This window comes from Polaromonas sp. YR568, from assembly GCF_943369415.1.
Lineage (GTDB): Bacteria > Pseudomonadota > Gammaproteobacteria > Burkholderiales > Burkholderiaceae_C > Polaromonas.
Genome location: NZ_CALRNF020000006.1, coordinates 1 through 55,086 on the forward strand (window position 1 = coordinate 1; position 55,086 = coordinate 55,086).

The following is a 55,086-nucleotide window of genomic DNA, read 5'->3' on the forward strand; positions in this document are numbered from 1 at the left end:
TGCGATCGGAAGAGAGCGAGCCCAGCTACCAAAGGCGGGCAACCCCAAGCAAGCTCGATCCCTACGCCGAGAAGCTGGCCACCTGGCTAGTCATCGAGGCAACAAAATCGCGGAAACAGCGGCGCACTTTGAGGCAGATCCACACAGACATAGGACTTGACATCCCAAAATGGCGCAACCCAAGGCTGATCAAAATGCGGTCGAGCCCTCATTTGAGCGTCTAGACGCGCGGCGCCAAATATCTGATCCATGTCCGCGGGAGAGATGCACGCTACCGCTGGGAATCCGCCAATATCAATTCCACCGGGATAAGACGAGTTATCTGCCGGGCTATAGCCGGTGCGGTACTCATTAGTGACGCTCAGCATCTCTGGGGCCTGGTCCATTGCTGAGACATTGAATCGCCATCAATTCGCAGTTCTGTAGTGCGGATCTGTCAACATCGTGTTCCACTCTAAAACTTCAAACCCAGTGACTTCCTGCAATCGCTGAGGATCGCCAATGACGTTCAAATCGAGCGCCGTTTTTAATCGACCCAAGAAGCTGATGACCTGTTGCTTCTGGTCTTCCATATGCTGCTTTTGTTGATTTGTCAGATGTGAGTTCTGCTGCGCTGGATTGCACGCACAAACTAAGATCGCAACGGGCAGCAACCATAGAGTCCTCTTGCTTGAATTTTGAAGCCTGAAAGTTGTCATGCTTTGTGGGGTTGCCTATGTCAAGTGCTGCGGAGCTTACAAGCGCAGCGATGTATCAGTCAAAAATCGCCATTCACTGTCCGCAACAAGACAATGTCATCACTCATTTGTTTTACTCACCGTTCTTCCAGGAGTAAGAAGGCGTGCATTCGGCCTGTGTGTCCATCAACAAAATGAAGAACCGGCTGTGCGGATAGAAGCCAAAAAATTTTGAGGCTCGGAGTTTCGGCATCGGCCTTGCCCCAAGACAGGGACTGAACCATCGCGCAGGCAGCGCGCCATCACGGCGACCCGCCTGGGCGGGCGACGGCAAGCGTGCGTGAATGGGTCGTGGTGCATCCGCGCTTCGAAGTTTGATGCGCGCGCCGCATCAAACTTCAGCATCTTTGCAATTTACATAGGCAAAGCGCTCAAGCATCATCGGGCACTCCGGCCACGCCATGGCCGCTTTAAAACAGCCCTGCAAGCGCGCGCTCAGCCGGGCCATCAAGAGACAAAGCCTGCATGACAAACAAATCCCACCTCGTCCTCGGCGCCCTGAACGGCGACGACATCGGCCATGAAATCGTCCCGGCTTCGGTGGAGGTGGCAAGCGCCGCGGCCCTGCTGCACGGGCTCAGCATTGACTGGCGGCCCATGCCGGTGGGCCGCAGGGCGCTGGACACGCACGGCTCCACCCTGCCCGAGGGCACGCTGGAAACGCTGCAGAAGATGGACGGTTTTGTGCTGGGCCCCATAGGCCACCGCGACTATCCCAAGGGCCCGGGCGCCATCAACCCGCACCCCATCATGCGCAAGCACTTCAACCTGTTCGCCAACGTGCGGCCCACACGCTCCTACCCCGACATCGGCTGCCTCTACGACAACGTGGACCTGATCATCGTGCGCGAGAACAACGAGGGCTTCCAGCCCGACCGCAACATGCTGCTGGGCACGGGCGAATTCCGGCCCACCGACGACATCACGCTGTCGGTGCGCGTCATCACGCGCGTGGCCAGCGAGCGCGTGGCCCGCGTCGCGCTGGAACTGGCGCGCTCGCGCCGCAAGCTGCTGACCGTGGTGCACAAGAACACGGTGTTCAAGCTGGGCTGCGGCATGTTCGTGGAAGAATGCCACAAGGCCGCGAAGGATTACCCCGACGTCACGGTCAACGAGGTCATCGTCGACACCATGGCCATGCGCCTGGTGCGCGACCCGCACAACTTCGACGTGGTGGTCACCACCAATATGTTCGGCGACATTCTGTCGGACGAAGCGGCCGGGCTGGTGGGCGGCCTGGGCATGGCGCCGGGCCTGTGCATCGGCGAAGGCGACTTCGCGATGGCGCAGGCCACGCATGGCTCCGCGCCGGACATCGCGGGCAGCGGCCGCGCCAATCCCTACGCCATGATCGAGTCGACGCGCATGCTGCTCGACTGGCTGGGCCGGCGCAAGAACATTCCGCAGGCGGTGGCCGCGGCGAAGTCCATGCAGGAGGCCACGGCCGCCGCGCTGGGTAATGCGGCCGCGCGCACCGGCGACATACGTGGCAGCGGTAACACGGCGTCGTTCACCGCCGCCGTCATCAAGGCACTTAAATAAAGTATGTGATGAGCCATGGCTGCTATGCCATCTTGCTCGCCGACCGTAGTCTGGCGCAAGCGCTGGAGCGGATAAAAGGAAATGCGCTATCGAAGCTCGAGATGACAGGTTTCCATCTGGCGCGCGGTGAGCTGCTCCCTGGGCAGCATTGGCGCCGCCCTGGCGCTGGATGCGCGGCGCAAGTTTGGCTAAGTTGGCAGGCTGAGCGCCGCTGGCCCCCATCCCAGCCTTCCCCCAGAGGGGGGGAAGGGGCCAGAGTGGCTGAGCAAACAGTCGTGAAAAATGCTCCTACTCCTTCCCCCGCTGGGGGAAGGCTGGGATGGGGGCCGACGACCTAAGGGTTCGAACCGAAGGCCTTGTCGTGCACCCAGCCCGTGCGCACCAGGAACTTGAACACCCAGCGTATCGACAGCACCGTCGAGATCACGCGGAAGAAATGAAAGGCCGTCACGATGGGCGCGCCTATGCCGAAGGTCTTGGCGATGATGGCCATTTCGGCCGTACCGCCGGGCGCCACGGCGAGGAAGGCCGTCAGCAGCGAGATGACGCCGGTCTTGCTCAGGCCCCAGGCCAGCAGCACACAAATCGCCAGCATGCTGAGCGTGACCGCTGCGGCCGAAGCCAGCATGCGCGGCGACTTGATGAAGAACTGGCGCGTCATGTGCTGGCCCAGGCTCCAGCCTATCAGCACCTGCGCCGCGACCAGCGCCTCGGGGAACATGCGGCCGTTGACGCCCGAGGCGGCAAAGGAGCCGGCCATGATCACCGGGCCCAGCAGCCAGGCGTTGGGCACGCGCAGGCGTTCGGCCAGCCAGCCGCAGGCCGGCGCGAGGAAGACGAAGAGCAGCGCGAGCTGCCAGCCGATGGCGGGCGTGGCCGCTGAAATATAGGGACCGGCTTTTTCGCCGCTGTAGTGCGCGACGACCGAGGCCAGCGTGACCACCAGGATGATGCGGATGGCGTGGGCCGAGGCGACCTGCGCGCCGTCGGCGCCGGCCTTTTGCGCCTGCAGCGCCATTTCGGCCGAGGCGCCGACCGCCACCGAATAAATCGCCGTGGGCCCGTCGATGCCGGCCAGGCGCTGGATGACGCGCGAGAACAGCATGGTGAGCATGATGGAAAACGCGGCGCCCGCGAGCATCCAGTGGCCCAGCGACGCGACTTCGCGTATCACCTCCTGGGTAAAGGTCAGGCCCAGGGCCGTGCCTATGGTGATCTGCGCGGCGCGCCGGCCCTGCAGCGGTTGCCGCCCGCCCACGCCCAGCAGCATCACCAGGGCCGTGCCCATCATGGCGCCCAGCACCCAGGGCAGCGGGATCTTCAGCGAGAAGGCGGCATAACCACCGGCCGCCGCGGCCACCAGCGTCAGCAGCCTGCGGCCCCAGAGCTGGAACGCCGTCTGCGGCGCCGCGTCGGGAACCGCCTTGTCAGACACTCAGGTAGGTCCCGCCATTGACGTGCAGGGTCTGCCCGGTGATGAAGCGCGCCGACGGCCCGGCCAGCCAGACCACGGAAGCCGCGATCTCGGCCGCCGTGCCGCGACGGCCCAGCAGCGGATGGTGTTTGGCGTGGTGCTTGGGCGCGGCGGTGGAGCTGCTGGTGGCGCGCTGCGTGTCGACCATGCCGGGCGACACGCAGTTCACGGTGATGCCTTCGGGCGACAGGTCGTGCGCGAGCGCGCGCGTGAGCCCGCCCAGGCCGGCCTTGGCCGTGACCACGTGCACGCGCTCGGGCGCGCCGGTGTGGGACGTCATGCCGCCTATGTTGATGACGGCGCCGCGATCAGAAGCCCTGAGCAGCGGCAGCGCCGCCTGCGTGCAGAAGAAGGCGCCGTCCAGGATGACGGACAGCGTGTCGCGCCAGTCGCGGGCCGAGATGTCGGCCAGCGGCGCTTCGCGCCGTATCGCGGCGTTGTTGACCAGGATGTCGAGACGGCCCCACGCGGCCTTGATGCTGGACACCATGGCCGCCACCGCGGCCTCGTCGGTCACGTCGGCCACGCACAGCAGCGCCTGCCCGCCGGCGGCGATGATTTCATCGACCACGGCCTGGCCTTCAGCCGCCGAGGAGCGCACGTTGACGGCGATGGCCACGCCGGTGGCGGCCAGGCCCAGCGCGATTTCGCGCCCGATGTTGCGGCCCGAGCCGGTGACCAGCGCGACGGCCTGGGGTTTGTGGGTGTTGCTCATGAAACGTCTTTCAATCTTCAATTTTCCAAAAATCTTCAGGCCGGCAGGCGAGACAGGTCGACCCTGGGCTGGTCGAGCAGGCCGGCCATCACGTCGGCCATCTGCTGCGCCTGCGTTGCCGTGAGCCCACCGTACACACAGTTGGCCACGAACTTGCGTTGGATGTCGTTATCGCTGAGCGGGTGCTCGGCACCGCCCTTGAAGTAGCCCTGGCGGTGTTCATAGACCTCGCCGTTTTTCAGCGTCACGCGCAGGTGGCCGGTGAACTGGTTGGGGTAGGGATTGGCCGGGTCGATGATGTAGGAGACCTTGCCCGCCAGGCGCGTCATGGCCGGGTCTTTCACCACGTCCTCGTCGTATTCGCCCAGGCCGGCGTCACCCTTGAGGATGCCGGCAGCAATCGCATACGGCGTGCTGAACTTGGCGGCATAGCCGTTGGGCGGCGACTGCTTCATGGCCAGCGGCTCCCACAGGCGGTGAACAATGCCTTCGGCGGTTTCGGCCTCAATGGTGGCGATCTGCTCCGGGTCGATGTTGCGCGCGCGGAATTCGCGGCCGCAATCGATATAAGGGTGGGACATGGTGCCGCAGGCATAAGGCTTGAAGGCGATGGTGGTGCACAGCCACTGCTTGCCGAAGCCGTCCATCATGGCTTCGAAGTTGCCTTCCAGCGTGTTGGCAAAACCGTGGAACAGGCCGTGGTGGCCTTCGAACACGGTGCGCGGGCCGACGAAGCCGCCCTGCGCCAGGCGCACGGCGCGGTAGCCCGATTGCGCCGCCCAGCCGGGGTGCATGCGTTTGGTCCAGGAGCCGTCGGCCAGGTACTCGATCAGGCCGCCGGCCATGCTGCCGGCAATACCGAAGGCGTTGACGAATTCTTCTTCCGACAGGCGCAGCGCGGCGCCAATGCCGGCGACGGCGCCCATCACGCCGAAGATGGCCGTGGGATGAAAGCCTGCCTTGTGCACGCGCATGGGCGCGACCTTGCAGAGGCGGCACATGACTTCCAGCCCCACCGCAACGCCGCGCAGCAGGTCGGCGCCCGAGAGCTGGTGGCGCTCGGCCGCGGCCAGCAGCGCCGGGATGATGACCACGCCGGCGTGCACGGGCCCGCCTTCGTAGGTGTCGTCGAAGTCCTCGCCGTGCGAGGCGATGCCGTTGACGAAGGCCGCGCCTTCGGCCGTGAGCTTGCGCGGAAAGCCGATGACGGTGCAGTTGCCGTCGCCGTCCAGCGCGGCCAGCGCCGCCTTCACATAGGTCTGGCCGCGCGCGGCCAGGCACAGGCCGGCGATGTCGAGCAGCAGGCGGTCGGTGACGGCGCGCGTGCCCGCGTAATCTGCTGGCGTGCAGGCCAGGATGCCTTGGGCCAGGCGTTCAGAAATGGTGGGGGATGTTGCGGTGGATTTGGAGCTGCTGGACATAAGTTTTTTTCCTCGTTTTTTTAAAGGGTTGCAGGCACGGCGGTGGCGCTTTGGCCTTCGCCGAAACCGGCGACACGAAGCGCCTGCCGGTCGCCCGTCAGGCGGCGCATGAAGTCGCGGGCACGCTCGGGGCTTTTCGAATGCACGGCCAGGCCTGCGGAATAAATCACCTTGCTTTGCAGCTCGGCCGGCAGCGGGCCGGCCAGCGCCATGCCGGCGCCGGCGATGATTTCCGTCATCTGCATGACGCCGAGTTCCCGCGGGCCGGTGCCGCGCGCCAGTTCGGCCATGGCCTCGTGGCCGCTGCTGCAGTAGACAAGGCGCGGCCGCACCTGCTCGAGGATTTCGAGGCGTTCCAGCACCTTGATGAGCACCATGCCGGCGGTAGCCACGGCAGGGTCGGGGCAGACGATTTTTTTGGCGGCAAGCAGGTTTTCGCGCAGGGCTTGCTGGTTGGCGACTTCGGGCACCGGTGTGCCGGCGCGCACGGCCAGGCCCGTGCCCACGGTGCCGAGTTCAGCGCGCGAACCGGGTACGACGAGTTTTTTGAGCACCAGCTCGTCGAGCAGCGCATCCGTCAGCACGATGACGTCCACCGGCTCGCCCACCAGCACGCGTGACTTCATGGACTGGACAGCTCCATAACAGGCATTGACGGTACCCGGATGTTCCAGCCGGAGCGAGTCCACCAGCCGCGCCACAACGGCCTGCGCGGCCCCGGCACTGAGAATATTAAGAGCTTCCAAGCATCTCTCCAAAATGAGATTTTTTGTTGTCTGTCAGGTGCCGGCGCGCCTCGCGCCAGGCGCAGGCCCGCCCGCGAGCGGAGCGCGGCCTTCGCCGCTACCCCGCCGTTGCGTCAAAGTCGGCTGGGTGAAAGAAGCCGCGCTCAGCGCACCAGCTTCATGCCGGCAAGCTGGAACTGGGTACGCATGTCTTTCTCGATCGCCTCGATGGACTTGCCCAGTTCGGCACCGTTCGAATAGCTGTCTTCGAGCTGGTTGTCGGCCACGTATTTTTTCCACGAGGCGGTCTGGCGCAGCCTGGAGAACAGGTCTTCGTAGTAGGCCAGCGCTTCTTTCGGGATGCCGGGGGGCGCCATGACGGCGCGGATCTGCGGCGTGGCCACGATGTCAAAACCGGCCTGCTTGAGCGTCGGCGTGTTGGGGTAGCCGGGCAGCGGGGTTTCAGCGATCTGCGCCAGCACGCGCAGCTTGCCGGCACGGATCTGCTCGCCGGCTTCCTGCGGCTCGATCACCATCATGTCGACGTGGCCGCCGAGCAAGGCGGCCAGGCGCTCGCCGCCGCCCTGGAAGGACACAAAGGCCCACTTGGCGCCGGTGTGCTGCTGCAGCTGCTGGCGCACGATGTTGTCGCGCGAAGTCACCGAGCCGCCGGACTGCTTGAGTTCACCGGGCTTGGCCTTGGCCGCGTCGATGAAGTCCTTCAGGGTCTTGTAGGGCGAGTCGGCGCGCACGGCGAACACCGCGGGCTCGAGCAGCAGGCGAGCAACCGGCGTCAGGTCGTGCAGCGTGACCTTGGCTTCATTGGTCGTGAGCGGGTTGGCGATCCAGACGCTGGTGATGAAACCCAGGGTGTGCGAGTCGCCCTTGCGCTCGGCGATCGCCGCGGCCGCCACGGCGCCGTTGCCGCCCGGCTTGTTGACCACCTGCATGCGCACCGGCAGCAGCTTTTCTTTTTCCAGCATCTGCGCAACCGCGCGGGCCAGCAGGTCGTTGCCGCCGCCGGGCCCGGTGTGGACGATGACGTCGACCGTCTTGGTCGGCTTCCACTGGGCCTGGGCCAGGCCGCTGAAGCCGGCCAGCGCCATCATGCCGACGGCGCAAAGTGTTTTCGAAAATTTCATGGCTTGTCTCCTGTTTTAAATATGGCAAAACGCAAAGGGAAATCAGGCTTGGCTCAGGCTTCGGCGTCGATCATCTGCACGCGCGCCGAATTGAATTTCTTGATCAGCGGCACGATCAGCAGGAAGGCGGCGATGCACAGCAGCACGGCGGGAATCGGCCGGAACAGGATGGACAGGTGGCCCTGCGACATCATGAGCGACTGCCGCAGGGCTTTTTCCATCGAATCGCCGAGCACCAGGCCCAGCACCAGGGGGGCCGTCGGGAAGTCCAGCTTGCGCATCGCGTAACCCACCAGGCCGAACAGCACCAGCAGGGCCAGCTGGAAGATGCTGGAGTCGGAGGTGTAGACGCCGATGATGGACACGCCCAGGATCAGCGGGTACATCACATAACCCGGCATCTTGAGCAGCTGCGCGAACAGCGCGACCAGCGGCAGGTTCAGGATCAGCAGCACCACGTTGCCGATGTACATGCTGGCCACCAGGCCCCAGAACAGGGCCGGGCTTTCCTCGATGAACAGCGGGCCGGGCTTGAAACCCCAGAGCACCAGCGCCGCCAGCAGGATGGCCGTCGTGCCGCTTCCGGGAATGCCGAGCGTCAGCAGCGGCACCATGGCGCCGGCGGTGTCGGCATTGTTGGCGCCTTCGGGGGCGGCCACGCCTTCGATCACGCCGGTGCCGAATTTTTCAGGATGCTTGGAATACGACTTCTCGATGCCGTAGCTCAGGAAGGACGAGATCGTCGCGCCGGCGCCCGGCAGGATGCCGATGAAAAAGCCGATCAGCGAGCCGTTGAGGAAAGCGTATTTGCAGTCCTTCATGTCCTGCCAGGTCGGCAGCAGGTTCTTCAGCCCCTTGGGCACCGGCAGCATGTCCAGCGGTTTTTCGGGCTCCATGTTGGACATCACCTCGCCGACGGCAAATATGCCGATGGCGACGATGACGAACTCGATGCCGCCCAGCAGCTCGGTCTGGCCGAAGGTAAAACGCGAGGTGGCGGTGAACAGGTCGGTGCCCATGCTGGCGATCCACAGGCCCACCATCATGGACAGCAAGGCCTTGGTCAGCGAATCACCGGCCAGCAGCACCACCATCGTCAGGCCCAGCACCATGAGGGCGAAGTACTCGGGCGCGCTGAAAGCCAGCGTAAGTTTTGCCAGCGGCGGTGCCACCAGCATCAGCAGCACGGTGCCTATGGTGCCGGCGATGAAGGAGGCGATGGCGCTGATGCCCAGGGCCGCGCCCGCGCGCCCGTTGCGCGCCATCTGGTAGCCGTCCAGGCAGGTCACGACGGAGGAGGTTTCTCCCGGCACGTTCAGCAGGATGGAGGTGGTGGAGCCGCCGTACTTGGCGCCGTAATAGATGCCGGCGAGCATGATCATCGCGCCGGTCGGGTCCATCTTGAAGGTCAGGGGCAACAGCATCGCGATGGTTGCCGGGGGGCCGAGGCCGGGCAGCACGCCGACGACGGTGCCCAGGAAACAGCCCAGAAAGCACATGCCCAGGTTCATCGGCGTCAACGCAACCGAAAAACCCTGCATCAATCCATTGAAAATATCCATGGTGCTTGTCTCTTGTATTTTTTAATTATGAAAACAGCGTGCCGACGGGAAGCTGGAGTTCCAGCGCCCACGAAAACAGCGCGTAAAAACCCACGGCCCCGCCGACGGCATAGGCCAGCGCCACTTTTTGCGGGCGCTTGAACATGATGGCGATGATGAACCAGGTGAGCAGGCCGAAGGCGATCATGAAACCGACGTACTTGAGCATGGCCACGCACACCGCCAGCGCGGCCCAGCAGGTCATGGCGCGGCGCAGTTCCGACCAGCGCAGCACTTTCTGGCTCCTGGGGTCATTCTTGAGCACCGTGCCGGCCACCAGGGCCAGCGACAGCAGCACCATCACCGAGCCGTACCAGAGCGGGAAAAAGCCCGGGCCCGGGCCTTCCTCGGTCATGTAGGGCCAGCCCAGGGCCTGGCTGACGATGTAGATGCCCAGCGCGGCCAGTGCCAGCCCGGCCCAGAAATCGCCCTTTCGGGTGAATGTATTCATTGCTTGTCTCCGACTGTTTTGTTTTCTCACCGCCTCTTGGCGGGCGGTGGATGATCCCTGGCGGCAAGCCCGCGGCCACAAAGTGGTGCGCGGGCTTGCATTTCTCTTGGTTTGGCGACCCGGCGGCTCAGCGTCCCAATTGTGTGTAACGGCCGATTTCCACCAGTTCGGCAATGGTGCCGCCCGGGTCGCGGAACTTGACCGGGATCACGCCGGGGTCGCTGATGACCTCGCAGCCCATGGACTTGATGTCGCGCGTGGATTTCTCCAGGTCTTCCACCTCGACGGCGAAGTGGTGGATGCAGGGGCCTTCGCCGGAGGCGGTGGACTCGGCCGAGGTCGTTCCGGCGTCGTACTTGATCAGGGTGAAGTCGATCTCGCCGTCCGTCATGTGGCGCGAGGTGTGGTCGCGCGTCTTCTTGGTTTCGGTGTCGCGGAAGTCGAACAGCTTGATGTAGAAGTCGCCGACGGCCTTGATGTCTTCGACCTTCAGCGAGATGTGCGTGATGCGGTTGATCTTCTGGCCCTGGTTGTCGGTCTTGTAGCGGCCGATCTCGACGAGTTCGGCGATGGTGCCGCCGGGCGCGCGGAACTTGACCGGGATCACGCCGGGGTCGCTCACCACCACGCAGCCGTTGGCCTTGATCTCTTCCGTGGATTTGGCCAGGTCTTCCACCTCGATGCCGAAGTGGTGGATGCAGGGGCCGTCGCCGGCCGCGGTGGATTCGGCCGAAGTGGCGTCGTCGTCATAGGTCAGCAGCGTGAAGTCGATCTCGCCGTCCGTCATGTGGCGCGAGGTGTGGTCGCGCGTCTTCTTGGTCACGGCGTCCTGGAAGTTGAACATCTTCTGGTAGAAGTCACCGGTTTTCTGGATGTCGTCGACCTTCAGCGACAAATGGACTATGCGGCTCATAAATATCTCCTTTTATAGGGAAGGGCCACGGGGCCCCTCCAGGCTGTTTTTTGGGCGGTAGCCAGCCGGCGGCTTCAGCTCAAAGCCACCGGACCAGCTTCCGGAAGTGGGTTCATGCCTCACCGGTTTGTCTCACTGCAGGAGATTCCGGCACCTTTCACCGCCCCCGACGGTGCTGTGGCGCATGCGCATGCGGGCAGCAACTTCGGAAACGGCATGCACGAATGATGGGCCAAGACTATTGCTCTGTAAAATGCAATCTTTCTTATGATTAATGCGTGGCACACATGAATTTCGATTTGCCGGATTTGCGCGCTTTCGTGGCGGTGGCCAAGCTGGGCAGCTTTCGCGCCGCCGCCGAAGAGCTGCACCTGTCCCAGCCCGCGCTGTCGCGGCGGATTGAAAAGCTGGAGGGCGCCCTGGGCGTGCGCCTGTTCCACCGCACCACGCGCAAGGTGGACATGACGACGGTGGGCCGCGAGTTCTCGCACCGGGCCAACGAGCTGCTCAACAACCTGGAGCAGTCGCTGATGGGCATCCGCGACGTGGCCACGCACGTGAGCGGCGAGGTCACCATCGCCTGCATTCCCTCGGCCGTGCGCTACTTCCTGCCCGGCATCCTCAAGGCCTACCACGAGCGCTACCCGCAGATCATGGTGCGCATCATCGACCAGGGCGCCAACGAAGTGCTGACCACGCTGCTGCGCAACGAGGCGGATTTCGGGCTCAACTACATCGGCACGCAGGAGCCCGACCTGGAATTCGAGCCCATCCTCAAAGAGCCTTTTGTGGTGGCCTGCCGCACGGAGCACCCGCTGGCGCGCAAGAAAAAAGTCACCTGGTCGGAGTTGACCGCGCACGAGTACATGTCGGTCACCAAAAACAGCGGCAACCGCTTTTTGCTGGACCTGGCGCTGAGCGAAAACGCCAGCCGGCCGCGCTGGTACTGCGAAGCGCAGCACGTCTCCACGCTGGTCAGCCTGGTCGAGGCCGGCATGGGCGTGGCCGCCGTGCCGCGCCTGTCCATGCCGCCCGACGGCCACCCCATCCTGGTCAGCGTGCCGCTGGTGGACCCGGTCATCACGCGCACCGTGGGCCTGATACGCCGGCGCGGCCGGCCGCTGTCGTCGGCAGCGCAGCAGCTGTATGACCAGATGGCGGCGCTGGCGCCCAAGGCCAAGCGGAAAAAAGCCGCGCGTTAGATCGGCTCAACGGCCCGTCATCGAAAGCGCATGCGCGCTATGCATTTCAAAAACGCCGGTTATTTTCTCCAGCAATTCAAGCTCGCGCGCCGCCGGCGCAAGATCCTTGATGAGGGCCGCCTTTGTCTTTTGCCAGGCCGGCATGATGTCTTGCGCCATTTTGCGGAAGCCTTTCAAGGTCTCGGGCAGGCGAAACCCGCAATCCTTGCAGAGGGCTTCCCATGAATGGACGCCCACGGCATCGAAGTTGTCCTCGTCGCCGATGTACAGCGCCAGGGCGGTATCGCCATACGCGCGCACGCACAGCAGGAAAACTCCGCCTACTTTCGTAAATTGTCCTTAAAAGAACAATTCTTGGCCCTCACCCTCAGGGATAAAACATTTGTCCTCAAGAGGGCAAATAACTCTAAATTTTCTGAAATTTAGAGAAATTCGTCCCCATAAGAACAATATTTCTAGACCAGCAACGCATTCACCCGCCGCACATAAGCCGCCGGGTCGTTCGGCATGCCGCCTTCGGCCAGCAGGGCCTGATCGAACAGGATGTGCGCCAGGTCGTCGAAGTGCTCGCTGCTTTCGAGTTTTTTGACCAGCGGGTGCTGGGCGTTGACTTCCAGGATGGGCCTGGATTCGGGCACGGCCTGGCCGGCCTGCTTGAGCATGCGGGCCAGCTGGGTCGACATGTCGCCGTCCTGCACCACCAGGCAGGCCGGTGAATCGACCAGGCGCGTGGTGGCGCGCACGTCCTGGGCCTTGTCCTTGAGCGCTTCCTTGAGCTTGTCGAGGATGGGCTTGAACTGCGTCTGCGCTTCTTCGGCGGCTTTCTTCTCGTCCTCGTCCTGCAGCTTGCCCAGGTCCACCGCGCCCTTGGCGACGGACTGCAGCGGCGTGCCGTCGAATTCGTTCAGGTAGTTGAGCGCCCACTCGTCGACGCGGTCGGCCATCAGCAGCACTTCGATGCCCTTCTTGCGGAAGATCTCGAGTTGCGGGCTGTTCTTCGCGGCGGCCAGCGTGTCGGCGGTGATGTAGTAGATCGCGTCCTGGCCTTCCTTCATGCGGGCCTTGTAGTCGGCAAAGCCCACGCTCACCGTGTCGGTGGTCGATGAGGCGAAGCGCAGCAGTTTGGCCAGGCGGTCGCGGTTGGCGAAGTCTTCGCCCAGGCCTTCCTTGAGCACGGCGCCGAACTCGGCGTAAAAGGTCTTGAACTTGTCGGCGTCGTTGGCGGCCAGGTCTTCGATCATGCCCAGCACGCGCTTGGTGCAGCCTTCGCGGATGGCCTTGACGGCGCGGCTTTCCTGCAGCAGTTCGCGCGAGACGTTGAGCGGCAGGTCGGACGAGTCCACCACGCCCTTGACGAAGCGCAGGTAGGTCGGCATCAGCGCCTGGGCGTCGTCCATGATGAAAACGCGCTTGACGTAGAGCTTCACGCCCGCGGCCTTGTCGCGGTTGAACATGTCCATGGGCGCCTTGGCCGGGATGAACAGCAGCTGCGTGTATTCCGTGGCGCCTTCCACGCGGTTGTGCGTGGTGGCCAGCGGCGCCTCGCTGTCGTAGCTGAGCTGGCGGTAGAACTCGTCGTACTGGTCCTGCGTGATGTCTTTCTTGGCGCGCGTCCACAGGGCCGCGGCCTGGTTGACGGTTTCCCACTCGCCGGTCGCCACCATCTCGCCGGGCTGGTCGTTTTCGCCCTCTTTCCATTCCTCTTTGGCCATCAGGATGGGCAGCGAGATGTGGTCGGAGTATTTGTTGACGATGCCCTTGAGCTTCCAGGCGTTGAGGTAGTCGAGCGCGTCTTCCTTCACGTGCAGGATGATGCTGGTGCCGCGCTCGGCGCGCTCGATCTCGCTGACCTCGAACTCGCCGGTGCCGTCGCTGCTCCAGCGCACGCCCTGGCCGGCCGGCAGGCCCGCGCGGCGGCTTTCCACCGTGATCCTGTCGGCCACGATAAAGCCCGAATAAAAGCCCACGCCGAACTGGCCTATCAGCTGCGCATCGTTTTTCTGGTCGCCCGAGAGCTTGGCCATGAAGTCGCGCGTGCCGCTCTTGGCGATGGTGCCCAGGTTGTCGATGGCTTCCTGCTGCGACAGGCCTATGCCGTTGTCGGTGATCGTCAGCGTATTGGCGGCCTTGTCGAAGCTCACCTTCACCTTGAGTTCGGCGTCGTTTTCGTAGAGCGACGCGTCGTTGAGCGCCTCAAAGCGCAGCTTGTCGCAGGCGTCCGAGGCATTGGAAATCAGCTCGCGCAGAAAGATCTCGGGGTTCGAGTAGAGGGAGTGCGTGACCAGCTTGAGCAGCTGGGCGACTTCGGCCTGGAAGGAGAGGGTTTGTTTTTGCATGGTCTGGGTCATAGTTGTTTCATGTTTGTTACGAATTCACCGCAAATGAAGGTGAAAAGTGCCATCAAGAAGCCACATTTACATTTTTTACATGTAGGTATTTGGGCCTCATTTAAAAATAAATCCAAGTATTTCAAGGGTTTGACGTGACAAATTGCCCACATGAAGGCGCTATTACAGTTACATATAAACTGATTTCTGAAATACCTGGTTACAGTCCAATCACTTCGAAATTTGTCCCGTTTGCCCCGCTTGCCTCGTCCTTGTTTCCGTCCTAACTGGAGAACAGTCATGAAAAAGATCATTTTAGTTACCGCCCTCGCCTTCGCCGCCATCCTGTCGGCACCCGCCCAGGCAGCCAACGATTCCTCCACCGTCGCCGTCACCATCAACCTGACGTCCAAATGCGTGTTCGGTGCCGTTGCTCCCGTGGTGTTCAGCTACACCTCGTTCCAGACGACGGCGGCCACGGCCTCCGGCGGCACCTTCAACATGAAGTGCACCAACACCCTGCCGTACAAGGTCGGTTTCACCAACGCGCCCACACCGGCCATCGCCGATGCGGTGACCGATGACGCCGTCAACCTGGCCTACTCGCTGGGCCTGTCGGCCACCACCGGCACCGGCACCGGCGTCGACCAGGCTTACACCGTGACCGGTACCATGGCCCTGGGCCAGTCCGGCAACTGCGCGGCCCTGGGCGGCGCCTGCGTCAATACCGCCGCAACGAACAAGAACCGCACGATTTACGTCGTTTATTGATCCAGGGATTTAAAGCGCTGTCATGAAAAAACTTCTTGTCTCAGGTGTCATGGCGCTGGCCGCCATTCTGACCTCTCCGGTGCAGGCCGCTACCGACTCGGCCACCGTGGCGGTGACGATCAACCTGACGTCGAAATGCGTGTTCGGCACCATGAATGCCGTGGTGTTCAACTACACCTCGTTCCAGACGACGGCGGCCACGGCCTCCGGCGGCACCTTCAACATGAAGTGCACCAACACCCTGCCGTACAAGATCGGCTTTACCAACGTCGCCACACCGGCCACGACCGACGCCGTGACCGACAACGCGGTGAACCTGGCCTACACGCTGGGCCTGTCGGCCACCACCGGCACCGGCAGCGGCGTCGACCAGGCTTACACCGTGACCGGCACCATGGCCCTGGGCCAGTCCGGCACCTGCGCAACCGCCGGCGGTGCATGTACCAACAGCGCCGCGACCAACAAGACCCGCACGATCTACGTCGTTTATTGAGTCAACGACCGTCCCGGTGTCCCGCATGAAACCCCCGACCCACCGCGCCTGGCTGGCTGTTGCCGCCGGCCTGTGGACGGGCGCGGCGATGGCGGGATCGGCCCCGGCTTTCCTGAACGTCAGCATCACGCTGCGCAGCGCCAACTCGGTGGTGCCGGGCGTGACAAGCGGACTCAGGGCACCCATCCCGCGGCCATTGGCCTGCACCAGCGAAACGCTCACCGAGCCCACCAACGCCGTGGTGCGCGTGGTGTGCGCCACAAGCCAGTTTGTCAGCATCGCCCCGTCACCGGGTAAACCCTTTCTCGGCACGCACGACAGCCCCTTTCGCTACAACCTGGGCACCGGCGCCGCAGGCAATGCCACGACCACCACGACCACGGGTGCGAGCACCGTCACCGGATTGCGGATTTACAACGCCTACGGCTCGGCCGGGCCGCAGGAAATGCTGGTAAGGTTTTAAGTGGCACGGCGGCTGTCAAGGGCTGTTAAGCTCGGGGCATGAAGCTCTTCCCTCAACTGCACCGCCCGGCCTCGGCTCCCGCTCTGTACGGCCCCGCCGCTATCATTTTGTTAGCAATCGGCGTGCTGTCGGCGGCACCGGCGCCCGCGCTGGCGGGCGTGTTCTCGGTGACGCCGGTGCGCATCTACATGACGCCGCGCGACCGCGCGGTGGCTGTGACCATCACCAACGAAGGCGACACGGAAGTCGTGCTGCAGGCCGACCTGAACGCCTGGACGCAGAAGCCCGACGGCACCGACGAGCAGGTGCCCACCGAAGACCTGATTCTTTCGCCGCCCATCATCAAGCTGGCGCCCAATGCGCGCCAGGTCGTGCGCCTGGCGCTGCTCAAGCCCGCCGACGCCAGCCGCCAGCTGATCTACCGCATGATCATGCGCGAGGTGCCCGAAGCCGTGGCATCGCGCGACAAGACCATCCAGGTGCCGATAGCGCTGGCCTTGTCCATGCCCGTGTTCATCACCCCCCCGCCGGCCAAGCGCGACGTGGTGTGCCAGGCCGAGCGCGGCGCGGCGCAGGCCCTGAACGTCACCTGCAGCAACAGCGGCACGGCCTATGCGCAGGTCCGCGAAGTGCTGGTCAAGCGCGGCACCCAGGTGCTGGCGAAGTTTGAAGGCGGCACCTACATCCTGCCCGGCGCCCGCCAGGTCATGAGCGCCAAGGGCGAGCAGGCCATCGCGCCCGGCGCGGCGCAGCTCGGCGTGAGTTTTGACGACGGCAAATCGCAAACCTTCGACATCACGCTTCCCTGAAGCCCGCAGCGCGCCGGGCGGGCCCGCCCGCCGCGCACCGACCACCAGCCCATGCGAGACCGCCCCATCGCCGACCCCTGCCTGCGCCCCCTGGCCCGCGCCCTGATCCGGGCCGGTTGCGGCTGCGCACTGTTCGCCGCGGCCATGCCGCTGCTGGCTGCCGGGCCGGCCACCGACCTGCCCCCCGCCAGGCTGCAGCTGTCACCGGCGCTGGGCACCGCCACTGCGCGCGCACCCGCGGCGGCAGCGGACCGCGTCATCCAGGGCTCGCCCACGGCGCTGCGCATGCTGCCGCTGGAAGTCACCGTCAACGGCGCCCCGTCCGGCAGCTGGGTGTTGATGGAGCGCGGCGGCACCCTGTACGCGCCGGCCGACGCCTTCGAGGAGTGGCGTGTCACTTTGCGCCCCACCGCCGTCCCCTTCGAGCACCAGGGCCAGCAGTGGTACCCGCTGTCGGCCGTACCGGGCTTTGACGCGCAACTCGACTTCGCCAACCAGTCGGTCGATCTCAAATTCCAGCCCCAGGCCTTCGCCGCCACGCGGCTGGGCCAGCCGTCGGCCGAGCGCCTGCCGCTGACGCCGCCCACGCTGGGCATCTTCGCCAACTACGACCTCAGCTACACCCGCAGCGCGCAGCGCGACCTCGGCTCCACCCAGGACCTGAGCGCGCTGCTGGAGCTGGGCGCCTCCAATGCGCTGGGCGTGTTTACCAGCACCTACGCGGCGCGCAACATCACCAGCACCGACCCGCTGGCGCCGCGCACCCTGCGCCGGCTGGAGACCACCTTCACGCGCGACCTGCCCGACGACAACCTGACACTGCGCCTGGGCGACAGCAGCACGCGCAGCGGCAGCTGGGGGCGCTCGGTGTACTTCGGCGGCGTGCAGCTCAGCCGCAACTTCGGCTTCACGCCCGGCTTCATCGCCCAGCCCCTGCCGGTGGTGACCGGCCTGTCCAGCGCGCCCAGCACGGTGGAGCTCTACATCAACGACGCGCTGCGCCAGACCTCGCAGGTGCCGACCGGGCCTTTCGCCATCGACAACTTCCCGCTGCTCACCGGCAACGGCCAGGCCCGCATCGTGGTGCGCGACGTGCTCGGCCGCGAAACCGTGCTGGTGCAGGATTTTTTCAGCCACGCCGAGCTGCTCGAGGAAGGCCTGAGCGACTGGAGCGTGGAAGCCGGCGCCGTGCGCCGCGACCTGGGCACCAGCAACGCCGACTACGGCCAGGTGTTCGGCTCGGGGCTGCTGCGCTACGGCCTCACCAAGAACCTGACGCTGGAGACGCGCGGCGAGCTCGGGCGCGAAACCCAGGGCGCGGGCGTGGGGCTGGTGCAGGCCCTGCCCTTCAGCATGCTGGGACAGCTCGGGGTGGCCGTCAGCCGCGACAACACCTTCGGGCGCGGGCAGCAGTGGCTGGCCGCGCTGCAGCATTCCAGCCTGCGCCACGGGTTCACCCTGCGCAGCGAAGGCGCCTCGCGCGGCTACCGGCAGATCGGCCAGGAGGTCAATTCGCTGGCCTACCGGCGCCAGATCTCGGGCAGCTACACCTACTCGGCCGAGCGCCTGGGCGCCCTGGGCCTGGGCTTTGCCCGCGTCGCCAGCTACGACCAGGGCACGCTCAGCACCTACAGCGCCAACTACTCGATACGCGTGGGCGAGCGCAGTTCGCTGTCTTTCAACGTCGTGCACGTCAGCGGCCAGCCCGGCGGCGCGGCCAGCGCCACCTCGGTCGGCGTCAGCCTGCTGGTGCCGCTTGAAAAGCAGCTCACGCTGTCGGCCAGCGCCTCGCACCGCAACGGCCAGAGCGACGGCTACGTCAGCGCCAACCAGGGCATGAGCGACGTCACCGGCCTCTCCTGGCGCACGCTGGCGGGCCGGCGGACCGGGCAAAGCTATGCCGAGGGCGGCCTCTACTACCAGGGCACCCAGGGCATGGTCACGGCGGACGTCAACGCCTCGTCGGGGCAGCAGACCGTGCGCCTGGGCGCGCAGGGCGGGCTGGTGGCCATCGACGGCGAGGTCTTCGCCTCGCGGCCCATCCAGGACAGCTTCGCGCTGGTCGAGGTGCCCGGCTATGCGAATGTCGGCGTGGGCTTCCAGGGCAGCGTGCTGGCGCGCACCAACAAGGACGGCAAGGCGCTGGTGCCGCGCCTCCTGCCCTACCAGTCCAACAGCATACGGCTGGACCCGAGCGAGCTGCCCATCAGCGCCGAACTCGACAGCATCGAGCAGCAGGTGGTGCCGGGAAACCGCACCGGCGTGATCGTCAAGTTCCCGGTGCGCAGCGGCCGCGGCGCGCTGGTCAGGATCGTGTTCGACGACGGCGAGCCCGCGCCCGCGGGCGCCGGGATCGAACTGATCGGCGACAAGCAGGAGTTCTTCGTCGCCCGCCGCGGTGAGGCTTTTATCACGGGATTGCAGCCCGCGAACCAGTTGCGCTTGAATTGGGAGGGCGCAAGCTGTACCTTCGCGGTAAACCTGCCTCCCGCAACCACCCAGGACGACATCGCGCGCGTGGGCCCCCTGACATGTTCTGGAGTACGCCGTTGAAACACCTTGTGCTGAAGTTTCTCTTTTTGCTGGCCGCGTTCGCGGCGGGCGGGCCGGCTCAGGCGGTCACCTGCAACGTCACGGCCACCTCGGTGCCGCTGTCCACGCTGTACGCCACCGGCACCGCGACGCAGTTCACGGGCACCGTCAGCGGCAGTTGCACCAAGCAGGCCGGCGATGCCGCGCGGCCCTACATCTACATCGGCATCAACCAGGGTGAGCCGCCCGCCGGCCGCGCCATGACGCGGCAAAACGGCACCCAGACGCTGACCTACGAGATTTACCACCGCACCTACGGATCGGGCTTATGGACCGAGGCCACCGGCGTCGCCAACACCTCGACGACCAACGGCGGCGTGGTCTACCGGATGGCCAACAACAACACGGCCCAGTCCTTCTCCTATCCCTACTACCTGCGCATCCCCACTCCGCAAACCGGCAAGCCCGCCGGCATTTACGACGACCTGGCCGTTTCCGTCACGGTCCGCGAAAGCAACATCCTGAGCACCGCCACCGGCGCCATCCTCGCCGTCACCAGCTTCGGCGTGAGCGCCAGCATCCAGCACTCCTGTTATTTCAGCTCGGCCCCCACGCCGATGACCATCAACTACACCTCCTTCACGGCGACGGCCGCCACCGGGAGCTCGGCCTTCCAGCTCAGCTGCACCTACAACACTCCCTACACCCTGACGATAGGCCCGCCCAGCACCGGCACCCTGCTGGGCCTGAACTACAGCCTGGCCATGAGCGCGCCCTCGGGCACCGGCACGGGCGCCGGGCAGAACTTCAACGTCAACGGCACGGCCACGGCCAACCAGTCCGGCACCTGCGCCAGCGGCGCCTGCAGCGCCAGCCAGACGCATACCATCACGGTTGGGTTTTAGCCGGCAGCCCGGCGGGGGCTATACCGCGCGCAGCCAGCGCAGCACCTGCCGCGTCACCTCGGGCCGCCTGAGCAATTCCATGTGGTTCATGCCCTGCGCGATCCACTGGTTTTCCGGCGGAAACGCCAGGCAGCGGCCCGGTTCCGCATGCAGGCCCAGCGCGCTGTCCAGCGACACCAGGCCGTCGCCCACCATCTTGCGGGCCAGCGCCTCGCGCACCGCCACCAGGGGGCCGTTGCCGGGCGCCAGCGTGGTGGCCGCCACGGTGTAGCAGGCCACGCCGGCCGGCAGGGGCACGGCTTGCCGCGCATCGGGGCCGCGCTCAAAGCGCCCCGCGTCGTGCCAGTCGGCCTGCAGCAGGTTGCCGTAACGCAGGTCGGTGATGCCGGCGCTGCGCACCTGGCCTATCTTCGCGAAAGGTCTGGTCACGATGTTGCCGCCCAGCACGCCGTCCACCCAGCTGCCCAGGCGCTCCAGCGGCGCGCCGTGGTGCGGCGTGCCCAGGAACACCAGCGCCTTGAGCTGCGCCAGCCAGCTGTGGCCGGCTTCGCCCGCCTGGCGGCAGGCGCTGCGCGCCACCAGGCCGCCCATGCTGTGCACCAGCAGCGTGATCTCCTGCACCGGCTGCGGCCAGGCCTTCACCAGTTGCTGCAGCAAGCCGGCCATCTGCTCGCCGTTGGCCGAGGTGTGCAGGCCCGTGTTGTAGTGCAGGTAGACGGGCGTGCAGCCCAGCTCGCGCGCCAGCTGCTCGCCGTGACCCCATTGCAGGTCGTTCATGCACAGGCCGTGCACCATCACCAGCAGCTTTCCCGTCGCGCCCGGCAGCCGGTCGGCCAGCGCCTGCGGCTCCAGCAGCAGCGGCAGGCCTTGCGAACGCAGGCGCATGGAAATCGCCAGCGGATTGGCCGTCTCCGCCAGCCGGTCGCCCAGCACGCCATTGAGCGCCGACAGCATGGCCTCGCGCTGCGGCGTCGAGGGTCGCGTATCGGGCTTCGCCGCCGCGCGCGACAGCAGCGCGTTGGCCGTGCCGCCGGCCAGCCGCGTCACGCCCTTGATGCCGCCGTAGACCAGGCCGGTGATGCCCAGCGCGCGCACGCCGCTGGCGCCCGGCTTGCGATCCACGAACTTCGCGCCCAACGGACCGAAGGGCGCGGCGACCGCCTTGTAGACGTTGCCCTGCACGTTTTCGACCAGGCCCGTGACGCCCAGCGTGGCCTGCGTGGCAAGCTGCGCCAGGCCCTGGATATCGGAGACATGCAGCCAGGTGGGCAGCAGGCTGGACGGGTCGGGTGTGCGCATGCCCCATTGTGGAGGCACAGCCGCGCGCGCACCAGCTATTTGCACAGGCTCAACAACTCCGCCGGCGGGGTGGGCTCGATGATGCCGGTGGCGGGCGGCAGCGCCGGCACCGGCTCGGGCGCGCCCGGGTTGAGCACGTTGTGGATGCGCGCGGCCAGCACGAAGCGCGGGTAGGCCGCGTCGCCAATCGTGTTGCTGCCGTTGGCCAGCAGCACCACGTCGTAGCCGCTGCCGTAGCTCGCATTGGCCGCGGCAAAGCTGACCGTCTGCCCCGCCGCGCCGTAGCTGCCCGGCCCGCCCAGCGCCGCCAGCCCCATGCCTATGGGCGCGGCCTTTCCGCCGGCCAGCGCGGCCGGCGTGCGCATGCGCGCCAGGCTGGCGGCCGACAGCACGGCGCCGCTTTTAAGCGCGCCGTCCCAGCGCACCATGTCGGAGGCGGTGGACACCACGCCGCCCGTCGCGTCAAAGCCCGAATTGAGATCCGGGCACACCCGCCAGGCGTCGCCCGGCTTGACGCGGTAGTGGCCGACGGCCGCCCCAAGGCCGCCCCAAGGCCGCCCATTCCAGCGGCAGCAGGCCTCAGGAACCCGAAGGTGTCCTGCGCGTTTGCATGGCGTGCGCTTCCCGGTTGCGTGCCACGGCCGCGCGCTGGGCCTGCTGGTTGGCCGGTTTCACCTCCTGGGCCGTCTGTTCGGCGCAGTAGGCGAACAGGCCGTCCAGCTCGCTGGATTTGTCGAACACCGCGTCGGCGCCCAGGTCCATGGCGCGGCGGCGGATTTCGTCCGTGGCGTAGTTCGTGAGCACCACCACCTTCTGGTAGGGCTCGCGCTTGCGGCAGCCCGCCAGCACGCCCAGCCCGCTGCCCTCTTTCAAAAAGAGGTCGACGATGGCCAGGTGCCATTCGCCGTCGTGCATGCGCAGCCATTGGGTGGCCTCGGCCTGGGTGGCACTGTGCCCCGTGATCTCGACAGCGGCGATCTCCTGGAGCGCCTCGACGAGGTTGTCCAGAACGATCTTGTTGTCTTCGACGAGGTATGTGATGAGTGCCATACAACCCACTTTAGGCCGCGGCAAAACATAAGCTGCAATCCGTTGGCCTGCATCCGGGTAGGACAGAGCACTACCCGCCCCACACCGGCAGTGGGGTTAAAAGCGGCCTAGAAGTGCTCGTGCGGCGCGAGGTAACGCCACTGCCCCACCGGCAGGTGGCCCAGGTTGACCTGGCCTATGCGCACGCGCTTGAGCCCGGTCACAAACAGGCCCACCTGCTCGCACATGCGGCGGATCTGGCGTTTTTTGCCTTCCGTGAGCACAAACCGCAGTTGCTCGGGGTTTTGCCAGGACACCTTGGCCGGCCGCAGCGGCTGGCCGTCCAGGCTCAGGCCGTGGTTCAGCAGGGCCAGCTTTTCGGGCGGGAACACCGACTGCACATCGACCGTTTCGGGGCCCCTTTCAGTGTTGTAAGTGACACGCACCAAATACTCTTTTTCGATTTCCGAGTCCTCACCGATCAGCTGGCGCGCCACGCGCCCGTCCTGCGTCAGCACCAGGAGGCCTATGGAGTCGATGTCCAGCCGCCCCGCCGGCGCCAGGCCGCGCAATTGTTCGTGGCCCCAGCGCATGCGGCTGTTGCATTCGCGCCAGCGGTTTTGCGGCTGCACCAGCACCACGGCCGGCTCATGGCCGTCTTCGGCCTGGCCGCTGACGTAACCCACCGGCTTGTTGATCAGGATGGTGACCTGCTGGCGCTGCTGCTGCTCGGCCTGGCGGTCGATCTCGATGCGCGCGTCCGGGGCCACGGGCTGGCCCATCACGGCGGGTGCGCCGTTCACGCGCACCCAGCCGCGCGCGATCCAGTCGTCGGCCTCGCGGCGCGAGCACAGGCCCAATTCGGCCATGCGCTTGTTCAGCCGCACGGTGGGCGCGGGCGCGCCCGGTGCGGCGGCCGGCGCGGCGGGTTTGGGGATGCGGACGGCGGCGCCCGCGGGTTTGGGGCCGGGGGCGGGTTTGAGGGGGTCTTGCATGGGCTGGGTACTTGATTGCGGGCCGGGTTGCCTGGCGGTTCCGGCTATTGTCCCACCCAGAGCCGGTAACCGACCCCGGTTTCGGTCAGCAGGTGGGTGGGCTGGGCCGGGTCGGCTTCGAGCTTCTGGCGCAAATGGCCCATGTAGATGCGCAAATAGTGGTTTTGCTCCGCGTGCGAAGGGCCCCACACTTCGCGCAGCAGTTGCCGGTGCGTCAGCACCCGGCCGGCGTGGCTGAGCAGCACGTTGAGCAGGCGGTATTCAATGGGCGTCAGGTGCACTTCCACGCCGCCGCGCCGCACCAGGCGCGCCTGGCGGTCGACTTCCACCTCGCCGAAGCTGAACACCGGCTCCTCGGGCGCGCCGTCGGCGCCGGCCGCGCGCGGGCGGCGCAGGTTGGCGCGCACCCGGGCCAGCAGCTCGCCCACGCCGAAGGGCTTGGTCAGGTAGTCATCGGCGCCGGCGTCCAGCGCGGCGATCTTGTCGGCTTCGTCGGCACGCGCCGACAGCACCACGATCGGCACGGCCGACCAGCCGCGCACGTCGCGGATCACGTCCAGCCCGTCGCCGTCGGGCAGGCCCAGGTCCAGCACCAGCAGGTCGGGCTTGCGCGTGCCGGCCTCGGTCAGCCCGCGCTGGGCGGTGTCGGCCTCGAACACCTGCCAGCCCTCGGCCTCCAGCGCCGCGCGCACAAAGCGGCGTATCTGCGGCTCGTCTTCAATGACGACGGCGACGGGGGTGGGCTGGGACATGGTTGAAGAGGAAGGATCTCAGGCGGTTTCGGGCAGGCCCTGGGGCGGCGCGCGCCGCGGCAGGGTGATGGTGAATTCTGCACCACCGCCCGCCGCATTGCCTGCGGTGATTTGCCCGCGGTGCGCCTGCACCACCGCCTGGCAGATCGCCAGGCCCAGGCCCACGCCCGGCGTGGCCGATTCGGGCGCGCCGCGCGTGAATTTTTCAAACAGCTCGTGCTCGCGGCCCTTGAGCGCGGCCGGCAGGCCGGGGCCGTGGTCGCGCACGGTGAGCAACAGCGCCGTGTCCGTCACCTGGGCGCTGACCTCAATCGGCGGTTTGCCGTACTTGGCGGCGTTTTCCAGCAGGTTGACCAGCACGCGCTCCATCAGCACCGCGTCGAACTCGACCAGCGGCAGGTCGGCCGGCAGCGCCGTCACCACGGCCCGGCCGGCCAGCGCGTGCTGCGACTGGCGTATCGCCGAGCCGACGATTTCCTCGACCGACTGCCAGTCGCTGCGCAGGTTGACGGCGCCGCTTTGCAGCCGCGCCATGTCCAGCAGGTTGTTGACCAGCGCGCTCAGGTGGCGCGCCTCGCCGGCGATGGCGCGCGCCGCCTGCTGCTGCTCGTCGCTCAGCGGCGGCGCCGTGCGTTGCAGGGAATCGGCCAGGCCTATCAGCGCCGTCAGCGGCGTGCGCACGTCGTGCGAAATCGCCGCCAGCAGCATGTTGCGCAGTTTTTCCGATTCCATCTGCACCACCGCCTGCTGGGCCACTTCCACGTAGTGCACACGCTCCAGCGCGATCGCGACCTGGCGCGCCAGCGTCTCAAGCTGCTGTACCTGCTCGGGGATCAGCAGCCAGCGCGCCTGCGCGGGCTTGACCGCCAGCACGCCGCGCACCCGCATGGGCGCCTTGAGCGGCAGGTAATGCCAGGCCTGGGCCGACAGCGTGGCCGTGGCCAGCCCGGCCGGCTGCTCGTTGCGGAACACCCAGTCGGCCACGCTGGCGTCAAAACCGGCCGGCGGCTTTGCGGGCGGCAGCAACTGGTCATGCCCGTCGGTGGCCAGCACCAGCGCCTGGCCGCCGAAGTTGCGCTGCGCGGCGGCCTCGCCCAGTTCGATGACCTGCTCGCTCAGCAGCGCGGCCGACAAATCGCGCGTGAGCTCGAACAGCGACTGCGCGCGGCGCTCGCGGCTGGCCGCGATGCGCGCCTGGAAGCGCAGGCCCGCCGTGAGCTGGCCGGTCAGCAGGCCCACCACCAGCATCACGCCGAAAGTCATCAGGTATTGCACGTCGCTGACGACAAACGAGAGCCGCGGCGCGACAAAGAAGTAGTCAAAGGCCGCCACATTGAGGAATGCCGCCAGCGCCGCCGGCCCGCGCCCGAACTTCAGCGCCACCAGCACCGTGCCCAGCAGGAACAGCATGACGATGTTGGCCAGGTCGAAGTAAGCCAGCAGCGGCAGCGCCAGCACGGTGACGGCCGCGCTGCCGGCCGCCGCCCAGGCATAACCCGGCAGCTTGCCGCGCCAGGCCGCGGCCTCGTCGTCCTCGGCCGAACGCTGCACCGCGCGCGCCAGCCGCCGCGCGCTGTCGGCATGGCCCACCTCGACGATGTCCAGCGTGGGCGCCAGCGTCGCGAGGCGGCGCGTCATGGTAGTGCCGGCCCACAGCGCGCGCCAGCCCTGCAGCTGCGGGCGGCCCACCACCAGCGTCGCGCAATTGAGCTGCTGCGCCTGCGCCACCAGTTCGGCGGCGGCGTCATTGCCGGTCAACACCGCCGTGGCCGCGCCCAGTTCCTCGGCCAGCTGGATCACGGCCAGGATGCGGTCGCGCCGGGCGACCTCCAGCAGCTGAAGGCGCGGCGTTTCCACATAGGCCGCGTGCCAGCGCACATTGAGCTGGCCGGCCAGGCGCGCCGCCGTGCGCACCGTCTGCTCCGCGCCTTCGCGCGGGCCTATGCAGGCGAGGATGGCGCCTTCGGTGTTCCAGACCGGGGCGATGGATTTTTCGACGCGGTAGCTGCGCACGTCGTCTTCCACATGCTCGGCCGTGCGCCTGAGCGCAATCTCGCGCAGCGCGATCAGGTTGCCCTTGCGGAAAAAATTCTGCGCCGCGCGCTCGGCCTGCTGCGGCATGTAGACCTTGCCGGCTTTGAGGCGCGCCATCAGCTCGTCGGGCGTGACGTCCACCAGGATGATTTCGTCGGCGCCGTCCAGCACGGTATCGGGCACGGTTTCATGCACACGTATGCCGGTGATGGCGCCCACCGTGCCGTTGAGGCTTTCCAGATGCTGCACGTTGACGGCCGACCAGACGTCGATGCCGGCCTCCAGCAGCTCATGCACGTCCTGCCAGCGCTTGGCGTGGCGCGAACCGTCCACATTGCTGTGCGCGAGCTCGTCGACCAGCAGCACGGCCGGCTTGCGCGCCAGCGCCGCGTCCAGGTCGAACTCCTTGAGCGTGCGGCCGCGGTAGGCCACCTCGTGCAAAGGCAGCTGCTCCAGCCCGGCCAGCAGCTCCATGGTTTCGGCGCGGCCGTGGGTTTCCACCACGCCGACCAGCACGTCCCGCCCGGCCTTGCGCTCGCGCTGCGCGGCGCTCAGCATGGCGTAGGTCTTGCCCACGCCGGCGCTGGCGCCGAAGTAAATGCGCAGGCGGCCGCGGCGCGCCTTTTCTTCCTCGCCGCGCAGGCGGTCCAGGAGCTGGTCGGGGTCAGGGCGGGCGTCCGGGGAGATGGCCATGCGGCTGCGTTGTGGTGGTTTCAAAAAAGCTCAAAGGTCGCTGCGCAAAGGGTAACACCGGGGGCGCTCTTCCTGCGCCGCAGGCTCACCCTCCTTCTGCGCGGATACAGGCTTCTCGTCCCAGCCCGCGATCCACCATGCCACGGCAAGCGGAATACCAAAGGCAGCCAGCGCGCACAGGGCTCTCAAAAGATCAGAGTCCATGATCGAGTCCGTGCCTTTGCAGGTGGCGGTTCCACGAAATCAGCGGGCCGATCACGCCATGGGGCACACACATCATGATGCGGTGCATCACCTCGCCCGTCATGCTGTCGGGCAGGCGGATCTCCAGCCGCACCCGGTGCTCGTCAAGTTGGGGGATACAACGCAGGATGCCGGCACCCTCGCAGTTCACCAGCGCGCGCCGCACCCACACGGCGTCACGGCTATGCACGGTGAGGTCCATCACGACCCAGCGGCTGCGCGCAAGCGGCATCGCAGGAGCGGGAACCAAACCAAACGAATCACAGTAAGCGGCGTAGGCCATAACGGGTTCTCAGCGAAGAGCCTCCAAGGCAAGATTGAGTTGCAGCACGTTGACGCGGGCTTCGCCCAGCACGGCCAGCAAGGGTTGTTCGGTGTGCTGCCCGACCAGGGCCTGCACTTTCTCCACCGGCAGCTTGCGCGCCTTGGCCACGCGCGCCACCTGGTAGCGCGCCGCAGCCGGGCTGATGTGCGGATCCAGCCCGCTGGCCGAGGCCGTGACCAGGTCCACCGGCACGGGCGCGGTGTTGCCGGGGTCGGCGGCTTTAAGCGCTTCGATACGGCCCTTCACGGCGTCGACCAGCGCGGGATTGAGCGGCCCCTGGTTGGCGCCGCTGGAAGCCGCGGCGTTGTAGGGCATGGGACCGGTGGCCGATGGGCGGCCCCAGAAATGGCCGGGGTCGCTGAAGTTCTGGCCTATCAGCGCGGATCCGACGGGCTTGCCGTCGCGCAGAATCAGGCTGCCGCCGGCCTGCGCCGGGAACAGCGCCTGCGCGGCGCCTGTCACCACCAGCGGGTAGGCCACGCCGGTGACCAGGGTCAGCACGGTGAACATCACGAGTGCGGGGCGAAGAATGGTTTTCATGAGTTTTCCTTGGGATCAGTTCGCGAGGTTCATGGCGACTAACAGCATGTCAATCGCCTTGATGCCGATAAAGGGCACGATCAGCCCGCCCAGGCCGTAAATCAGCAGGTTGCGGCGCAGCAGCGTGGCGGCACCGACAGCGCGGTACTTCACGCCCTTGAGCGCCAGCGGGATCAAAAACATGATGATCAGCGCGTTGAAAATCACCGCCGACAAAATCGCCGACGAAGGGCTGCCCAGGCGCATCACGTTGAGCGCGGCCAGCTGCGGGTAGGTGGTCACGAAGATCGCCGGGATGATGGCGAAGTACTTGGCCACGTCGTTGGCGATCGAAAACGTGGTGAGCGAGCCGCGCGTCATCAGCAAGGCCTTGCCGGTCTCCACGATCTCCAGCAGCTTGGTGGGGTTGGAATCGAGGTCCACCATGTTGCCGGCCTCCTTGGCGGCCTGGGTGCCGCTGTTCATGGCCACCGCCACGTCGGCCTGGGCCAGGGCCGGCGCATCGTTGGTGCCGTCGCCCGTCATCGCCACCAGCCGGCCTTCGGCCTGGTACTGGCGTATCAGCTTGAGCTTGTCTTCGGGCGTGGCCTCGGCCAGGAAGTCGTCGACACCGGCTTCGGCGGCAATCGCGGCGGCCGTCAGCTTGTTGTCGCCGGTGATCATCACCGTCTTGATGCCCATGCGGCGCAACTCGCCGAAGCGCTCCTTGATGCCGGCCTTGACGATGTCCTTCAGCTCGACGACGCCCAGCACGATGTTGCCGTCGGCCACCGCCAGCGGCGTGCTGCCGCGGCGCGACACCTCGTCGGAGGCGCGAATCACCTCGGCCGGCACGCTGCCGCCCAGCGCTTCCACATGCCTGCGGATCGCGTCGACCGCGCCCTTGCGCAGCTGGCGCATGCTGCCGTCGGGGCGCTGCACGTCGATGCCGCTCATGCGGGTCTGGGCGGTGAAAGGCACCTCATGGCTGTCGCCCACCAGGGCCTCGGCGGCGCCCAGGCGCTGGGCCAGGGCCACGATGCTGCGGCCTTCGGGGGTTTCATCGGCCATGGAGGCCTGCATGGCGGCGACGGCCAATTTGGCGCCGGTCACGCCGGGGGCCGGCAGGAAGCTGGAGGCCTGGCGGTTGCCGTGGGTGATGGTGCCGGTCTTGTCCAGCAGCAGCACGTCCACGTCACCGGCGGCTTCCACCGCGCGGCCCGAGGTGGCGATGACGTTGGCCTGCATCATGCGGCTCATGCCGGCCACGCCCACGGCCGACAGCAGGCCGCCAATCGTGGTCGGGATCAGGCAGACCAGCAGGGCCACCAGCGCGGTGATGCTGACCACCGTGCCCGCGCCCGCGGCGCCCACGCTGAACATCGAAAAAGGCAACAGCGTGACCGTCACCACCAGGAAGACGATGGTCAGCGCCACCAGCAGAATCGTCAGCGCGATTTCATTGGGCGTCTTCTGGCGTTTGGCGCCCTCGACCATGCTGATCATGCGGTCCAGGAAGGACTCGCCGGGATTCACCACGATGCGCACCACCAGCCAGTCGGACAGCACCCGCGTGCCGCCCGTCACGGCCGAGAAGTCGCCGCCCGATTCACGCACCACCGGGGCCGATTCGCCGGTGATGGCGCTCTCGTCGACCGAGGCCACGCCTTCGATGACTTCGCCGTCCAGCGGAATCATGTCGCCGGCCTCGACAAACACCACCGCGCCCTTGCGCAGGTTCTCGGCTTGTTCAGGCAGCCAGGCCGTGCCGTGGAAGGTTTTGCCGTTGGGCTCCTTGAACTTCTTGGCCCAGGTGCTTTTCTTCAGGCTGCGCAGCGAGGCGGCTTGCGCCTTGCTGCGGCCTTCGGCCAATGCCTCGGCAAAGTTGGCGAACAGCACGGTAAACCACAGCCAGACAGCGACTGCCAGGATGAAACCTGCCGGCGCCTCGCCCTGCCCCTGCAAGGCCTGCAGGCCCAGCAAGGTGGTCAATATGCTGCCGATGTAGACGACAAACATCACGGGGTTGCGCCACTGCACGCGCGGGCTCAGCTTGGTGAACGAGGCCGCGATGGCGGGTTTGAGCAACGCGGGGTCAAGCAACACAAAAGGTTTTTGGGTAGTCATATCAATTTCTCTTTGAGCCTTGCGTTTATTGGCCGGGCCAGAGCATCAGGTGCTCGACCACAGGGCCCAGCGCCAGGGCGGGCACGTAATTGAGCAGGCCCACCAGCAGCACGGTGCCTATCAGCAGCGTCACGAACAGCGGGCCGTGCGTGGGCATGGTGCCGGCCGTGACGGGCAGGCGCTTCTTGGTGGCCAGCGCGCCGGCAATCGCCAGCACCGGCACAATCACACCGAAGCGGCCCAGCCACATCACCGCGCCCAGCAGCGTGTTGTAAAACGGCGTGTTGGCCGACAGGCCCGCGAAGGCGCTGCCGTTGTTGTTGCCGGCCGAGGTCAGCGCATAAAGGATTTCAGAAAAGCCATGCGCACCAGGGTTGGCAATGCCGGCCTTGCCGGCGCCTGCCAGCACCGCGACCGCCGTTCCGGCCAGCACCAGGATGGGCGTGACCAGGATGGCAATCGAGGTCAGCTTCATCTCATGCGCCTCTATCTTCTTGCCCAGGTATTCCGGCGTGCGGCCTATCATCAGGCCGGCGATGAACACCGCCAGGATGGCGAAGATCAGCATGCCGTAAAGGCCGGTGCCGACGCCGCCGAACACCACCTCGCCGAGCTGCATCATCACCATGGGCACCATGCCGCCCAGCGGCGTGAAGGAGTCGTGCATGGCGATGACCGCGCCGCAGGAGGCCGCCGTCGTGATGACCGCGAACAGGCTGGAGGCATTGATGCCGAAGCGGGTTTCCTTGCCTTCCATATTGCCGCCGGCCTGCAGCGTGCTCGCTGACTGGTCCACGCCCAGGGGCGACAGCAGCGGGTTGCCGGCTTGTTCGGCCGGCGTGATGGCCACCACGGCGACCACAAACAGCACCGTCATCGCGGCCAGCACGGCCCAGCCCTGGCGCTGGTCGCCCACCGCGCGGCCGAAGGCAAAGCACAGCGCCGCGGGGATCAGGAAGATGGAGAGCATCTGGAAGAAGTTGCTCAGCGCCGTCGGGTTCTCATAAGGATGGGCCGAGTTGGCGTTGAAGAAGCCGCCGCCGTTGGTACCCAGCATCTTGATGGCCTCCTGCGACGCGACCGGGCCCATGGCCAGGGTCTGCGTGGTGGTTTTGGCGTCTTCCATCACGGCATTGCCCTTGTCGTCTTTCAGGGCCTGGCCGTCAGGGCCATTCTTCGCGACCTGGTAAGAGGTGGTTTCCAGCGTCGCGACGTCCTTGTAGGCATCGAAGTTCTGGATCACGCCCTGCCCCACGAGGAAGATCGCGAACACCAGCGACAGCGGCAGCAGCAGCCAGGCCGTGATGCGCGTGACGTCCACCCAGAAGTTGCCGATGGCGCCCGTCGCACGCGCGGCAAAACCGCGGAACAGCGCGAACACCACGGCGATGCCGGTGGCGGCGGAGAAGAAATTCTGCACAGCCAGCACCAGCATCTGCGTGAGGTAGCTCATGGTCGATTCACCGGCATAGCCCTGCCAGTTGGTATTCGAGACAAAGCTGATCGCGGTGTTGAAAGCCGAATCAGGCGAAATCGCCGCCATGCCGGCCGGGTTCAGCGGCAGCCACACCTGCAGGCGCTGCAAGGCATAGACCGCGACCACACCCAGCGCATTGAAGGCCAGCAAGGCCAGCGCGTACTGCGACCATTTCATGCCGGCATCGGCCGACGTGCCGGCCAGGCGGTACAGCGGCGCTTCCACCTTGTGCATCCACCCGGGAAGGCTGCCGGAATAAATGCGCGCCAGCCAGATGCCCAGCGGCCAGGCCGTGACCAGCAACGCAGCGAGGAAAAGGGCCAGCAGGCCCCATGAAGCGTTGCTCATCAGAACTCCTCGGCGCAGATCAGCGCATACACGAGGTAAGTGAGCAGCAGGACGGCGCAGATGCCGCCAAAGCCGTAAAGCACGTCAAGGCTGATCATGAACGGCCTCCTTCGGGCTTTTCAAGCTTTTTAAAGCCCCACACCAGCAAGACCATCACGCCCCACAGGGAGGCGGCACCGAGAATAAACGCGAGATCCATAACTTTCTCCAACGAACAACGATGGAGGAAGTTTCGGATCCGGCGCGTAAAAACGGGGATGAAAGACCGGCGGCCGGTATAAAGAAAGCGTAAAAATGCGGCGTTTTGGGCCTGTTCAGGGCGGCGCGTGAGGCCGCATCACGGCGCGCAGGTGAAGGGCGCGCAGGGCGTCAATGTCGTCCAGCAGGGAAGCGGCCTCGGACTGCAGGGGATCGCTGGCCTTTTCGAGTAGCAAGGTCAGGCGCGCGGCCTTGGTATGGAGAGTCTCCAGGGCCTGCGACACCTCGGCCTGGGTTTCCATCGCCCTAGTGCATGGCCCCGCGAGCGACCATGTAAACGCCTATGAGCAGCAGACCCACAAAAAACAGCCTCTTGAATCCCTTCTCGCCCACACGCCCGCGCAGCACCTGGCCGGCGGCCATACCCAGCAACGCGGCGGGCAGCGGCAGCAACAGACTCCACCCGCCGGGCAATTGGCCCATGGCAAAAGAGCCCTCCATCACCAGGCGCAGAAACAGCGCAACGGTGGACACCGTGAACGACAAACCCAGCGCCTGCACCAGCTCGTTTTTCCTGAGCGCCAAGGCCTGCAGGTAAGGCACGGCCGGGAACACAAACACACCGGTGGCCGAGGTGATGGCACCGGTGAGCAATCCGGTGATGAAGGAAGACCCCCTTTCGCCACGGCGCGGAACCGCCAGCGGTACCGCGAACAAGCCCAGCAGCGCATAGACCATCAGCGCCGTACCCAGCCCCATCGATGCAAGCCCCGCATCAAGCGTGACCAGGCTGACCGGCGCCCACAGCGTTCCGGCAACAACACCCAGCTGCAAGGGCCACAGGCGCCGCAGCAGGCTGGCCAGCGCGGCCCCGTCCCACATCTGCCAGGCATTCGTCAGCAACGAAGGCAGGATCAGCAGGACGGCTGCCTGCGCGGGCGGCATCACACCGGCCAGCAAACCCATGGACAGCGTCGGCAAGCCCAGCCCGACCACGCCCTTGACGAGACCGGCCAGCAGAAATACAGAGACGACCACGCCCATCAAAAGGGTGTCGGGGTCCGTGCCCATAAAGTTGTTGATCGAATTCATGCAAGCGATTCTGCGCAGCGCCGCGTTCACGCTCAAGCGGTAATATGCGCTGGTAGCCTTCGCTATCTCCGAAGGCTGGAACAGGTCTTACACCACCATGCCCGCCCCCCTCCGCTTTGACCTCGTCGACCTGCGCCTCTTCCTGCACGTCATCGACACCGGCAGCATCACGGCCGGAGCCAAGCTCTCGCACCTGGCGCTGGCCTCGGCCAGTGCGCGCATACGCGGCATGGAAGATGCCCTGGGTGTGCCGCTGCTGGAGCGCCTGCGCGGCGGCGTCAAACCCACCAAGGCGGGCCTGGCCGTGGCCCACCATGCGCGCCTGGTGCTGCAGCAGATCGAACGCATGCACGGCGAGATAGCCGACTACGCCGGCGGGCTGGCCGGCAAGGTGCGGCTGCTGTCCAACACCGCCGCGATCACCGATTACCTGCCGCAGGCGCTCGCGAATTTCCTCAATGCACACCCGGCCATCGACGTCGAACTCGAAGAGCGCCCCAGCCACCTGATCGTCTCGCAGCTGCTGGCCCAGGTGGCCGACCTCGGCATCGTGGCCGACTCGGCCGACATCTCCAGCCTGGAGTCCAGGCCCTTCCGGCGCGACCAGCTGGTGCTTGTCGTTCCACGATCCGCCGGTTTCGGCCGGCAGCGCCAGATCAGCTTCGCCCTGGCTCTGGCCCACGATTTTGTCGGCCTGGACGAAGACAGCGCGCTGCACCAGCACCTGGCCCTGCAGGCCGAACGCCTGGGGCTGCGCATGCGCACGCGCATACGGTTGCGCAGCTTTGAAGCCGTCTGTCGCATGGTGGAGGCTGGTGTCGGTGTGGCCGTGGTGCCGGCCGTCGCGGCTGAAAGCCATGCGAACGCGGGCAAGCTGCGCATGCTCACCTTGACCGACGCCTGGGCCGACCGGCAGCTCTTGATTTGTGCGCGCCGCTTTGAGCAGCTGTCGGTGCCCGCCCTCAAACTGGTGGAAGCGCTGTGCGCACCCGCCCCCTCACCCACCGGCAAAAAGCCAAAGCGATAAAGTCATGCCCATGGACACCACCCACGCACAAGCCGATCCCCATGCCGTCACCAGCCTGCCGCAACTCGAGGCGCTGTTCGGCGCCGTCGCTGCGCCTTCCTTCCAAAAAGAGGTGGACTACCTGCACCCGGCCTACCAGGCGCTGATCAAGGCCTCGCCCTTTGCCGTGCTGGCAACGTCCGGCACCGGCGGACTGGACGCCTCACCGCGCGGAGACCCGCCGGGTTTTGTGGCCATCCAGGACGACAAAACCCTGCTGCTGCCCGAGCGCCGCGGCAACAACCGCATCGACAGCCTGCGCAACCTGCTGGCCGACCCGCGCGTGGCGCTGCTCTTTTTGATTCCCGGCGCCGGCGAGACCCTGCGCGTGAACGGCAGCGCCCACATCACGGTCGCGCCCGACCTGCTGCAGCGCTTTGCCGTGGAAGGCAAACTGCCGCACTGCGTCATCGTGATCCATGTCGAATCGGTGTTCTTCCAGTGCGCCCGCGCCATCCAGCGCTCGCAGCTGTGGCAGCTGGCGGCGCAAGGCCGGCCCGACGTGCCCACGCCCGGCGCCATGCTGCAGGCGCTGACGGCGGCGGCCGTAGACGGCGACAAATACGACCGCGAACTGCCCGCGCGGCAGAAATCGACGCTGTACTGATGCCAGGCCCCAGCCCCGACACCACCGCCCTGCTGGCGCGTTCCCGGCAGCGCTGCGCAGCGGCCCTGACAGTCCGCCCCATCGCAAGCTGCGTGTTTGACGAACTGGTGGCGCGCTACTCGGAGCCTCACCGCAAGTACCACACGGTGCAGCACCTCGCGGAATGCCTCGCGCATTTCGAAGCCGTCCGCCACCTGGCCGAACGGCCCGGCGAGGTCGAAGTCGCACTCTGGTTCCACGACGGCATTTACGACACGCAGCGCCACGACAACGAAAGACAGAGCGCCGACTGGGCACGCAGCGTGCTGGAAGGACACGGCGCCCCGCCGGCCACCGTGCAACGGGTGGATGAACTGGTGATGGCCACCTGCCACAGCGCGCTGCCGGTGTCGCCCGATGCCAGATTGCTGGTGGACGTGGACCTGTCCATCCTGGGCGCCTTGCCGCCGCGCTTTGCCGAGTACGAAGAACAGATACGCCAGGAATACGCCTTCGTGCCCGAAGACCTGTTTCGCCGCAAGCGCGGGGAAATTCTTCGCGCCTTCCTGGACCGGTCCGTCATTTACAGCACGCCGCACTTCCAGGCCGCGCTCGAAGCGCGCGCCCGCGACAACCTGCGGCTGGCTGTTTCCGCGCTGTACTGAGGCCGCGCCTCGCCCTAATCCACCTTCGCCCCGGAAGCCTTCACCACCTGCGCCCACTTCTTGTGCTCGGCGTTGATAACCCAAAGGATTCGGGGTGCCGGGCGCAGATGGCGAGCTTGATTCGTTGCGAGCCTTTGAAACCCCCTTCGATGGAGGTCTCGGGCGGCTCCTTCATGACAAGATGAACTGACGAGACGCCCTTAATTCATGATGCTTAAGAGAGCCGTCAGGGCTTGCTACTTGCACCGAGACTTTCGCTGAGACTTCATACGAGCCAGGAATCAATTCATTTGAACCGCTCTCGCATTCAAGAGCCTCAGCCGCAATTACAAGCTCGGTGCCTGCCTCAATGAAGCGCTCCATCCCCGGGAGGCTGAAGATGCTTTTGGTATAGCCGGCAGAGACTTCCTTGTTCGCCTGGTTCTCCAGAATGCAAGCCGTTACGTGAATAGGGCCAGAAATCACCGTTGGGTTGTCAAATGCGACTCGATAGAGGAACGGCAATGATCGTGCCGTAGATGTGTACGAAGTGCCTTCCAAAAGAAAAATAGTCAGTTGCATGATGCGGGTTTGGCTTTGGTGACGTCTGACGTGAAGATAACGAAGTCAGCCGAAAGACCGTCCTTGTCGATTGACTTGTTAGACAGTGTCACTCCGGACATGGCGATTCCGAGACGTGTTGGAGGAGTGCTGCGTCGGGAATCCATTCAGCCAGGAGCAACTGAAAAGAAGCTGGGTCAGATGTCGTTCGGCGCGCATCGCTCGCGATGTAGCGATCGTAGTTCCATTCGTCCCCTTCCCATCCCTCTTGAAGAGTGATGCGACGGAACTCGAAGTCCCAATACTCCCAAGTGGACCACGTCGAGTTCAGGTATCTTTTATCGTCACGAGGAACGCCTGGCTTCGGTACAGGCCGAATGCGTACAAAGCATCGCATACCGCTCGGTTGAACCGGGACCTCGGCGACGACGCTGTCGCCGTGGTTCAGGAACTCAAATACCCGCTTCGGCAACATGTACGGTCTCGCGCCAAGGTGACCGGCGACTTGCAGGAGCGCGCGCCGCGCACGGACACCGCAAGGCACCAGTGTCGACCGAAATGCTAGAGCGCATTGCGCACCTACTTCCCATATCGGAGTGCGACTCGCGTGCACTTCCGTGTTTCGTGATCCCAGACGAAAACTTGTGGATCCAGTCGGCCGGAAGCTCCCTCCGGGAGAAAGAGAAGGAGATCGCCTGAGCCATTTGCGGCTATCGCAACAGCGGACTTCGGAAACCCCTCCCACGATCGAGCGTTCCGATTCTCAAGGACGATGTGGCCTGCGGAACGTCCCGCCGTCTTGCGGTTCGTTGCGTCGAACACCGGGAAAACTTGCCAATCGTCTCCCGCTGTCGAAAGCTCCCCGCCGTTCCGGGCCAAAAGGCGCTCGCGAAACTCCGGGGGCAGCTTGACCCCTAGCTCCCGCTCTGCCGCTTCGAGATGAATTTCTGTCGCTGGAAAAGCCACAGTGCCCCCTCTGCGTTCTAACGTTTGACATGAGCGGCTCGACTCGGCTCGCCGGGGCGAGTCCTCTCGATGGAAGGGTTGGACGACGCCCAAGTCATGACGCCTTATCCCGAAATTGATGACCACAATCTTTCTTCTCATTTCGTCCCACTCAACGAACTTCTGACACTGCCTGTAGTAGTGTTCATAACCCATAAGATCGCCGTAGGCCTCTTTGGTCTGAACAACATCAGCGACACCGAATTCTTTGACAAACTGTGCGTGGCTTCCGATGTGCGCGAAAAAATTGAGTGATGCTCCATAGAGCGCGAGTCCAGTCACATGGCCATTCTCGAACTTGAAGCTGACGCTCTCCGGAAAGTGAAGAATCCCGCCCAACTGAAGGGCATTTGAGACTACTTCAGAGAGGGAAAGATTTCGACCTGCGGCATCTTGATAGGTCTCTCCAAGTTCGTGAGACCAGGTTGAACTCGCCACTATCGGGGCGAGCGTGACTTGACTCACCAGCTCGACTGGGAATTCGCGTGCGGCACAGCCGTACGGAACGCCACGGATTGCGAGCTCTTCCAATCGAAGGTTCGGTGACCTAAGGAACTCTGGATTTTCAAGTAGATCAAGCACGGTGATCGCGACGCCTAGCCATGCACTACCCGCCTGACTATGAATGCTGCCAGTTCTTTGTAAACGGACTCAGGCCTTGAATCATTTTCTACAAACCGAACCTTGCCGACGCGATAGCCGCTTTTGAACTCCATGTTGGCGGCTGCCACGCCGGCCACCACCTGCCGCAGCACCTCTTGTGAATTCAGAGCAGCTTGGTTTGGACCGACTCCGGGAAGTGCCTGAATGCTAGGCGGGCTATCTGGATAAGACGCGAACTGCAATTGCAGTATGTTGTGTGTTGGCCCCGTGATGCGGGTTGCAACCAGATATTCGCCGACTTGCTGGAAGTTCATTGTGTAGCGCTCCAACGTTATATATCGCAAGGCCTGAGTCTGTTCCCTATTCTCATCTTTAGTCCTATTTCGCGTATGACCGAAAGTGCTTTACGTCAATGTGCAGAGGGACGCGCGTACGTCAGCCACAGGGCTTCGAAATCGACTGCACTGATGGCCACAGCCTCAAACTCCGGGTCTTGGTTTATCTCGACTACTGTAGGCGTCGCGATCAACCCTAATCTTGTCCTCAAGGTCTCACGCACACCGTCAGCAACGTCCACGGTGCCGTCCCTGAAAAACTCCAGCTTCCGACATTCGAAGCGGTCTTCTCCGACCTCCGATACGAGTCGAATTGGCTCCTCGTCAAGCAGGTGATTCCAAATTACGTCTATATATTCCATTTAAGAATTGGGAGAATGTTCGCTTCTAACCGGTAGACGGCATCTTAATAGCGACCGCCTCGGGTCCCAAGCAGACATTTGACTGTTTAGTAACGTAATCAGAGCGTCTTGATGCCGGAGTGTGCCAAGCCTGAACCCTCACCTTATTTCATAAGAGTAGGCTTATGTGAAGGTCTGAACTTTTAATCCACCTTCACCCCGGAAGCCTTCACCACCTGCGCCCACTTCTTGTACTCGGCATTGATAAAGATCGTGAAATGTTGAGGTGTATTCCCGCCCGGAACTGCGCTTTGACTCAGGAGTTTTCTTTCACCGCTTGCCCGCCGCCAACACATCCTCATCCTTCCCCCCCAACACACTGGACCGCAGCGCCTCCAGGTCCAGCACCCGCAAGCCGCCGTATTCGATGCGGATAAAACCCCGGGCCTGCAGGGCGCTGAGGGCCTCGTTCACGCGCTGGCGTGACAGGCCGACCAGGTAGGCCATCTCCTGCTGCGTGATGCGCAGGATTTCACCCACGCCCGGGTAGAGCACGGGGTTGAACAGCGCGGCCAGGCTGCGGGCCACGCGGATGTCAGGGTTGTTCATGCGGTCGATCTCGCGCGCGACGATGAACTGGCCCAGGCGCTCGTTGAGCTGGTTCATCACAAAGCGGTTAAAGCCGATGGAGTGGTCCAGCAGCCAGTGGAAGTCCTCGACCGGCAGGCCCGCGACGACGGTTTTGCGCAGGGCCTGGATGTTGTAGCGGTAGGGTTCGCGTTTGAGCACCGTGCCTTCGCCGAACCAGGCGCCGGGCGGCAGGCCGGTGAAGGTCATGGTGGCGCCCTGTTCGCTGTCGGTGCTCATCTTGAGCAGGCCCTCGACCACGCCGAACCAGTAGGTCACCGGCTTGCCGACACGGCACACGTAGTCGCCGATGTTGGCGTCGCCCACACGCACGCTGGCCACGGCGCGTTCGCGCTCGGCGGGCAGCAGCGCTTCCAGCCAGTGGATGCCGGCCAGTTCCTGCGCGTCGGGCATGCGGGCGCGTATCTGCATGGACTGGCCGGTCATCGTCACCACGCGCGTACCTCGCTGGGGCCTAAGGGAAAGTCCGGGGGAGTAATCACCCTTGAATTGTCGTCCGAACGACAACTTAACGTCAAATGCATGCCTACCATGCATTCAAGAGACAACTTTCGGACTATGAGCCGGAAGCCCAAAAGACGGCGAGACAAGGAATATGCAAACCACGTTCCCGAGACTGTTGCTGAAACATGCGGCCGAGCGCCCCGGCGCCGCCGCCATGCGTGAAAAAGAGTACGGCATCTGGCAGGCGCACAGCTGGGCCGGCATGGCGCAGCTCGTGGAACACCTGGCCTGCGGCCTGCACCAGCGGGGCCTGCAGCGCGGCGAGCACATGGTCATCATCGGCGCCAACCGGCCGCGCCTGTACGCCACCATGCTGGCCGCGCAGGCGCTGGGCGCGGTGCCGATTCCGCTGTACCAGGACGCCGTGGGCGCCGAATGCATCTTCCCCATCAACAACGCCGACGTGCGCTTCGCACTCGTGGAAGACCAGGAGCAGGTCGACAAGCTGCTGGAAATACGCGGCCAGTGCCCGCAGCTGGCGCACATGGTGTATGACGACCCGCGCGGCCTGCGCAATTACGCCGAGGCCGGCCTGGAGTCGCTGGATGCGCTGCTGGAGGCGGGCCGCGCGTTTGCGGCCGCGCAGCCGGGCTTCTTCAAAAGCGAGGTCGACAAGGCCCGGCCCGACGACGTGGCCGCGATGTTTTTCACCTCGGGCACCACGGGCAACCCCAAGGGCGTGGTCCACACCCACAACACCATGCTGGACCGCGCCAAAGCCGGGGCCGATTTCGACCGGCTGACCTCGGCCGAGGAAGTGCTGGCCTACCTGCCGCCGGCCTGGATAGGCCAGAACATCTTCAGCTATGCGCAGTGGCTGGCCTGCGGCTATGTGGTCAACTGCCCCGAAAGCGCGAGCACGGTGACGATTGACCTGAAGGAAGTCGGGCCGACCTACTACTTCGCGCCGCCGCGCATCTTTGAAGGCCTGCTGACCACGGTGATGATCCGCATGGAAGACGCGGGCCGCATCAAGCGCGGCATGTTCAACTACTTCATGGGCGTGGCCAAACGCGCCGGCCCCGCGCTGATGGACGGCAAGCCCGTGGGCGGGCTGGACCGCGCGCTCTATGCGCTGGGCAACCTGATGGTCTACGGCCCGCTGCGCAACACCCTGGGTTTTTCGCGCGTGCGTGTAGCCTACACGGCGGGTGAGGCGATTGGCCCCGACCTCTTCACCTTTTACCGCTCCATCGGCATCAACCTCAAGCAGCTCTACGGCTCCACCGAGACCGCCGTCTTCGTCTGCCTGCAGCCCGACAACCAGGCGCGCGCCGATACCGTGGGCGTGCCGATCGCGGGCGTGCAGATCAAGGTGGCGGAGAACGGTGAGATCCTCGTGAAGTCGCCCGGCCTGCTCAAGGAATACTACAAAAACCCCACCGCCACCGCCGAGGTGCTGAGCGCCGACGGCTGGTACCACACCAGCGACGCCGGCTTCCTGGACGCCGCCGGCCACCTGAAGATCATCGACCGCGTGAAAGACGTGGGCCGCATCAAGGGCGGCGCCAACGACGGCGCCATGTTCGCGCCCAAGTATGTGGAGAACAAGCTCAAGTTCTTCCCGCACATCAAGGAAGCCGTGGCCTACGGCGACGGCCGCGAGAAGTGCTGCGTGATGGTCAACATCGACTTCGACGCCGTCGGCAACTGGGCCGAGCGCCGCAACCTGCCTTATGCCGGCTACACCGACCTGGCGCAGAAGCCCGAGGTCTACCAGCTCATCAAGGAATGCGTCGAGAAAGTGAATGCCGACCTCAGCGTGGACGCGCTGCTGGCCGGCTCGCAGGTCAGCCGCTTCCTGGTGCTGCACAAGGAACTGGACGCCGACGACGGCGAACTCACCCGGACCAACAAGGTCAGGCGCGGCTTTATCGCCGAGAAATACCTGCCGCTGGTCGATGCGCTTTACGCCGGCAAGACCGAGCAGTTCATAGAGACCGTCGTGAAGTTCGAGGACGGACGCAGCGGCAGCGTGAGCGCGACGCTCAAGATCAGCGACGCCCAGACGTTCGCACCCGTGAAGGCAGCAGCATGAACCCGCAGCTTGGCGCATTCACTCCTTCCCCCTCTGGGGGAAGGCGGGGATGGGGGCTCTACGGATTGTCCATCCAAAACGCGGCGAGAAATCGATCGCTGCAGGCCCCCATCCCAACCTTCCCCCAGAGGGGGAAGGCGCAATACGGGATCTTTTGCGCCTCCATAGCGAAAGGACCTTGTTTTGGCTAAGAAAATCGGCGACGTCATCCTCGACGTCAAGAACATCAGCCTGAACTTCGGCGGCGTGAAAGCCCTGTCGGACATCTCCTTCAATGTGAAGGAGCACGAGATACGCGCCATCATCGGCCCCAACGGCGCCGGAAAAAGCTCCATGCTCAACTGCATCAACGGCGTCTATGCGCCGCAGCAGGGCTCCATCACCTTCCGCGGCCAGACCTTCAAGCACATGAACAGCCACCAGGTGGCCGTGATGGGCGTGGCGCGCACCTTCCAGAACCTGGCGCTGTTCAAGGGCATGAGCGTGCTCGACAACATCATGTCGGGCCGCAACCTCAAGATCAAAAGCAATTTGCTGCTGCAGGCCCTGCGCATAGGCCCGGCCGAAAAAGAAGAAATCAGACACCGCGAGGCGGTCGAAAAAATCATCGACTTCCTCGAAATCCAGGCCTACCGCAAGACGCCCGTGGGCCAGCTGCCCTACGGCCTGCAAAAGCGCGTCGACCTGGGCCGCGCGCTGGCGATGGAGCCGCAGGTGCTGCTGCTCGACGAACCCATGGCCGGCATGAACGTCGAGGAAAAGCAGGACATGTGCCGCTTTGTGCTCGACGTGAATGACGAGTTCGGCACGACCGTGGTGCTGATCGAGCACGACATGGGCGTGGTGATGGACATCTCCGACCGCGTGGTGGTGCTGGACTACGGCAAGAAGATAGGCGACGGCACGCCCGACGAAGTACGCAACAACGAAGACGTGATCCGGGCTTATCTGGGCACGAGTCACTGACAGTCATTGATGAACACCATGAACCACGATCTCCCACCCCCGTTCGGGCTGAGCTTGTCGAAGCCTGCTCACGATGCCTCGACGGCCCTTCGACAAGCTCAGGGCGAACGGAGTTAAGCAATGGCCTTTTTCCTGGAAACACTTCTCGGCGGCCTGATGGCCGGCATGCTGTATTCGCTGGTGGCGCTGGGCTTTGTGCTGATCTTCAAGGCCTCCGGCGTCTTCAACTTCGCGCAGGGTGCGATGGTGCTGTTCGCGGCGCTGGCGATGGCGCGCTTTTCGGAGTGGATTCCGATGTGGACGGGCCTGCAGAGCCTGTTGCTGGCCAATATCGCGGCCTTTGTGATCGCCGGCGCCATCATGTTTGTGGTGGCCTGGCTGATCGAGTTCCTGGTGCTGCGCCACCTGGTCAACCAGGAGGGCGCGACCCTGCTGATGGCCACGCTGGGCATCGCCTACTTTCTTGAAGGCCTGGGCCAGACCCTGTTCGGCAGCAGCATCTACAAGATAGACATCGGCATGCCCAAGGAACCCATCTTTGTGCTGGAGTCCGCCTTCCAGGGCGGCGTGCTGATCAACAAGGAAGACCTCTACGCCGCGCTGATTGCCGCGGTGCTGGTGGCCGCGCTCAGCGTGTTCTTCCAGAAGACGGCCACCGGCCGCGCGCTGCGCGCCGTGGCCGACGACCACCAGGCCGCGCAGTCCATCGGCATTCCGCTGAACCGCATCTGGGTCATCGTCTGGTGCGTGGCCGGCGTGGTGGCACTGGTCGCCGGGATGATCTGGGGCAGCAAGCTGGGCGTGCAGTTCTCGCTGGCCACCGTGGCTTTGCGCGCGCTGCCGGTCGTGATCCTCGGTGGCCTGACTTCGGTGCCGGGCGCGATTATTGGCGGGCTGATTATTGGTGTGGGTGAGAAGCTGTCGGAAGTCTATCTGGGCCCCTTTGTTGGCGGCGGTATTGAAATTTGGTTCGCCTATGTTCTCGCTTTGGGCTTTCTGTTGTTCAGACCGCAAGGGCTGTTCGGCGAGAAGATCATCGACCGCGTCTGAAAGAAGAAGAGCAATATGCTTTACAGAGAAAACGGCCAGTTCAAAACCACCTACCGGGCAGACCAGCAGATCTTCCCCATCCTGCAGGACCGCATCTTCGTGGGCCTCTTCCTGCTGTTTGCGTTTGTGGCCGTTCCCCTGCTCGCCAGCGACTACCTGTTCCGCGCCATCCTGATTCCCTTCCTGATCATCTCGCTGGCCGCGCTGGGCGTGAACATCCTGGTCGGCTACTGCGGGCAGATCTCGCTGGGCTCGGGCGCCTTCATGGCCGTGGGGGCTTATGGCGCCTACAACTTCTTCGTGCGCATTCCCGGCATGCCGCTGATCCCGGCGCTGATTCTCGGCGGACTGTGCGCGACGGCTTTCGGCATCCTGTTCGGCTTGCCGAGTTTGCGCGTCAAGGGCCTGTACTTGGCTGTCGCCACGCTGGCGGCACAGTTCTTCAGCGACTGGATGTTCCTGCGCATCAAGTGGCTGACCAACGATTCGCCCTCGGGCTCCATCTCGGTCAACAACCTGCAGGTCTTCGGCCTGCCGATTGACAGCGCGGTCTCCAAATATTTGCTGTGCCTGGGCCTGCTGGTGGTGATCGCGCTGCTGGCGAAGAACCTGGTGCGCGGCGCCATAGGCCGCGAATGGATGGCGATACGCGACATGGACGTGGCGGCCGCCGTCATCGGCATACGCCCCATGTACGCCAAGCTCAGCGCCTTCGCCGTCAGCTCCTTCATCATCGGCATGGCCGGCGCGCTCTGGGCCTTTGTGCACCTGGGCTCGTGGGAGCCGGCCGCCTTCTCGGTGGAGTTTTCCTTCCGCCTGCTCTTCATGGTGATCATCGGCGGCCTGGGCTCCATCCTGGGCGGCTTCCTGGGCGCGGCCTTCATCACCATCCTGCCGATTGTGCTGAGCCAGGCGCTGCCGGCCGTCACGCGGCTCTTCGGCTACGAGATGGGCACGGCGGGCGTGTCGCATGCCGAACTGATGATTTTTGGCGGCCTGATCGTCTGGTTCCTGATTGTGGAGCCGCACGGCCTGGCCAAGCTGTGGTCCATAGGCAAGCAGAAGTTGCGCCTGTGGCCCTTCCCGCATTGAAGCCATGGCCCCCACGCTTTTCACTTCGTGTAATGCGCTTCCCCCCAAGGGGGCCGCTGCGCCTGCGGCCCGGCAAAGCCGGTTCCGCGGCCCCGGCTGGAGCGAGCGAGTACTCGCAACTACCGATGCATTTCCAGGGCTTTGTCCGTTTACTCAGGTATCCGTTTCGGATGTGTTTTGTCAGGTGCTTTGCTTTTAATTCTCAGGAGACAACAATGAAGATTCGCAGTTTGATTCTGGCGGTGGCAGCCATCGCCGCCGGCGCTTCGTCCCTGGTGACGACCAGCGCTTATGCGCAAGCGAAAGAGCAGTTCTTTCCGCTGCTGTCTTACCGCACCGGCCCCTACGCGCCCAACGGCGTGCCATGGGCCAACGGCAAGCAGGACTACCTCAAGATGGTCAACGCCCGCGACGGTGGCATCAACGGCGTGAAGCTCACGTACGAGGAATGCGAAACCGGCTACGCCACCGACCGCGGCGTGGAATGTTATGAGCGCCTGAAGGGCCGGCCCGGCGTCGCGATCTTTGACCCGCAGGCCACCGGCATCACCTTCGCGCTGACCGAAAAAGTCCCCACCGACAAGGTGCCGCTGATCACGCTGGGCTACGGCCTGTCGGTCGCGCAGGACGGCCAGGCCTTCAAGTGGAACTTCCCGCTGATGGGCAGCTACTGGACGGGCGCCGACATCCTGATCCAGCACATCGGCAAGAAGGAAGGCGGCCTGGACAAGCTCAAGGGCAAGAAGATCGCGCTGGTCTACCACGACTCGCCGTTCGGCAAGGAACCGATCCCGCTGCTGCAGGAACGCGCCCGCATGCACGGCTTCGACCTGCAGCTGATCCCCGTGACCGCGCCAGGCGTCGAGCAGAAATCGGCCTGGCTGCAGGTGCGCCAGACGCGGCCCGACTTTGTGCTGCTGTGGGGCTGGGGCGTGATGAACTCCACCGCCCTGAAGGAAGCGCAGGCCACCGGCTACCCGCGCGACAAGATGTACGGCGTGTGGTGGGCCGGCGCAGAGCCTGACGTGAAGGACGTGGGCGAAGGCGCCAAGGGCTACAACGCGCTGGCGCTGAACACCTCGGGCACGCAGCCCAAGGTGATCCAGGACATCCTCAAGTACGTGCACGACAAGGGCCAGGGCACGGGCCCGAAAGACGAAGTCGGCCAGGTGCTGTACACCCGCGGCGTGATCATCCAGATGCTGAGCATCGAGGCCGTGCGCCGCGCCCAGGAACGTTTCGGCAAGGGCAAGGTCATGACGGGTGAGCAGGTGCGCTGGGGCATGGAAAACCTGGCGCTGGACCAGAAGCGCCTGGACGCGCTCGGCTTTGCCGGCGTGATGCGGCCCATCAGCACCTCGTGCTCCGACCACATGGGCTCGACCGCCGCGCGCGTGCAGACCTGGACCGGCAGCAAGTGGGAGTTCAGCTCCGACTTCATCCAGGCCGACGAGCAGATCCTGAAACCCATGATCAAGGCCGGCGCCGACAAGTACCTGGCCGACAAGAAGATGACGCGCCGCACGGCAGCTGACTGCCAAAGCTAGGCATCCCCATGGCGGCTCTCGCGAGCCGCCAATTGGAAGGCCTGCACGCAGGCTTTCCAATTGGTCAGGAAAAATATGGACACACCCAACATCGTTCTCAACGTCAACGGCATCGAGGTCATCTACAACCACGTGATCCTGGTGCTCAAGGGCGTCTCGCTGCAGGTCCCGCAGGGCCGCATCGTCGCCATCCTGGGCGGCAACGGCGCGGGCAAGACGACCACGCTGCGCGCCATCTCCAACCTGCTCAAGGGCGAGCGCGGCGAGGTCACCAAGGGCTCCATCGAGCTGCGCGGCGAGCGCATTGAAAACCTCTCGCCGGCCGACCTGGTGCGGCGCGGCGTGGTGCAGGTGATGGAGGGGCGGCACTGCTTCGCCCACCTGACCATCGAGGAAAACCTGCTGACCGGCGCCTACACGCGCAGCAGCAAGGCCGAAGTGGCGGCCAACCTCGAGAAGGTCTACAACTACTTCCCGCGCCTGAAAACCCGGCGCACCTCGCAGGCGGCCTACACCTCGGGCGGCGAGCAGCAGATGTGCGCCATAGGCCGCGCGCTGATGGCCAGCCCCACCATGGTGCTGCTGGACGAGCCCTCCATGGGCCTGGCGCCGCAGATCGTCGAGGAGGTCTTCAACATCGTCAAAGACCTGAACCAGAAGGAGCAGGTCACCTTCCTGCTGGCCGAGCAGAACACCAACATGGCGCTGAAGTACGCCGACTACGGCTACATCATGGAAAGCGGCCGCGTGGTGATGGACGGCGCGGCGGCCGACCTGGCCAACAACGAGGACGTGAAAGAGTTTTACCTGGGTGTGGGCGGCGGGGAGCGCAAGAGCTTCAAAGACGTCAAGAGTTACAAACGCCGCAAGCGTTGGCTGGCCTGAGGGTAGCGACATGAGCAATTTTTACGACACCCTGGAACAACGGCCGCACGCGCAGCGCGAAGCCGCCCAGCTGGCCGCGCTGCCGCAGCAGATCGCGCACGCGCAATCCCATGCGCCGGCCTTTGCCGGCATCCTCAAGGGCATCAACGGCGCCGCGGTGACCTCACGCGCCGCGCTGGCGCGCCTGCCCGTCACGCGCAAATACGAGTTGCTGGAACGCCAGCAGGCCGCGCGCGATGCCGGCGGCGACCCGTTCGGCGGCTTCAGCGCGCTGCGATTCGGCGCCGCCATGCCGCGCGTGTTCGCCAGCCCTGGCACGATTTACGAGCCCGACAGCACACGCAAGGACTACTGGCGCCTGGCGCGCGCGCTGCACGCCGCCGGCTTCCGGCCGGGCCAGCTGGTGCACAACTGCTTCAGCTACCACTTCGTGCCGGCCGGCGCCATGATGGAAAGCGGCGCCCATGCGCTGGGCTGCACCGTCTTCCCCGGCGGCACCGGCCAGACCGAGCAGCAGGTGCAGGCCATGGCCGAGCTCAAGCCCGCAGGTTACGTCGGCACGCCCAGCTTCCTGAAAATCATTGTCGACAAAGCCGCCGAAATGAAGGTCGCGCTGCCCACGGTGACGCGCGCCATGGTCTCGGGCGAGGCTTTTCCGCCCAGCCTGCGCGACTGGCTGGCCGAACGCGGGATCATCGCCTACCAGTGTTATGCCTCGGCCGACCTGGGCCTGATCGCCTATGAAACCGAGGCCCGCGAGGGCCTGGTGCTGGACGAAGGCGTGATCGTGGAGATCGTGCGCCCCGGCACCGGCGACCCGGTGGCCGAAGGCGAGGTCGGCGAACTGGTCGTCACCACGCTGAACCCCGACTACCCGCTGATCCGCTTCGGCACCGGCGACCTGTCGGCGGTGCTGCCGGGCCACTGCCCCACCGGCCGCACCAACACCCGCATCAAGGGCTGGATGGGCCGGGCCGACCAGACCGTGAAGGTGCGCGGCATGTTTGTGCACCCCGGCCAGGTGGCCGACATCGCCAGGCGCTTTCCCGAGGTGCTCAAGGCCAGGCTGGTCGTCAGCGGCGAGATGGCCAACGACAGCATGCACTTCCAGGTCGAGACGGCATCCGCCCCCGACGGCCTGGACCAGCGCATCGGCGAAGTCATCCGCGACGTGACCAAGCTGCGCGGCACCGTGCAACTGGTGGCGCCCGGCAGTCTCCCCAACGATGGCAAGGTCATTGAGGACGCGAGGAGCTATAAGTAGCCCCCACGGTCGCTCACTTCGTGTAGCTCCCTGCCCCCCGAGGGGGCCGCTGCGCCTGCGGCCCGGCAAAGCCGGCTCCGCGGCCCCTGCTGGTAAAGATCCAGCCCCCACGCTTGTCGCTGCGCGTACTGCGCTGCCCCCCGAGGGGGCGCTGCGCCTGCGGCCCGGCAAAGCCGGCTCCGCGGCCCCTGCTGGGTTGAAGAGCTCAGCAGCCTACTGCAGCGGAAGGGTATTCACCAGTGGGGGCCGCGGGACTGGCTTTGCCAGACCGCAGGCGCCGCCCCCTTGAGGGGGAGCAGGCTACACGCAGTGAGCCTGTACAGGGGTGATGTATGGATACCCCTTACGTAGTTCCCGCGATGTTCAGGCGGCAAGGCACCCGTAAACTTGGCCCGTTCAATCACAAGGAGACGCTCATGAAACGCCTGTTAGTCCTCGCTGCCGCCGCGGCCACCATTTTTGCCGCGCATGCGCAAGCCCCCGCCTTCCCAGGTTCCAAGCCCGTCACCTTCGTCGTGCCTTTCGCGGCCGGCGGCCCGACCGACCGCGTGGCGCGCGACCTGGCCGAAGCCATGCGCAAATCCATGGGCGGCGGCGCCAACTTCGTCGTTGAAAACGTCAACGGTGCCGGCGGCACGATAGGCGCGGCCAAAGTGGCACGCGCCACGCCCGACGGCCACACCCTGCTGCTGCACCACATCGGCATGGCGGCGGCGCCGGGCCTGTACCGCAAGCTGCCTTACAAGGTGCTGGAAGACTTCGAATTCCTGGGCATGATCAATGAAGTGCCCATGACCATCATCGGCAAGCCCCAGCTGCCCGCCAACAACTACCGCGACTTCGAGAACTACATTCGCGCCAACGCCGGCAAGCTCAACATCGCGCACGCCGGCCTGGGTTCAGCTTCCCACCTGTGCGGCCTGATGTGGCAGGCGGCCATCAACGCCAAGGAAGCCATGACCACCATTCCTTTCGGCGGCACGGCCCCCGCGATGAATGCGCTGGTGGGCGGCCAGGTCGACATGATGTGCGACCAGACCACCAACACCACCGGCCAGATCGAAGCCGGCCGCGTCAAGGCTTTTGCCGTGACCACCGCCAAGCCGCTGTCGAACAACAAGCTGCTCAAGGACTACCCGACGCTGCAGGAAATGGGCCTCAAAGGCTTTGACCTGACCATCTGGCACGGCCTCTACGCCCCCAAGGGCACGCCGCCCGCCGTCATGGCCCAGCTCAATGCCGCGCTCAAGCTGGCCCTGAAAGACCCCGACTTCATCAAGAAGGAAGAAGCCCTGGGCGCCGTCGTGGTGACCGACAAGCGTGTCGAGCCCGCCGCCCACAAAGCCTTTGTGGCCGGCGAAATCGCCAAGCTCAAACCCGTGATCGAAGCTGCCGGCAAGTTTGCTGACTGATTGATCGCTTGATTGATTGATAAATCACGGCTGATTGCCTTGATTGCCAGCCGCCCGGTTCGCCGGGCGGCTTTTTTATTTGGGGCCGCCGGGTTTTACCCTCTTGAAGGGCATGCCCGCGCACGCTATGTTCGTGTGACCCCCCGGCCGCGTGCCGGCCACTCCTGGAGCCCCTCTTGAACAACAACAAATCCCTGCTTTCACGCCGCTACGGCGCCATCTTCGCCACCGCGCTGACCGCCTTCGCCGCCTTCATGGCCTCGCCCTCCGCCTGGGCCCAGAGCGCCAGCTGGCCAACCAAACCCGTGAAAATCGTCGTTCCCTTCGCCCCCGGCGGCACCACCGACATCCTGGCCCGCGCCATGGCGCCTGAACTCACCAAAGCCTTCGGCCAGGCCTTTGTCGTCGAGAACCGCGCCGGCGCCGGCGGCAACATAGGCGCCGACATCGTCGCCAAGTCCGCACCCGACGGCTACACCCTGCTGATGGGCACCGTAGGCACCCACGGCATCAACAAGGCGCTCTACAGCAAGATGGCCTACGACCCGCAAAAAGACTTCGCGCCCATCACCCTGGTCGCGGGCGTGCCCAACGTCATGGTCGTCAACACCGACAAAGCCAAAGCCGCCGGCATCAACAACGTCACCGACTTCATACGCGCCGCCAAAGCCAAACCCGGCACCTTCAACATGGCCTCCAGCGGCAATGGCACCTCCATCCATCTGGCAGGCGAGCTCTTCAAAACCATGAGCGGCACCTACATGACCCACTTCCCCTACAGCGGCTCCAGCCCCGCGCTGCTCGCCTTGATGAGCGGCGACATGGACGTCATGTTCGACAACCTGCCCTCCTCCATGGCCCTCATCAAGTCCGGCAAACTCAAAGCCCTCGCCGTGACCAGCGCAGAACGCTCAGCCGCCCTGCCCGATGTCCCCACCATAGAACAGGCCGGCGGCCCCGCCATGAAAGGCTTTGAAGCCAGCTCCTGGTTCGGCCTGCTCGCCCCCGCCGGCACCCCACCCGACATCGTCAACCGCATCCAGCAGGAAGCCGCCAAGGCGCTGGGTACGCCGGCGATGAAAGAGAAGTTATTGGCCCAAGGCGCGATCCCGAGCGGGAACACGCCGGCGCAGTTCACGACCTTCATCAACGCCGAGCACAAGAAGTGGGCGCAGGTGGTGAAGGCTTCCGGGGCGAAGGTGGATTGAGGCGCGCCCCCGGCGGGCAGGCGTCAGCGGTCGCGAAACCGTCGGCCCATCAGCGACTGAGCAATCAGACCGCCATCCTCAGGAAAAAAAAGCAATCACCAGATACACGGCCGCCAATACCCAATTGGCGCGCCGCGCAGCCTGTGCGTTCTCTTTCGGGATCGGCCAAAGTGCTTCGCGCTGCCATGCCCACAGGTTATAGGCCACCGCCAGCAGGCAAACCGACAGGCCGACCAGCCATGAACCGCTCAGGGCGCCGGCAAGGACGGCGATCAAAAACAAGAAGGCTGTCACGACAAAGGTGCCGCCCGCCGAACTGGCCAGCACATGTGAAAGGCCTCCGCACAGCTTGCAGGTCACCGGGTTGCCACGGCTGGAAAACCGCTTTTCCCAGGTCTTGATTCCGCCGGCTTCGCGGCAATGGGGGCAGATGTTCATGGGTTGCGCCTGTGGATGCAGGGGTTTAACGACGCTTGCTTATTCAAAATCTTGATCGCCCGCCTAAGATGTCATGCCCGGATCCCTATTGGGCTCCACGCTCTAGCCTTGGTCGCGTTCAACCCTCTGCGTAAATCACTGGCGTCCCAATATACGTAAGATATAAAAACGCCTCGCTCCCAAAATCCTGGGCGGCACTTGAAACCTTAATTCCAACAATTGCATTCGCATCGGCCGGCGCCTGTCTAGCCAGAAGGGCAAGGGCCTCTTGATGTTCGTTGCGATTTCGATCAAGGAACGCCTTGATAACACCCTTTTGGGAAATTTGTGTTCGGTAGGTAACCTCAATCATCGAATACACAAATGTAATTTCGAGTTCGCCGGGCATGTGGTCAGTGGTAAGGAGCAACACGGTAGTCCTCTTGTAGAGTCAAACAACGGGAAGGTAGCCGCAAGCGCCTGACCTCATGGCGCATCAACCGAAGGCCACGTCATCACCTTGACCTTCTCCGGTCCCATCGGTATCAGCTGGCGCACTACCTGCCCGGCAAACACCTTCTCGCGCAGGTTCTTGAAGATTTCCTGCGCGCCGCCGTAAGGCGTGAACACGTCGATCAACCATATCTGGTCGCCCGAGGCCCAGTCGGCCAAGGTGAGCTGGTGCGGTGCAGTCTGATAGCGCTGCGCCACCTCCTCGCTGAGTTTGGCCCAGGAGACAAATGCCATGGGCGCCTCATCCCGCAGGTACAGCTTGGCCTGGTTCAAAACTAGCGCAGGCATCACACGCCACTCCAGTTCACTGAGGAGGGTATGCCGATTGGCGGCCTGCTGCAGCATCAGCCAGGTCACAGCACCAAGCATGGGAACCTTGTTAAGCACCTTGCGCGCCTGCTCTTTGGCCAGGGTGGCCAGTTCCGCCAACTCTTCCGGCGGCAAGGCCGCATTGCTTGGCGGGCCGGTATCTGCGGGCACTGGTGATTTGGTTGTTTTGGGTGTCTTGGAGGAGGCAGGAGGTTTTGTCATGGTTGTGGTCCGGTTTCCAGCATGTTGTTGATGGCGTTTAAATCCGATTCGGCCATCCTTGCTGTACTTGATCGCCTTCCTGCACAGTTCCGCAGCACCCAGAAAATCACCCGAACGAGCAAGCGATTGAGCCTGCGCTACGTAGGCATGCATCAATACTTCAATCTGAATGAAGAGTGCTTCAGAGGTGACGCGCCTTGCGTGGCAGGGTGCGTCGTAGCTGGCGCAATGGCACAGGCTGCGATGTCATGCAGAAAACTCACGTTGACTCCTCGAATTTTTTCAAGGGTCAGACCTTAAGTGAGGCAATGACGAATTTTTTGACGGATTGTCCGCAGCCGGACTTTGATTGTTGGAAATGTCCAGGCAATTGATCTGAGTGGTGACTCTGCGATCGTGGACCGAGAGGCTTGCGCAAATGCGTGGCTACGGTGCGTGCTGCGAGCGCGAGCCCGGGAATGTGGCTCGGAGGTCCGAGTCACAGATTTGCGGCGGTCATCCTTGGGCGGAAGCAGACGACGCCCCATAAAAAAAGCCCTGTTCCCAGGGCTTCATACATATAGAGAGAAGGGCCGCACAGCGGCCCACGGCGCCTAAACGCCCCAAACCACCTCATGCCCCGACTTCAGGTTGCGCTGCAGCATGTCGATGAAGGGCACGGCGCGCTGGCGCAGGCCCAGGCCGTCGCCGGGGACGACGCCGTCTTTGGCATTGGCGTCGTGGGCTTCCTCATGCGCGATGGCGGCCTGCAGGGCGGCGATGGCGGCGGCCATCTGCTCGGGCAGGATGATGCCTTTGGGGCCGGGGTCTTTGCCGATGATCTCGAGGACCTTGCGGCCGTTGGCTTCGAGCATGATGACGTCGCCGGCGTCTTTGGATTTGAATTTGTAAAGCATGTTGGATGGCTCCTCTAGTTGGAAAGTCAGACGGGCCATTATGGAAACTTTCCAGCCTGATGTATGTAGGCTGGTTTCACCTCTTTCCAGCCCCCTCGGGGTTTCCGGCCGCGGGCGCCGGGCGTGCCGGGCGGCTCAAGCAAAATAGCGGCCTATGTTCAATATCGCCACTGTCCCCAAGTCGGCCCGCCAGGCGCTCAGCCAGGACGGCCTGAGTTTGCTGAACCCCACGGAGCTGACGGCCACGCTGGAACTGGGCGCCGCCTGGGTCCCGGGCTGGAACGCGCTGGTGCCTTCGTGGAACCGGCTGCCGCCGGATGCGCACCTGAAGGACGGCGGGCATTACCGCAAGCGGCGGCACTCCTGCTATGTGCAGGAGCTGGCGACGGGGGCGCTGGTGCAAACGCCGCACCGGGCGCACTGGCAGCCGACGGATTACAACGCGCTGCACGGGGGGTTTGAGCGCTGGTTCGACCCGGTGGAGCCCACGGTGGCGGCGGCGCCGGCGTGGACGGACCTGATCGCCGGGCTGGGCCGGCTGTTTGCCCAGGTGCAGCCGGCCGAGCGCTGGCACATCGAGGCGCACCAGTTCCGCATCGACACGGCCGGCGGCGTGGGCCGGCCGACGCCGGAGGGCGCGCACCGCGACGGGGTGGACTTTGTGGTGGTGATGATGGTGGCGCGGCACGGCGTGAAGGGCGGCGAGACCCGGGTCTTCGACGCGAACGGGCCGCAGGGCGTGCGTTTTGTGATGCAGGAGCCGCTGACGGCGCTGCTGCTGGACGACGCGCGGGTGATCCACGAGACCACGCCCATCCTGCCGGCGGACGGCCAGCCCAACACCGGATTCCGCGACACGCTAGTGCTCACTTACCGGGCGGCTGCCTTCCAGGCTCCCTGAGCGCTTGAGCCCAGGCCGGGGCGGCGCCCGGCCCAACACTTGCATTCCTGTTCACAAAGTCTTTCAGGCCTTGCGCTGAAATCCGTCTAAACCCGCTTGACGAATTTACTTTAAACCTAAACAATTAAAGCAAGATTAATCCAGAGAGTACGCAATTCATGCACATTCTTTGCCTGGGCGGTGGTCCCGCAGGTTTGTATTTCGCCCTGCTGATGAAGCTGCAAAACCCGGCCCACCAGGTGACGGTGGTGGAGCGCAACCGGCCTTTCGACACCTTCGGCTGGGGTGTGGTGCTGTCGGACCAGACCCTGGGCAACCTGCGCGTGGCAGACCCGGTCAGCGCGCAGCTGATCGGCGACGCCTTCAACCACTGGGATGACGTGGAGGTGTTCTTCAAGGGGCGCTCGGTGCGGTCGGGCGGCCACGGCTTTTGCGGCATAGGCCGCAAGCGCCTGCTGAACATCCTGCAGGAACGCTGCATTGAGTTGGGCGTGGACCTGGTGTTTGAAACCGACGTGCAGGACGACCAGGCGATTGCGGCGCAGTACAAGGCCGACGTGGTGATCGCCAGCGACGGCCTGAACAGCCGCATACGCAACCGCTATGCCGAGACCTTCAAGCCGGACGTGGAGCTGCGCGCCTGCCGCTTTGTCTGGCTGGGCACGCACAAGACTTTTGACGCCTTCACCTTCGCCTTCGAGCAGACCGAGCACGGCTGG

The 55,086-nt window shown here is 64.8% G+C and carries 56 protein-coding genes and 1 pseudogene (1 of these 57 only partly in view); 23 read left to right on the forward strand and 34 right to left on the reverse strand.

What is annotated here, in order from left to right:
- Positions 1-407 precede the first annotated feature (407 nt).
- Positions 408-572 carry a hypothetical protein gene (locus ACLV74_RS05755; protein ID WP_411878422.1) on the reverse strand — a complete coding sequence of 55 codons (165 nt, stop codon included), beginning with the start codon at positions 570-572 and terminating at the stop codon, positions 408-410.
- Positions 573-1,202: 630 nt separating this feature from the next.
- Between ACLV74_RS05755 and ACLV74_RS05760 the strand changes: the two genes are divergently transcribed.
- Entirely contained in the window at positions 1,203-2,279 is a 1,077-nt protein-coding gene (locus ACLV74_RS05760) for an isocitrate/isopropylmalate dehydrogenase family protein (protein ID WP_411878423.1), read from the forward strand.
- Between the two features lie 334 nt (positions 2,280-2,613).
- Here the strand turns inward: ACLV74_RS05760 and ACLV74_RS05765 are convergent, their stop codons facing one another.
- The 8 genes from ACLV74_RS05765 to ACLV74_RS05800 all read right to left on the reverse strand — a co-directional run bounded on the left by ACLV74_RS05765 (position 2,614) and on the right by ACLV74_RS05800 (position 10,721).
- Positions 2,614-3,714, reverse strand: a complete 1,101-nt coding sequence (locus ACLV74_RS05765; protein ID WP_411878424.1) for an AbrB family transcriptional regulator — start codon at positions 3,712-3,714, stop codon at positions 2,614-2,616.
- Positions 3,707-4,468 carry an SDR family NAD(P)-dependent oxidoreductase gene (locus tag ACLV74_RS05770; protein WP_411878425.1) on the reverse strand — a complete coding sequence of 254 codons (762 nt, stop codon included), beginning with the start codon at positions 4,466-4,468 and terminating at the stop codon, positions 3,707-3,709. Before ACLV74_RS05770 ends, ACLV74_RS05765 begins: the two co-directional genes overlap by 8 nt.
- Before the next feature lie 35 nt (positions 4,469-4,503).
- On the reverse strand, positions 4,504-5,889 hold the full coding sequence (locus tag ACLV74_RS05775; protein ID WP_411878426.1) for an MmgE/PrpD family protein: 1,386 nt from the start codon (positions 5,887-5,889) through the stop codon (positions 4,504-4,506).
- 20 nt (positions 5,890-5,909) lie between these two features.
- The gene (locus ACLV74_RS05780) at positions 5,910-6,647 is read right to left on the reverse strand and encodes a molybdate ABC transporter substrate-binding protein (RefSeq protein WP_411878427.1); all 738 of its coding nucleotides are present in this window, start codon (positions 6,645-6,647) and stop codon (positions 5,910-5,912) included.
- 131 nt (positions 6,648-6,778) lie between these two features.
- Positions 6,779-7,756: a Bug family tripartite tricarboxylate transporter substrate binding protein gene (locus ACLV74_RS05785; RefSeq protein WP_411878428.1), complete on the reverse strand. Its 978-nt coding sequence runs from the start codon at positions 7,754-7,756 to the stop codon at positions 6,779-6,781.
- Positions 7,757-7,809: 53 nt separating this feature from the next.
- Positions 7,810-9,318, reverse strand: coding sequence for a tripartite tricarboxylate transporter permease (locus ACLV74_RS05790; RefSeq protein ID WP_411878429.1), 1,509 nt, complete (start codon positions 9,316-9,318; stop codon positions 7,810-7,812).
- Positions 9,319-9,343: 25 nt separating this feature from the next.
- Positions 9,344-9,808: a tripartite tricarboxylate transporter TctB family protein gene (locus ACLV74_RS05795; RefSeq protein WP_411878430.1), complete on the reverse strand. Its 465-nt coding sequence runs from the start codon at positions 9,806-9,808 to the stop codon at positions 9,344-9,346.
- Positions 9,809-9,935: 127 nt separating this feature from the next.
- A complete protein-coding gene (locus ACLV74_RS05800) occupies positions 9,936-10,721 on the reverse strand; it encodes a VOC family protein (RefSeq protein WP_411878431.1) in 786 nt (261 codons plus the stop codon).
- 287 nt (positions 10,722-11,008) lie between these two features.
- Here ACLV74_RS05800 and ACLV74_RS05805 point away from each other — a divergent pair, with 287 nt between their 5' ends.
- Complete coding sequence (locus ACLV74_RS05805) at positions 11,009-11,923, forward strand: LysR family transcriptional regulator (RefSeq protein ID WP_411878432.1); 915 nt, start codon at positions 11,009-11,011, stop codon at positions 11,921-11,923.
- Positions 11,924-11,929: 6 nt separating this feature from the next.
- On the opposite strand, the gene ACLV74_RS05810 is transcribed toward ACLV74_RS05805, so the two are convergent.
- Both ACLV74_RS05810 and htpG read right to left on the reverse strand, forming a co-directional pair.
- Entirely contained in the window at positions 11,930-12,223 is a 294-nt protein-coding gene (locus ACLV74_RS05810) for a hypothetical protein (RefSeq protein ID WP_411878433.1), read from the reverse strand.
- A gap of 155 nt (positions 12,224-12,378) precedes the next feature.
- On the reverse strand, positions 12,379-14,259 hold the full coding sequence (gene htpG / locus ACLV74_RS05815; protein WP_411878434.1) for a molecular chaperone HtpG: 1,881 nt from the start codon (positions 14,257-14,259) through the stop codon (positions 12,379-12,381).
- A 291-nt stretch (positions 14,260-14,550) separates the two neighbouring features.
- On the opposite strand from htpG, the gene ACLV74_RS05820 reads away from it, so the two are divergent.
- The 6 genes from ACLV74_RS05820 to ACLV74_RS05845 are packed head-to-tail and all read left to right on the forward strand — an operon-like array spanning position 14,551 to position 20,223.
- Positions 14,551-15,021 carry a spore coat protein U domain-containing protein gene (locus tag ACLV74_RS05820; protein ID WP_411878435.1) on the forward strand — a complete coding sequence of 157 codons (471 nt, stop codon included), beginning with the start codon at positions 14,551-14,553 and terminating at the stop codon, positions 15,019-15,021.
- A gap of 22 nt (positions 15,022-15,043) precedes the next feature.
- Positions 15,044-15,514 carry a hypothetical protein gene (locus tag ACLV74_RS05825; RefSeq protein ID WP_411878436.1) on the forward strand — a complete coding sequence of 157 codons (471 nt, stop codon included), beginning with the start codon at positions 15,044-15,046 and terminating at the stop codon, positions 15,512-15,514.
- Positions 15,515-15,539: 25 nt separating this feature from the next.
- Positions 15,540-15,977 carry a hypothetical protein gene (locus ACLV74_RS05830; protein WP_411878437.1) on the forward strand — a complete coding sequence of 146 codons (438 nt, stop codon included), beginning with the start codon at positions 15,540-15,542 and terminating at the stop codon, positions 15,975-15,977.
- A 38-nt stretch (positions 15,978-16,015) separates the two neighbouring features.
- The gene (locus ACLV74_RS05835) at positions 16,016-16,786 is read left to right on the forward strand and encodes a molecular chaperone (protein ID WP_411878438.1); all 771 of its coding nucleotides are present in this window, start codon (positions 16,016-16,018) and stop codon (positions 16,784-16,786) included.
- Between the two features lie 51 nt (positions 16,787-16,837).
- The gene (locus ACLV74_RS05840) at positions 16,838-19,339 is read left to right on the forward strand and encodes a fimbria/pilus outer membrane usher protein (RefSeq protein ID WP_411878439.1); all 2,502 of its coding nucleotides are present in this window, start codon (positions 16,838-16,840) and stop codon (positions 19,337-19,339) included.
- Positions 19,336-20,223: a spore coat protein U domain-containing protein gene (locus tag ACLV74_RS05845; RefSeq protein WP_411878440.1), complete on the forward strand. Its 888-nt coding sequence runs from the start codon at positions 19,336-19,338 to the stop codon at positions 20,221-20,223. The genes ACLV74_RS05840 and ACLV74_RS05845 overlap by 4 nt, the downstream gene beginning before the upstream one ends.
- Before the next feature lie 18 nt (positions 20,224-20,241).
- Here the strand turns inward: ACLV74_RS05845 and ACLV74_RS05850 are convergent, their stop codons facing one another.
- The 14 genes and pseudogenes from ACLV74_RS05850 to ACLV74_RS05915 all read right to left on the reverse strand — a co-directional run bounded on the left by ACLV74_RS05850 (position 20,242) and on the right by ACLV74_RS05915 (position 33,354).
- Positions 20,242-21,522 (reverse strand): esterase/lipase family protein, encoded by a 1,281-nt coding sequence (locus ACLV74_RS05850; RefSeq protein WP_411878441.1) that lies wholly within the window; start codon positions 21,520-21,522, stop codon positions 20,242-20,244.
- A 35-nt stretch (positions 21,523-21,557) separates the two neighbouring features.
- A pseudogene (locus tag ACLV74_RS05855) lies at positions 21,558-22,034 on the reverse strand (serine hydrolase); the annotation flags it as partial.
- A gap of 67 nt (positions 22,035-22,101) precedes the next feature.
- Positions 22,102-22,572: a response regulator gene (locus ACLV74_RS05860; RefSeq protein ID WP_411878442.1), complete on the reverse strand. Its 471-nt coding sequence runs from the start codon at positions 22,570-22,572 to the stop codon at positions 22,102-22,104.
- Positions 22,573-22,679: 107 nt separating this feature from the next.
- Positions 22,680-23,546, reverse strand: coding sequence for a pseudouridine synthase (locus ACLV74_RS05865; protein WP_411878443.1), 867 nt, complete (start codon positions 23,544-23,546; stop codon positions 22,680-22,682).
- Between the two features lie 44 nt (positions 23,547-23,590).
- On the reverse strand, positions 23,591-24,298 hold the full coding sequence (kdpE, locus tag ACLV74_RS05870) for a two-component system response regulator KdpE (protein ID WP_411878444.1): 708 nt from the start codon (positions 24,296-24,298) through the stop codon (positions 23,591-23,593).
- A gap of 18 nt (positions 24,299-24,316) precedes the next feature.
- On the reverse strand, positions 24,317-27,025 hold the full coding sequence (locus tag ACLV74_RS05875) for a DUF4118 domain-containing protein (protein ID WP_411878445.1): 2,709 nt from the start codon (positions 27,023-27,025) through the stop codon (positions 24,317-24,319).
- 30 nt (positions 27,026-27,055) lie between these two features.
- Entirely contained in the window at positions 27,056-27,229 is a 174-nt protein-coding gene (locus tag ACLV74_RS05880) for a hypothetical protein (RefSeq protein WP_411878446.1), read from the reverse strand.
- A complete protein-coding gene (locus ACLV74_RS05885; protein ID WP_411878447.1) occupies positions 27,219-27,551 on the reverse strand; it encodes a hypothetical protein in 333 nt (110 codons plus the stop codon). Before ACLV74_RS05885 ends, ACLV74_RS05880 begins: the two co-directional genes overlap by 11 nt.
- A 9-nt stretch (positions 27,552-27,560) precedes the next feature.
- Positions 27,561-28,133, reverse strand: coding sequence for a potassium-transporting ATPase subunit KdpC (gene kdpC, locus ACLV74_RS05890; RefSeq protein ID WP_411878448.1), 573 nt, complete (start codon positions 28,131-28,133; stop codon positions 27,561-27,563).
- Between the two features lie 15 nt (positions 28,134-28,148).
- Entirely contained in the window at positions 28,149-30,239 is a 2,091-nt protein-coding gene (kdpB, locus tag ACLV74_RS05895) for a potassium-transporting ATPase subunit KdpB (RefSeq protein ID WP_411878449.1), read from the reverse strand.
- 25 nt (positions 30,240-30,264) lie between these two features.
- Complete coding sequence (kdpA, locus tag ACLV74_RS05900) at positions 30,265-32,064, reverse strand: potassium-transporting ATPase subunit KdpA (RefSeq protein WP_411878450.1); 1,800 nt, start codon at positions 32,062-32,064, stop codon at positions 30,265-30,267.
- A complete protein-coding gene (locus ACLV74_RS05905) occupies positions 32,064-32,162 on the reverse strand; it encodes a potassium-transporting ATPase subunit F (RefSeq protein ID WP_007865713.1) in 99 nt (32 codons plus the stop codon). The genes kdpA and ACLV74_RS05905 overlap by 1 nt, the downstream gene beginning before the upstream one ends.
- 216 nt (positions 32,163-32,378) lie before the next feature.
- Positions 32,379-32,564 carry a hypothetical protein gene (locus tag ACLV74_RS05910; protein WP_411878451.1) on the reverse strand — a complete coding sequence of 62 codons (186 nt, stop codon included), beginning with the start codon at positions 32,562-32,564 and terminating at the stop codon, positions 32,379-32,381.
- A 4-nt stretch (positions 32,565-32,568) separates the two neighbouring features.
- On the reverse strand, positions 32,569-33,354 hold the full coding sequence (locus ACLV74_RS05915; protein ID WP_411878452.1) for a sulfite exporter TauE/SafE family protein: 786 nt from the start codon (positions 33,352-33,354) through the stop codon (positions 32,569-32,571).
- A 97-nt stretch (positions 33,355-33,451) separates the two neighbouring features.
- Between ACLV74_RS05915 and ACLV74_RS05920 the strand changes: the two genes are divergently transcribed.
- Genes ACLV74_RS05920 through ACLV74_RS05930 form a run of 3 tightly spaced genes read left to right on the forward strand, consistent with a single transcriptional unit; the run spans position 33,452 to position 35,671 of the window.
- The gene (locus ACLV74_RS05920; protein ID WP_411878453.1) at positions 33,452-34,381 is read left to right on the forward strand and encodes a LysR substrate-binding domain-containing protein; all 930 of its coding nucleotides are present in this window, start codon (positions 33,452-33,454) and stop codon (positions 34,379-34,381) included.
- Between the two features lie 10 nt (positions 34,382-34,391).
- Positions 34,392-35,027 (forward strand): pyridoxamine 5'-phosphate oxidase family protein, encoded by a 636-nt coding sequence (locus ACLV74_RS05925; RefSeq protein WP_411878454.1) that lies wholly within the window; start codon positions 34,392-34,394, stop codon positions 35,025-35,027.
- Positions 35,027-35,671 carry an N-methyl-D-aspartate receptor NMDAR2C subunit gene (locus ACLV74_RS05930; protein WP_411878455.1) on the forward strand — a complete coding sequence of 215 codons (645 nt, stop codon included), beginning with the start codon at positions 35,027-35,029 and terminating at the stop codon, positions 35,669-35,671. Before ACLV74_RS05925 ends, ACLV74_RS05930 begins: the two co-directional genes overlap by 1 nt.
- A gap of 171 nt (positions 35,672-35,842) precedes the next feature.
- On the opposite strand, the gene ACLV74_RS05935 is transcribed toward ACLV74_RS05930, so the two are convergent.
- Positions 35,843-36,232 (reverse strand): hypothetical protein, encoded by a 390-nt coding sequence (locus ACLV74_RS05935; protein ID WP_411878456.1) that lies wholly within the window; start codon positions 36,230-36,232, stop codon positions 35,843-35,845.
- A 558-nt stretch (positions 36,233-36,790) separates the two neighbouring features.
- The gene (locus ACLV74_RS05940) at positions 36,791-37,318 is read right to left on the reverse strand and encodes an SMI1/KNR4 family protein (protein ID WP_411878550.1); all 528 of its coding nucleotides are present in this window, start codon (positions 37,316-37,318) and stop codon (positions 36,791-36,793) included.
- On the opposite strand from ACLV74_RS05940, the gene ACLV74_RS05945 reads away from it, so the two are divergent.
- On the forward strand, positions 37,256-37,471 hold the full coding sequence (locus ACLV74_RS05945) for a hypothetical protein (protein WP_411878556.1): 216 nt from the start codon (positions 37,256-37,258) through the stop codon (positions 37,469-37,471). The genes ACLV74_RS05940 and ACLV74_RS05945 overlap by 63 nt on opposite strands.
- Positions 37,472-37,812: 341 nt before the next feature.
- Here the strand turns inward: ACLV74_RS05945 and ACLV74_RS05950 are convergent, their stop codons facing one another.
- From ACLV74_RS05950 to ACLV74_RS05960, 3 genes are all read right to left on the reverse strand, one after another.
- The gene (locus ACLV74_RS05950) at positions 37,813-38,133 is read right to left on the reverse strand and encodes a hypothetical protein (RefSeq protein WP_411878457.1); all 321 of its coding nucleotides are present in this window, start codon (positions 38,131-38,133) and stop codon (positions 37,813-37,815) included.
- A gap of 95 nt (positions 38,134-38,228) precedes the next feature.
- Positions 38,229-38,516 (reverse strand): DUF6881 domain-containing protein, encoded by a 288-nt coding sequence (locus ACLV74_RS05955; RefSeq protein ID WP_411878458.1) that lies wholly within the window; start codon positions 38,514-38,516, stop codon positions 38,229-38,231.
- A 309-nt stretch (positions 38,517-38,825) separates the two neighbouring features.
- Complete coding sequence (locus ACLV74_RS05960) at positions 38,826-39,569, reverse strand: Crp/Fnr family transcriptional regulator (protein WP_411878551.1); 744 nt, start codon at positions 39,567-39,569, stop codon at positions 38,826-38,828.
- Between the two features lie 169 nt (positions 39,570-39,738).
- On the opposite strand from ACLV74_RS05960, the gene ACLV74_RS05965 reads away from it, so the two are divergent.
- The 9 genes from ACLV74_RS05965 to ACLV74_RS06005 all read left to right on the forward strand — a co-directional run bounded on the left by ACLV74_RS05965 (position 39,739) and on the right by ACLV74_RS06005 (position 51,109).
- Complete coding sequence (locus tag ACLV74_RS05965; protein WP_411878459.1) at positions 39,739-41,685, forward strand: AMP-dependent synthetase/ligase; 1,947 nt, start codon at positions 39,739-39,741, stop codon at positions 41,683-41,685.
- 183 nt (positions 41,686-41,868) lie between these two features.
- On the forward strand, positions 41,869-42,651 hold the full coding sequence (locus ACLV74_RS05970) for an ABC transporter ATP-binding protein (protein ID WP_411878460.1): 783 nt from the start codon (positions 41,869-41,871) through the stop codon (positions 42,649-42,651).
- A 120-nt stretch (positions 42,652-42,771) separates the two neighbouring features.
- Entirely contained in the window at positions 42,772-43,701 is a 930-nt protein-coding gene (locus tag ACLV74_RS05975) for a branched-chain amino acid ABC transporter permease (RefSeq protein WP_411878461.1), read from the forward strand.
- Between the two features lie 15 nt (positions 43,702-43,716).
- Positions 43,717-44,793, forward strand: a complete 1,077-nt coding sequence (locus ACLV74_RS05980) for a branched-chain amino acid ABC transporter permease (protein ID WP_411878462.1) — start codon at positions 43,717-43,719, stop codon at positions 44,791-44,793.
- Positions 44,794-45,008: 215 nt separating this feature from the next.
- Positions 45,009-46,340, forward strand: a complete 1,332-nt coding sequence (locus ACLV74_RS05985) for an ABC transporter substrate-binding protein (protein WP_411878463.1) — start codon at positions 45,009-45,011, stop codon at positions 46,338-46,340.
- A 75-nt stretch (positions 46,341-46,415) separates the two neighbouring features.
- A complete protein-coding gene (locus ACLV74_RS05990; RefSeq protein WP_411878464.1) occupies positions 46,416-47,225 on the forward strand; it encodes an ABC transporter ATP-binding protein in 810 nt (269 codons plus the stop codon).
- A gap of 10 nt (positions 47,226-47,235) precedes the next feature.
- Positions 47,236-48,489, forward strand: a complete 1,254-nt coding sequence (locus ACLV74_RS05995) for a phenylacetate--CoA ligase family protein (protein WP_411878465.1) — start codon at positions 47,236-47,238, stop codon at positions 48,487-48,489.
- Positions 48,490-48,905: 416 nt separating this feature from the next.
- Positions 48,906-49,901, forward strand: coding sequence for a tripartite tricarboxylate transporter substrate-binding protein (locus tag ACLV74_RS06000; RefSeq protein WP_411878466.1), 996 nt, complete (start codon positions 48,906-48,908; stop codon positions 49,899-49,901).
- Between the two features lie 254 nt (positions 49,902-50,155).
- On the forward strand, positions 50,156-51,109 hold the full coding sequence (locus ACLV74_RS06005) for a Bug family tripartite tricarboxylate transporter substrate binding protein (RefSeq protein ID WP_411878552.1): 954 nt from the start codon (positions 50,156-50,158) through the stop codon (positions 51,107-51,109).
- A gap of 78 nt (positions 51,110-51,187) precedes the next feature.
- Here the strand turns inward: ACLV74_RS06005 and ACLV74_RS06010 are convergent, their stop codons facing one another.
- The 4 genes from ACLV74_RS06010 to ACLV74_RS06025 all read right to left on the reverse strand — a co-directional run bounded on the left by ACLV74_RS06010 (position 51,188) and on the right by ACLV74_RS06025 (position 53,466).
- Entirely contained in the window at positions 51,188-51,547 is a 360-nt protein-coding gene (locus ACLV74_RS06010) for a hypothetical protein (protein WP_411878467.1), read from the reverse strand.
- Positions 51,548-51,665: 118 nt separating this feature from the next.
- Complete coding sequence (locus ACLV74_RS06015; RefSeq protein WP_411878468.1) at positions 51,666-51,935, reverse strand: hypothetical protein; 270 nt, start codon at positions 51,933-51,935, stop codon at positions 51,666-51,668.
- 77 nt (positions 51,936-52,012) lie between these two features.
- The gene (locus tag ACLV74_RS06020; RefSeq protein WP_411878469.1) at positions 52,013-52,723 is read right to left on the reverse strand and encodes a toxin-activating lysine-acyltransferase; all 711 of its coding nucleotides are present in this window, start codon (positions 52,721-52,723) and stop codon (positions 52,013-52,015) included.
- Between the two features lie 440 nt (positions 52,724-53,163).
- Positions 53,164-53,466 (reverse strand): DUF1840 domain-containing protein, encoded by a 303-nt coding sequence (locus ACLV74_RS06025; protein ID WP_411878470.1) that lies wholly within the window; start codon positions 53,464-53,466, stop codon positions 53,164-53,166.
- Between the two features lie 154 nt (positions 53,467-53,620).
- Between ACLV74_RS06025 and ACLV74_RS06030 the strand changes: the two genes are divergently transcribed.
- Both ACLV74_RS06030 and ACLV74_RS06035 read left to right on the forward strand, forming a co-directional pair.
- Positions 53,621-54,367 carry a 2OG-Fe dioxygenase family protein gene (locus ACLV74_RS06030; protein WP_411878471.1) on the forward strand — a complete coding sequence of 249 codons (747 nt, stop codon included), beginning with the start codon at positions 53,621-53,623 and terminating at the stop codon, positions 54,365-54,367.
- 158 nt (positions 54,368-54,525) lie between these two features.
- Positions 54,526-55,086, forward strand: partial view of a bifunctional salicylyl-CoA 5-hydroxylase/oxidoreductase gene (locus ACLV74_RS06035; RefSeq protein ID WP_411878472.1) — the 5' portion only. The gene runs 1,764 nt beyond the window's last position; the window shows 561 of its 2,325 coding nt (coding positions 1-561); its start codon is at positions 54,526-54,528; its stop codon lies off the right edge, out of view.

Bases quoted from the DNA above. Each gene is read 5' to 3' on its own strand.
- ACLV74_RS05755 (WP_411878422.1), bottom strand. From the start codon at position 572: ATGGAAGACCAGAAGCAACAGGTCATCAGCTTCTTGGGTCGATTAAAA.
- ACLV74_RS05760 (WP_411878423.1), top strand. From the start codon at position 1,203: ATGACAAACAAATCCCACCTCGTCCTCGGCGCCCTGAACGGCGACGAC.
- ACLV74_RS05770 (WP_411878425.1), bottom strand. From the start codon at position 4,468: ATGAGCAACACCCACAAACCCCAGGCCGTCGCGCTGGTCACCGGCTCG.
- ACLV74_RS05775 (WP_411878426.1), bottom strand. From the start codon at position 5,889: ATGTCCAGCAGCTCCAAATCCACCGCAACATCCCCCACCATTTCTGAA.
- ACLV74_RS05785 (WP_411878428.1), bottom strand. From the start codon at position 7,756: ATGAAATTTTCGAAAACACTTTGCGCCGTCGGCATGATGGCGCTGGCC.
- ACLV74_RS05790 (WP_411878429.1), bottom strand. From the start codon at position 9,318: ATGGATATTTTCAATGGATTGATGCAGGGTTTTTCGGTTGCGTTGACG.
- ACLV74_RS05795 (WP_411878430.1), bottom strand. From the start codon at position 9,808: ATGAATACATTCACCCGAAAGGGCGATTTCTGGGCCGGGCTGGCACTG.
- ACLV74_RS05800 (WP_411878431.1), bottom strand. From the start codon at position 10,721: ATGAGCCGCATAGTCCATTTGTCGCTGAAGGTCGACGACATCCAGAAA.
- ACLV74_RS05805 (WP_411878432.1), top strand. From the start codon at position 11,009: ATGAATTTCGATTTGCCGGATTTGCGCGCTTTCGTGGCGGTGGCCAAG.
- htpG (WP_411878434.1), bottom strand. From the start codon at position 14,259: ATGCAAAAACAAACCCTCTCCTTCCAGGCCGAAGTCGCCCAGCTGCTC.
- ACLV74_RS05820 (WP_411878435.1), top strand. From the start codon at position 14,551: ATGAAAAAGATCATTTTAGTTACCGCCCTCGCCTTCGCCGCCATCCTG.
- ACLV74_RS05825 (WP_411878436.1), top strand. From the start codon at position 15,044: ATGAAAAAACTTCTTGTCTCAGGTGTCATGGCGCTGGCCGCCATTCTG.
- ACLV74_RS05830 (WP_411878437.1), top strand. From the start codon at position 15,540: ATGAAACCCCCGACCCACCGCGCCTGGCTGGCTGTTGCCGCCGGCCTG.
- ACLV74_RS05835 (WP_411878438.1), top strand. From the start codon at position 16,016: ATGAAGCTCTTCCCTCAACTGCACCGCCCGGCCTCGGCTCCCGCTCTG.
- ACLV74_RS05840 (WP_411878439.1), top strand. From the start codon at position 16,838: ATGCGAGACCGCCCCATCGCCGACCCCTGCCTGCGCCCCCTGGCCCGC.
- ACLV74_RS05850 (WP_411878441.1), bottom strand. From the start codon at position 21,522: ATGCGCACACCCGACCCGTCCAGCCTGCTGCCCACCTGGCTGCATGTC.
- ACLV74_RS05860 (WP_411878442.1), bottom strand. From the start codon at position 22,572: ATGGCACTCATCACATACCTCGTCGAAGACAACAAGATCGTTCTGGAC.
- ACLV74_RS05865 (WP_411878443.1), bottom strand. From the start codon at position 23,546: ATGCAAGACCCCCTCAAACCCGCCCCCGGCCCCAAACCCGCGGGCGCC.
- kdpE (WP_411878444.1), bottom strand. From the start codon at position 24,298: ATGTCCCAGCCCACCCCCGTCGCCGTCGTCATTGAAGACGAGCCGCAG.
- ACLV74_RS05875 (WP_411878445.1), bottom strand. From the start codon at position 27,025: ATGGCCATCTCCCCGGACGCCCGCCCTGACCCCGACCAGCTCCTGGAC.
- ACLV74_RS05880 (WP_411878446.1), bottom strand. From the start codon at position 27,229: ATGGACTCTGATCTTTTGAGAGCCCTGTGCGCGCTGGCTGCCTTTGGT.
- ACLV74_RS05885 (WP_411878447.1), bottom strand. From the start codon at position 27,551: ATGGCCTACGCCGCTTACTGTGATTCGTTTGGTTTGGTTCCCGCTCCT.
- kdpC (WP_411878448.1), bottom strand. From the start codon at position 28,133: ATGAAAACCATTCTTCGCCCCGCACTCGTGATGTTCACCGTGCTGACC.
- kdpB (WP_411878449.1), bottom strand. From the start codon at position 30,239: ATGACTACCCAAAAACCTTTTGTGTTGCTTGACCCCGCGTTGCTCAAA.
- kdpA (WP_411878450.1), bottom strand. From the start codon at position 32,064: ATGAGCAACGCTTCATGGGGCCTGCTGGCCCTTTTCCTCGCTGCGTTG.
- ACLV74_RS05905 (WP_007865713.1), bottom strand. From the start codon at position 32,162: ATGATCAGCCTTGACGTGCTTTACGGCTTTGGCGGCATCTGCGCCGTC.
- ACLV74_RS05910 (WP_411878451.1), bottom strand. From the start codon at position 32,564: ATGGAAACCCAGGCCGAGGTGTCGCAGGCCCTGGAGACTCTCCATACC.
- ACLV74_RS05915 (WP_411878452.1), bottom strand. From the start codon at position 33,354: ATGAATTCGATCAACAACTTTATGGGCACGGACCCCGACACCCTTTTG.
- ACLV74_RS05920 (WP_411878453.1), top strand. From the start codon at position 33,452: ATGCCCGCCCCCCTCCGCTTTGACCTCGTCGACCTGCGCCTCTTCCTG.
- ACLV74_RS05925 (WP_411878454.1), top strand. From the start codon at position 34,392: ATGGACACCACCCACGCACAAGCCGATCCCCATGCCGTCACCAGCCTG.
- ACLV74_RS05930 (WP_411878455.1), top strand. From the start codon at position 35,027: ATGCCAGGCCCCAGCCCCGACACCACCGCCCTGCTGGCGCGTTCCCGG.
- ACLV74_RS05935 (WP_411878456.1), bottom strand. From the start codon at position 36,232: ATGCAACTGACTATTTTTCTTTTGGAAGGCACTTCGTACACATCTACG.
- ACLV74_RS05940 (WP_411878550.1), bottom strand. From the start codon at position 37,318: ATGAGAAGAAAGATTGTGGTCATCAATTTCGGGATAAGGCGTCATGAC.
- ACLV74_RS05950 (WP_411878457.1), bottom strand. From the start codon at position 38,133: ATGAACTTCCAGCAAGTCGGCGAATATCTGGTTGCAACCCGCATCACG.
- ACLV74_RS05955 (WP_411878458.1), bottom strand. From the start codon at position 38,516: ATGGAATATATAGACGTAATTTGGAATCACCTGCTTGACGAGGAGCCA.
- ACLV74_RS05960 (WP_411878551.1), bottom strand. From the start codon at position 39,569: ATGACCGGCCAGTCCATGCAGATACGCGCCCGCATGCCCGACGCGCAG.
- ACLV74_RS05965 (WP_411878459.1), top strand. From the start codon at position 39,739: ATGCAAACCACGTTCCCGAGACTGTTGCTGAAACATGCGGCCGAGCGC.
- ACLV74_RS05975 (WP_411878461.1), top strand. From the start codon at position 42,772: ATGGCCTTTTTCCTGGAAACACTTCTCGGCGGCCTGATGGCCGGCATG.
- ACLV74_RS05980 (WP_411878462.1), top strand. From the start codon at position 43,717: ATGCTTTACAGAGAAAACGGCCAGTTCAAAACCACCTACCGGGCAGAC.
- ACLV74_RS05985 (WP_411878463.1), top strand. From the start codon at position 45,009: ATGAAGATTCGCAGTTTGATTCTGGCGGTGGCAGCCATCGCCGCCGGC.
- ACLV74_RS05990 (WP_411878464.1), top strand. From the start codon at position 46,416: ATGGACACACCCAACATCGTTCTCAACGTCAACGGCATCGAGGTCATC.
- ACLV74_RS05995 (WP_411878465.1), top strand. From the start codon at position 47,236: ATGAGCAATTTTTACGACACCCTGGAACAACGGCCGCACGCGCAGCGC.
- ACLV74_RS06000 (WP_411878466.1), top strand. From the start codon at position 48,906: ATGAAACGCCTGTTAGTCCTCGCTGCCGCCGCGGCCACCATTTTTGCC.
- ACLV74_RS06005 (WP_411878552.1), top strand. From the start codon at position 50,156: ATGGCCTCGCCCTCCGCCTGGGCCCAGAGCGCCAGCTGGCCAACCAAA.
- ACLV74_RS06010 (WP_411878467.1), bottom strand. From the start codon at position 51,547: ATGAACATCTGCCCCCATTGCCGCGAAGCCGGCGGAATCAAGACCTGG.
- ACLV74_RS06015 (WP_411878468.1), bottom strand. From the start codon at position 51,935: ATGCCCGGCGAACTCGAAATTACATTTGTGTATTCGATGATTGAGGTT.
- ACLV74_RS06020 (WP_411878469.1), bottom strand. From the start codon at position 52,723: ATGCATGCCTACGTAGCGCAGGCTCAATCGCTTGCTCGTTCGGGTGAT.
- ACLV74_RS06025 (WP_411878470.1), bottom strand. From the start codon at position 53,466: ATGCTTTACAAATTCAAATCCAAAGACGCCGGCGACGTCATCATGCTC.
- ACLV74_RS06030 (WP_411878471.1), top strand. From the start codon at position 53,621: ATGTTCAATATCGCCACTGTCCCCAAGTCGGCCCGCCAGGCGCTCAGC.